This is a genomic window from Pseudomonas sp. UBA6310 (assembly GCF_002438225.1).
Taxonomy (GTDB): Bacteria; Pseudomonadota; Gammaproteobacteria; order Pseudomonadales; family Pseudomonadaceae; genus Pseudomonas_O; species Pseudomonas_O kuykendallii.
Map to the genome: position 1 here is coordinate 1 of NZ_DJTK01000020.1, position 56,172 is coordinate 56,172.

Annotated in this window: 52 protein-coding genes (1 of these 52 only partly in view); 25 read left to right on the top strand and 27 right to left on the bottom strand. The window is 66.3% G+C overall.

Annotated features, from left to right (window positions below):
• The 6 genes from B3E91_RS03660 to pilG all read right to left on the bottom strand — a co-directional run.
• The coding region (locus tag B3E91_RS03660) for an Hpt domain-containing protein (protein WP_287028437.1) at positions 1-5,395 on the bottom strand (5,395 nt) is incomplete at its 3' end.
• An 11-nt stretch (positions 5,396-5,406) separates the two neighbouring features.
• Positions 5,407-6,282: a protein-glutamate O-methyltransferase gene (locus B3E91_RS03665; protein ID WP_287028464.1), complete on the bottom strand. Its 876-nt coding sequence runs from the start codon at positions 6,280-6,282 to the stop codon at positions 5,407-5,409.
• A gap of 68 nt (positions 6,283-6,350) precedes the next feature.
• Entirely contained in the window at positions 6,351-8,393 is a 2,043-nt protein-coding gene (locus B3E91_RS03670; protein WP_090224900.1) for a methyl-accepting chemotaxis protein, read from the bottom strand.
• An 83-nt stretch (positions 8,394-8,476) separates the two neighbouring features.
• Positions 8,477-9,013, bottom strand: a complete 537-nt coding sequence (locus B3E91_RS03675; RefSeq protein ID WP_090224898.1) for a chemotaxis protein CheW — start codon at positions 9,011-9,013, stop codon at positions 8,477-8,479.
• A gap of 41 nt (positions 9,014-9,054) precedes the next feature.
• On the bottom strand, positions 9,055-9,420 hold the full coding sequence (pilH, locus tag B3E91_RS03680) for a twitching motility response regulator PilH (protein WP_090224896.1): 366 nt from the start codon (positions 9,418-9,420) through the stop codon (positions 9,055-9,057).
• Between the two features lie 44 nt (positions 9,421-9,464).
• Positions 9,465-9,872 (bottom strand): twitching motility response regulator PilG, encoded by a 408-nt coding sequence (gene pilG / locus B3E91_RS03685; protein WP_090224895.1) that lies wholly within the window; start codon positions 9,870-9,872, stop codon positions 9,465-9,467.
• Between the two features lie 247 nt (positions 9,873-10,119).
• Here pilG and gshB point away from each other — a divergent pair, with 247 nt between their 5' ends.
• The 7 genes from gshB to B3E91_RS03720 all read left to right on the top strand — a co-directional run bounded on the left by gshB (position 10,120) and on the right by B3E91_RS03720 (position 16,031).
• Positions 10,120-11,073 carry a glutathione synthase gene (gshB, locus tag B3E91_RS03690; RefSeq protein ID WP_287028438.1) on the top strand — a complete coding sequence of 318 codons (954 nt, stop codon included), beginning with the start codon at positions 10,120-10,122 and terminating at the stop codon, positions 11,071-11,073.
• Between the two features lie 128 nt (positions 11,074-11,201).
• Complete coding sequence (locus B3E91_RS03695) at positions 11,202-12,104, top strand: energy transducer TonB (RefSeq protein ID WP_287028439.1); 903 nt, start codon at positions 11,202-11,204, stop codon at positions 12,102-12,104.
• Between the two features lie 77 nt (positions 12,105-12,181).
• The gene (locus tag B3E91_RS03700) at positions 12,182-12,751 is read left to right on the top strand and encodes a YqgE/AlgH family protein (protein ID WP_287028440.1); all 570 of its coding nucleotides are present in this window, start codon (positions 12,182-12,184) and stop codon (positions 12,749-12,751) included.
• Complete coding sequence (ruvX, locus tag B3E91_RS03705) at positions 12,748-13,173, top strand: Holliday junction resolvase RuvX (protein WP_273233766.1); 426 nt, start codon at positions 12,748-12,750, stop codon at positions 13,171-13,173. The genes B3E91_RS03700 and ruvX overlap by 4 nt, the downstream gene beginning before the upstream one ends.
• Before the next feature lie 56 nt (positions 13,174-13,229).
• On the top strand, positions 13,230-13,739 hold the full coding sequence (gene pyrR / locus B3E91_RS03710; protein WP_287028441.1) for a bifunctional pyr operon transcriptional regulator/uracil phosphoribosyltransferase PyrR: 510 nt from the start codon (positions 13,230-13,232) through the stop codon (positions 13,737-13,739).
• A gap of 13 nt (positions 13,740-13,752) precedes the next feature.
• Positions 13,753-14,760 carry an aspartate carbamoyltransferase catalytic subunit gene (locus B3E91_RS03715; RefSeq protein WP_286785895.1) on the top strand — a complete coding sequence of 336 codons (1,008 nt, stop codon included), beginning with the start codon at positions 13,753-13,755 and terminating at the stop codon, positions 14,758-14,760.
• On the top strand, positions 14,760-16,031 hold the full coding sequence (locus B3E91_RS03720) for a dihydroorotase (protein WP_287028442.1): 1,272 nt from the start codon (positions 14,760-14,762) through the stop codon (positions 16,029-16,031). The genes B3E91_RS03715 and B3E91_RS03720 overlap by 1 nt, the downstream gene beginning before the upstream one ends.
• Before the next feature lie 56 nt (positions 16,032-16,087).
• On the opposite strand, the gene B3E91_RS03725 is transcribed toward B3E91_RS03720, so the two are convergent.
• A complete protein-coding gene (locus tag B3E91_RS03725; protein ID WP_090224882.1) occupies positions 16,088-16,486 on the bottom strand; it encodes an NINE protein in 399 nt (132 codons plus the stop codon).
• A 116-nt stretch (positions 16,487-16,602) separates the two neighbouring features.
• Between B3E91_RS03725 and B3E91_RS03730 the strand changes: the two genes are divergently transcribed.
• A complete protein-coding gene (locus tag B3E91_RS03730) occupies positions 16,603-17,814 on the top strand; it encodes a putative DNA modification/repair radical SAM protein (protein ID WP_273233770.1) in 1,212 nt (403 codons plus the stop codon).
• Entirely contained in the window at positions 17,814-19,271 is a 1,458-nt protein-coding gene (locus B3E91_RS03735) for a UdgX family uracil-DNA binding protein (RefSeq protein WP_287028443.1), read from the top strand. Before B3E91_RS03730 ends, B3E91_RS03735 begins: the two co-directional genes overlap by 1 nt.
• A gap of 46 nt (positions 19,272-19,317) precedes the next feature.
• Here the strand turns inward: B3E91_RS03735 and B3E91_RS03740 are convergent, their stop codons facing one another.
• Both B3E91_RS03740 and pilT read right to left on the bottom strand, forming a co-directional pair.
• Positions 19,318-20,463 (bottom strand): PilT/PilU family type 4a pilus ATPase, encoded by a 1,146-nt coding sequence (locus B3E91_RS03740; RefSeq protein WP_090225213.1) that lies wholly within the window; start codon positions 20,461-20,463, stop codon positions 19,318-19,320.
• Between the two features lie 67 nt (positions 20,464-20,530).
• Positions 20,531-21,565, bottom strand: coding sequence for a type IV pilus twitching motility protein PilT (gene pilT, locus B3E91_RS03745; protein ID WP_090224879.1), 1,035 nt, complete (start codon positions 21,563-21,565; stop codon positions 20,531-20,533).
• A gap of 142 nt (positions 21,566-21,707) precedes the next feature.
• On the opposite strand from pilT, the gene B3E91_RS03750 reads away from it, so the two are divergent.
• The 11 genes from B3E91_RS03750 (at position 21,708) to B3E91_RS03800 (ending at position 30,864) form a co-directional block, all read left to right on the top strand.
• Positions 21,708-22,424: a YggS family pyridoxal phosphate-dependent enzyme gene (locus B3E91_RS03750; RefSeq protein ID WP_287028465.1), complete on the top strand. Its 717-nt coding sequence runs from the start codon at positions 21,708-21,710 to the stop codon at positions 22,422-22,424.
• Entirely contained in the window at positions 22,421-23,239 is an 819-nt protein-coding gene (gene proC / locus B3E91_RS03755) for a pyrroline-5-carboxylate reductase (RefSeq protein ID WP_287028444.1), read from the top strand. Before B3E91_RS03750 ends, proC begins: the two co-directional genes overlap by 4 nt.
• 10 nt (positions 23,240-23,249) lie before the next feature.
• Positions 23,250-23,843 carry a YggT family protein gene (locus B3E91_RS03760; protein WP_273233774.1) on the top strand — a complete coding sequence of 198 codons (594 nt, stop codon included), beginning with the start codon at positions 23,250-23,252 and terminating at the stop codon, positions 23,841-23,843.
• Positions 23,840-24,142: a DUF167 domain-containing protein gene (locus B3E91_RS03765; RefSeq protein ID WP_273233775.1), complete on the top strand. Its 303-nt coding sequence runs from the start codon at positions 23,840-23,842 to the stop codon at positions 24,140-24,142. The genes B3E91_RS03760 and B3E91_RS03765 overlap by 4 nt, the downstream gene beginning before the upstream one ends.
• 115 nt (positions 24,143-24,257) lie before the next feature.
• Positions 24,258-26,225: a dynamin-like GTPase family protein gene (locus tag B3E91_RS03770; protein ID WP_287028445.1), complete on the top strand. Its 1,968-nt coding sequence runs from the start codon at positions 24,258-24,260 to the stop codon at positions 26,223-26,225.
• A gap of 112 nt (positions 26,226-26,337) precedes the next feature.
• Positions 26,338-27,477, top strand: a complete 1,140-nt coding sequence (metX, locus tag B3E91_RS03775) for a homoserine O-succinyltransferase MetX (RefSeq protein ID WP_273233777.1) — start codon at positions 26,338-26,340, stop codon at positions 27,475-27,477.
• Positions 27,478-27,479: 2 nt separating this feature from the next.
• Positions 27,480-28,100: a methionine biosynthesis protein MetW gene (gene metW / locus B3E91_RS03780; protein ID WP_090224868.1), complete on the top strand. Its 621-nt coding sequence runs from the start codon at positions 27,480-27,482 to the stop codon at positions 28,098-28,100.
• Between the two features lie 29 nt (positions 28,101-28,129).
• Positions 28,130-28,549, top strand: coding sequence for a DUF4426 domain-containing protein (locus B3E91_RS03785; protein ID WP_287028446.1), 420 nt, complete (start codon positions 28,130-28,132; stop codon positions 28,547-28,549).
• Positions 28,546-29,142: an RdgB/HAM1 family non-canonical purine NTP pyrophosphatase gene (gene rdgB / locus B3E91_RS03790; RefSeq protein WP_090224865.1), complete on the top strand. Its 597-nt coding sequence runs from the start codon at positions 28,546-28,548 to the stop codon at positions 29,140-29,142. The genes B3E91_RS03785 and rdgB overlap by 4 nt, the downstream gene beginning before the upstream one ends.
• A complete protein-coding gene (gene hemW / locus B3E91_RS03795) occupies positions 29,139-30,338 on the top strand; it encodes a radical SAM family heme chaperone HemW (protein ID WP_287028447.1) in 1,200 nt (399 codons plus the stop codon). Before rdgB ends, hemW begins: the two co-directional genes overlap by 4 nt.
• A 202-nt stretch (positions 30,339-30,540) precedes the next feature.
• Complete coding sequence (locus B3E91_RS03800; protein WP_090224861.1) at positions 30,541-30,864, top strand: DUF3392 domain-containing protein; 324 nt, start codon at positions 30,541-30,543, stop codon at positions 30,862-30,864.
• Between the two features lie 64 nt (positions 30,865-30,928).
• Here the strand turns inward: B3E91_RS03800 and B3E91_RS03805 are convergent, their stop codons facing one another.
• The 8 genes from B3E91_RS03805 to B3E91_RS03840 form a co-directional block, all read right to left on the bottom strand.
• The gene (locus B3E91_RS03805; RefSeq protein ID WP_287028448.1) at positions 30,929-31,819 is read right to left on the bottom strand and encodes an ABC transporter permease subunit; all 891 of its coding nucleotides are present in this window, start codon (positions 31,817-31,819) and stop codon (positions 30,929-30,931) included.
• Entirely contained in the window at positions 31,816-32,697 is an 882-nt protein-coding gene (locus B3E91_RS03810; protein WP_175534294.1) for an ABC transporter permease subunit, read from the bottom strand. The genes B3E91_RS03805 and B3E91_RS03810 overlap by 4 nt, the downstream gene beginning before the upstream one ends.
• Before the next feature lie 221 nt (positions 32,698-32,918).
• Positions 32,919-34,073 (bottom strand): polyamine ABC transporter ATP-binding protein, encoded by a 1,155-nt coding sequence (gene potA / locus B3E91_RS03815; RefSeq protein WP_090224858.1) that lies wholly within the window; start codon positions 34,071-34,073, stop codon positions 32,919-32,921.
• A gap of 50 nt (positions 34,074-34,123) precedes the next feature.
• Positions 34,124-35,179 (bottom strand): polyamine ABC transporter substrate-binding protein, encoded by a 1,056-nt coding sequence (locus tag B3E91_RS03820; RefSeq protein WP_090225209.1) that lies wholly within the window; start codon positions 35,177-35,179, stop codon positions 34,124-34,126.
• 230 nt (positions 35,180-35,409) lie between these two features.
• A complete protein-coding gene (locus B3E91_RS03825; protein ID WP_090224856.1) occupies positions 35,410-36,507 on the bottom strand; it encodes a polyamine ABC transporter substrate-binding protein in 1,098 nt (365 codons plus the stop codon).
• Between the two features lie 146 nt (positions 36,508-36,653).
• A complete protein-coding gene (locus B3E91_RS03830) occupies positions 36,654-38,021 on the bottom strand; it encodes an aspartate aminotransferase family protein (RefSeq protein WP_414708191.1) in 1,368 nt (455 codons plus the stop codon).
• A gap of 52 nt (positions 38,022-38,073) precedes the next feature.
• Positions 38,074-39,432, bottom strand: a complete 1,359-nt coding sequence (locus tag B3E91_RS03835) for a glutamine synthetase family protein (RefSeq protein WP_090224852.1) — start codon at positions 39,430-39,432, stop codon at positions 38,074-38,076.
• Between the two features lie 101 nt (positions 39,433-39,533).
• Positions 39,534-40,286, bottom strand: a complete 753-nt coding sequence (locus tag B3E91_RS03840; protein ID WP_286785903.1) for a gamma-glutamyl-gamma-aminobutyrate hydrolase family protein — start codon at positions 40,284-40,286, stop codon at positions 39,534-39,536.
• A 277-nt stretch (positions 40,287-40,563) separates the two neighbouring features.
• Here B3E91_RS03840 and B3E91_RS03845 point away from each other — a divergent pair, with 277 nt between their 5' ends.
• The 4 genes from B3E91_RS03845 (at position 40,564) to aguA (ending at position 45,104) form a co-directional block, all read left to right on the top strand.
• Complete coding sequence (locus tag B3E91_RS03845) at positions 40,564-41,940, top strand: glutamine synthetase family protein (protein WP_090224849.1); 1,377 nt, start codon at positions 40,564-40,566, stop codon at positions 41,938-41,940.
• A gap of 126 nt (positions 41,941-42,066) precedes the next feature.
• Positions 42,067-43,131 carry an extracellular solute-binding protein gene (locus B3E91_RS03850; RefSeq protein ID WP_287028450.1) on the top strand — a complete coding sequence of 355 codons (1,065 nt, stop codon included), beginning with the start codon at positions 42,067-42,069 and terminating at the stop codon, positions 43,129-43,131.
• Positions 43,132-43,198: 67 nt separating this feature from the next.
• The gene (locus B3E91_RS03855; protein WP_287028451.1) at positions 43,199-43,828 is read left to right on the top strand and encodes a TetR/AcrR family transcriptional regulator; all 630 of its coding nucleotides are present in this window, start codon (positions 43,199-43,201) and stop codon (positions 43,826-43,828) included.
• 178 nt (positions 43,829-44,006) lie between these two features.
• Entirely contained in the window at positions 44,007-45,104 is a 1,098-nt protein-coding gene (gene aguA / locus B3E91_RS03860; protein WP_090224844.1) for an agmatine deiminase, read from the top strand.
• Between the two features lie 60 nt (positions 45,105-45,164).
• Here aguA and B3E91_RS03865 read toward each other — a convergent pair whose 3' ends face one another.
• The 3 genes from B3E91_RS03865 to desA all read right to left on the bottom strand — a co-directional run bounded on the left by B3E91_RS03865 (position 45,165) and on the right by desA (position 48,608).
• Positions 45,165-46,172 (bottom strand): cytochrome-c peroxidase, encoded by a 1,008-nt coding sequence (locus B3E91_RS03865; RefSeq protein ID WP_273233791.1) that lies wholly within the window; start codon positions 46,170-46,172, stop codon positions 45,165-45,167.
• Positions 46,173-46,322: 150 nt separating this feature from the next.
• The gene (locus tag B3E91_RS03870) at positions 46,323-47,303 is read right to left on the bottom strand and encodes a GGDEF domain-containing protein (protein WP_090224843.1); all 981 of its coding nucleotides are present in this window, start codon (positions 47,301-47,303) and stop codon (positions 46,323-46,325) included.
• A gap of 120 nt (positions 47,304-47,423) precedes the next feature.
• Positions 47,424-48,608, bottom strand: a complete 1,185-nt coding sequence (gene desA, locus B3E91_RS03875; protein ID WP_287028452.1) for a delta-9 fatty acid desaturase DesA — start codon at positions 48,606-48,608, stop codon at positions 47,424-47,426.
• A gap of 164 nt (positions 48,609-48,772) precedes the next feature.
• Here desA and dibA point away from each other — a divergent pair, with 164 nt between their 5' ends.
• A complete protein-coding gene (gene dibA / locus B3E91_RS03880) occupies positions 48,773-50,689 on the top strand; it encodes a phosphodiesterase DibA (protein ID WP_287028453.1) in 1,917 nt (638 codons plus the stop codon).
• Positions 50,690-50,856: 167 nt separating this feature from the next.
• Here dibA and B3E91_RS03885 read toward each other — a convergent pair whose 3' ends face one another.
• From B3E91_RS03885 to B3E91_RS03915, 7 genes are all read right to left on the bottom strand, one after another.
• Positions 50,857-51,072 (bottom strand): TOBE domain-containing protein, encoded by a 216-nt coding sequence (locus B3E91_RS03885; protein ID WP_090224838.1) that lies wholly within the window; start codon positions 51,070-51,072, stop codon positions 50,857-50,859.
• Positions 51,073-51,109: 37 nt separating this feature from the next.
• Positions 51,110-51,919, bottom strand: a complete 810-nt coding sequence (ssuB, locus tag B3E91_RS03890; protein WP_287028454.1) for an aliphatic sulfonates ABC transporter ATP-binding protein — start codon at positions 51,917-51,919, stop codon at positions 51,110-51,112.
• Positions 51,916-52,710, bottom strand: coding sequence for an aliphatic sulfonate ABC transporter permease SsuC (gene ssuC, locus B3E91_RS03895; protein WP_287028455.1), 795 nt, complete (start codon positions 52,708-52,710; stop codon positions 51,916-51,918). The genes ssuB and ssuC overlap by 4 nt, the downstream gene beginning before the upstream one ends.
• A 222-nt stretch (positions 52,711-52,932) precedes the next feature.
• Entirely contained in the window at positions 52,933-54,081 is a 1,149-nt protein-coding gene (ssuD, locus tag B3E91_RS03900; RefSeq protein WP_287028456.1) for an FMNH2-dependent alkanesulfonate monooxygenase, read from the bottom strand.
• Positions 54,082-54,133: 52 nt separating this feature from the next.
• Complete coding sequence (locus B3E91_RS03905; protein WP_287028457.1) at positions 54,134-55,096, bottom strand: sulfonate ABC transporter substrate-binding protein; 963 nt, start codon at positions 55,094-55,096, stop codon at positions 54,134-54,136.
• Between the two features lie 81 nt (positions 55,097-55,177).
• On the bottom strand, positions 55,178-55,765 hold the full coding sequence (ssuE, locus tag B3E91_RS03910) for an NADPH-dependent FMN reductase (RefSeq protein WP_287028458.1): 588 nt from the start codon (positions 55,763-55,765) through the stop codon (positions 55,178-55,180).
• Positions 55,766-55,775: 10 nt separating this feature from the next.
• Positions 55,776-56,172, bottom strand: the 3' portion of a protein-coding gene (locus tag B3E91_RS03915) for a peroxiredoxin (protein ID WP_287028459.1). The gene runs 242 nt beyond the window's last position; the window shows 397 of its 639 coding nt (coding positions 243-639); its start codon lies beyond the right edge, outside the window; it ends in the stop codon at positions 55,776-55,778.

Below are 56,172 nucleotides of genomic sequence, written 5' to 3' on the forward strand. Positions count from 1 at the left end.
CCGCTTCGAGCATGTCGGCAAGACGGTCGTGGCAGGCCTGGAGCAGCCCGAACAGCGGCTGACTGGCACGCAGGCGCCCGCCGCAAAGGCCTTCGTAGAGAAATTCCAGCTCGTGCGCGAGGTCACCGATCTCGCGGATCTCGGCCATCCGCGCGCCGCCCTTGAGGGTGTGCAGGTCGCGCTGCAGGGCCTCCAGATCGACACTGTTGTCGACATCGCCCATCCAGCGCTGCAAGGCGGCGCCGGCGCTGTCGATGATGTCGAAACCTTCCTCGAGGAAGATGTCCACCAGTTCGTAGTCGCGTTCGTCCTCGACCACCACCGGCTTCGGGGTCGGCGCGGACGCCGGGGTGTCCTCCGGCGCCGCCTCGAAGACCAGCGGCGCGTCGGTGTCCGCTTCGGGCTCGACGCTGTGCGCGGCATCCTCGGCCGGCTCCGACGACACTTCCGATGGCGGAAGCTGATGCGCGTGGGCCATCGCCGCGCCGCTGGAGCGGAAATCGCGGACGATGCTGATCAGGGTATCGGCCGCCGCCAGCGGCTGGTTCGCCTTCAACTGGTCGAGCAGGATGGCCAGGCAGTCGTGGCTGCGGCGCAACAGTGCGACCAGCTCGGCGCTGACCCCGTAACGGCGGTCGAGCAGCCCCTCGTAGAGGCTTTCGAGTTCATGGGCGAGTTCGCCGATCGGATTGATCTCGGCCATCTGCGCGCCACCGCGCAGGGTGTGCAGGTCGCGATGCAGGGATGACAGCACCAGATGGTTTTCCGGGTCGTTGACCCAGCGCTGCAGGGCCTGGCCCGAGCTGTCGAGGATATCCACGGCTTCCTCGAGGAAGATGTCGACCATTTCCTCGTCCAGCGAGCTGACGCGCGCCTGCACGGCCGGCAGGTCGTGACTCATGCGCTGCTCGACCGCCGCCTCGGCAACCGTCTCGCCGTCGGGCTCGCCCCAGCCCTGCGCATCCTGCGCGGCGGCCTCCTCGCCCTGTTCCACGAGCGCGGACGGCAGTTCGCCAGGAACCTGCTCGACCTCATCGAGCAGGGCGCGCAACGCTTGCACGCGCTCCGGCTGAGCGGTTACCTGCTGGCCGGCGGCGACCTGATCCATCATTCCGACGAGCGCCTCGTGGGACAGGTCGACTTCCCGGAAGAACGCCGGGCTGACCGTGCGGCGGCCGTCCTGCACCGCGCTGTAGGTGTCCAGCAGCGCCTGGCACAGCTCGTCGATCTGCGGCAGCTCGGCCATCCGCGCGCCGCGCCCGAGCGTGCTCAGTTCCTCGCGCAGCGCGCCCAGCTCCTGGCGTTCGGCGGGGTGTTCGTGCCAGCGATCGAGCAGGTCGGAGGCGTCCAGCAGGATGTCCATGCCTTCGGCGAGGAACAGCGCGATCATCTGCGGATCGCGGGCGCTGCCCGACTCGCCGCTACGCGCGCTCTGCGCAGCCTCCAGGCGTTCGCTCAGGAGCTTCTGCACGCGGGCGATGAGCGCATCGGCGCCCTCGATCGGGCGGAACGGATGCGTCTCCAGCTGCGCCAGCCCCTCGCGGAACAGCGCCTCGGCGTCACGCAGCAGTTCGGTCTCGGCCAGATCCAGGGCAATCAGGTTGGCCTTGAGCTCCTTGACCATGCGCTCCAGCGGCGCGGCGATTTCCGCCATCGGCAGGATGCCGGCCATGTGCGAGCTGCCCTTGAGGGTATGCAGCGCGCGTTGCAGTTCGTCGTTGACCGGCCGCGGGAGTTCCTCCGCGCAGGCGGCGAGAAACTTCCTCAGGGTATCCAGATGAGCGTCCGCCTCGTTGCGGAAGATCTCCAGCAACTGCGGGTCCAGGCCTTCCTCGGCTTCTTCAGTGGCATCCTGCGAAGTTGCCGCCGTGGTTACGGCCGCGGACGTGGCGACGCTGTCCGGGCCGTCACTAAAACGCGGTGGTGTCTGCCCCCTCGCCAGTGCGTGGGCGATGGCCGCGAGCTGATCGACGTCGTCGCGCTGGCGCTGCGCCCTGGCGGCGAACTCCTCGACCAGCTCGGGCATCAGCGCGACCACGCCGAGGATCACCTGCTGCACCGGCTCATCAGGCTCGATGCTCCTGTCCAGCACGCGGTTGAGCAGGTTCTCGATCGACCATGCGAGTTCGCCGATGACCAGCGCACGAACCATCCGGCCACTGCCCTTGAGCGTGTGGAAGGCGCGGCGCAGTTCGGTAAGCGCCGCCTTGTCGGCGAGGTCGGCCTGCCACTTCGGCAGGTACTCGGCGATGGTTTCCATGACTTCGCCGGCCTCTTCGATGAAGACTTCCAGCAGTTCCTCGTCCATCGGTTCTTCGTCGGCGGGCGGCGGCAGCAGACTCGGCGGCACTTCGCGCGCCGGCGGGTTTATTGCCTGGCTCGGCGCGGCCATGACGTCGGCCATCGACAGCGGCTTGTCCTCGACCTGCGGCTCGGTGACCTCGGGGTGTGCCTCGGACAGGCCCGGCAGCTCGACCTCGGGCAGTTCCAGCGCGGCGATGTCGCGTTCGTCGAAACTCAGACCGCCCTCATCCAACGACTCGAAACTCAGCTCCGGCAGCTCCAGCGTGATGTCGTCCTGCGCACCGATGACCGGGGGCAGCTCGTCGAGCGGCAGGTCCAGGCCGAAGTCGGCGACGGGCTCTTCGGGCGCAAGCTCGCCAAGGTCCCAGCTGTCGTCCAGGCCCGGCAGCGTGGCCGGTTCGTCCGGTAGCAGCTCCAGGCTCACCTCGTCCTGAGCGCCGGTGACCGGGGGCAGCTCATCGAGCGGCAGGTCGAGGCTGAAGTCGACGACGGCGGGCTCAGCGGCCACGGGTTCGCCGAGATCCCAATTTTCAGCGTGCAGCTCCGGCGCGGCGGGTTCGGCGGCAAGGTCGAGCGGCGGCAGCTCGAAGGCTTCGGCGTCGGCCTGAGGCGCGGGCGCATCCGGCACCGCATCGAGCTCGCCGGCGGGTCCGTCGCCACCGGGCAACGGCTCGCCAAGGTCCCAGTGATCGGCGTCAGCGAGCGGCAGGTCAGCGCTCTGCACCTCGGTCAGGGTCGGCGGCGCGGCGAGAGGCTCGATCTGCGCGTCCTGCGCGGACAGCGAATCGATCGGCGAATCGAGTTCGGCGGCGGGCTCGGGCAGCGGCTCGCCCAGGTCCCAGTGATCCGTGTCGGCGGGCGTCACCTGCTCGGGTTCAGGAGCGAGGGCCGACGTCGGCGATTGCACAGCGGCATCGACGGGCGATGGCTCGGCCTCTTCGTCGACATGGGCAAGTATCGGAGCGCTCTCCTCGGCCGACGGCGCGGGTTCGAGTTCGTCCTCGACCAGCTCTTCGGCTTCGGCAGCGAGCAGTTCCATTTCCTGCAGCGGATCGCTCAGGGCGCTCAGCTCGGACTCGGACTCGGACTCGGACTCAGACTCGGACTCGGACTCGGACTCGGACTCGACGTCAGTCGGCAGCACGCCTGGCGCCTCAGCAAGGGCGGCGTGCGGTTGCACTTCGTCAAGCGACTCGCCCGGCTCGAGCGGCAGCACGTCGATCGGTTCGGAGACCTCGTCGAGCGGGACGGGGACCAGCAGCGGTGCGTCAGGCTCCGCTGCGGGGAGCAGTTCGTCGTCGAGGGGATGATCGGCCTCGTCGGCGATGACCTCGATTTCATCAAGCGGATCGTCCAGCGCCGCCGGAGACTCCTCGGCAGTCTCCGGGAGCGGGAGAATCGGCTTGCGGACCAGCGCATAACCGAGGTTACCGAGGCTCTCCTCGGCGACGTCGAGGATCATGTCGCCCTGGGCGGCGTGATCTTCGGACAGGCGCTCGAGGTAGTACTCGACGCTGGTGATGGCGTCGGCCAGGGTGTCCAGGCTCTGCCAGTTGGGCACCGCCTTGCGCGCCAGCAGTTGTTCCTCGATATAGCGGTTGCAGGCGCGTAGCAGTTCGGCGGCGCGTTCCAGCGGGATCATCGCCAGCCCGCCGCGCACCTGGGTGAGCAGTTCCGGCACGCGGGCCAGATGCTCGTGGTTCCATTGCGAAGCGATGAACTCGATGATCGCATCCTTCGCCTGCTCCAGGCCGGTACGCGCTTCCTTGATGACCAACTGGTGAATCTGCGCGACGTCGGTGGTCGGCAGGTGACTTTCCTCGCCCGCGCCGTCATCGCTCTGCCCGACCATTCCGGCCAGCGTCGCTTCGACGTAGAGCAGCGCGCCGGCGATATCCATCAGCGCCGCGTCGGTAGGCTCGCCGTTGCCCATGGACAACTGATGGACGACGTCGAGCTGATCGAGGATGACCTTGCGCGGCTGGCCGAAGCCGAGCATCGCCAGGGTGTCGGCGATCTGTTTCAGCGGAGCCCTCAGGCCATCGAGTTCGGCGACGCCGGTGCGGTCGCTGCGGACGAACAGGTCGAGGCTGTCCTTGACCCGCACCAGCTCCTCGCACAGGGCGGCGACCACGGAGCGCATCGCGTCGCGGTCGGGACCGGCCAGGCGCGCGCGCTCTTCGTCGACCAGCTCGCTGTCCGGCAGCGCGTCGTCGAGACGGTAGTGCTCCTTCAGCGCGCGGATGCGCGGCGACTGGACCGGCGCCTTGGCGATATAGAAGAGCAGGTTCTTGGTCAGCTCGTCGGAGGCCGCCTGGTTGATGCCATCGGCGCCCTGCTCGACCAGCCGCTTGAGTTCCTTGTCGACCTGACGCAGCAAGCCACGGACCGAGGTGCCGTTGGCCACGCCCCCGTTGGACAGGCCTTCGACCAGGCCCGAGGAAATCTGCCAGAGCGGGCCGAGCGGAGCGCCCTGGCACAACCCTTCGAGGCGCGCGAACACCCGCGCCATGTAGCCGAGGTTGGTCGGCAGGTCCTGGTTGCGCAGCACGCCGACCAGCGCCACCTGCTGCATCTGCCGCAGCTTGCGCAGCAGCGGCAACAACTCGGCGTTGTGCAGGCGCTCGAGGGCATCCGGCGAGACGGCCGGCAGGGCCGCCGAGAGGTCGGGCGAGAACAGGCTGGTTTCCGACAGCAGGTTTTCGCCGCGGGCCGCGCGCAGGTCGTTGAGCAGCGGCAACACCACCATCGGCAGGTCGCGCCGCGCGCTCTGCACCCGCTCCAGATAGGTCGGCAGCTGCAGGATCGCCTGCATCAGCACTTCCAGCGCCTCGCGCTGGTTGTTCACCCGGCCTTCCATCAGGGCCTGGGCCAAACGTTCCATTTCCTCGGCAAGGAGCGCCGCGCCGTAGAACTCGACCATCTGCAGGGTGCCCTGCACCTGATGCACATAGGTCAGGCAGAAACTCATGCGCGTGGAATCCTGCGGATTCTCGACGAACGCCTCCAGCGCCTGACGCGCCTGCTTCAGCGTTTCGGCGATTTCGCCCTTGACCCACTCCAGGGCGACATAATCGTGCCGATCACCCATAGCCACTCCAGTCATACGCGTGTGTTACCCCTACGGGTAAAAGCCAGAACCTGCTCGTCGGCCACAGGCACCAGGTCCGGATGCTGCCAACCCGCCATCTCACCGACCCCGACCACCAGCAGGCCACCCGGCGCGAGACGCTCGGCCAGCCGGTTGAGGATTTCGCGGCGGCGCCAGCGGCGGAAATAGATCAGCAGGTTCTGACAGAAAATGACGTCCATGCCGGACATCGGCGCCTTGGACAATTCCAGCACATTGAGCCGTGCGCAACAGACGCGAGCCGCCAGTTCGGCGGAAATCTCGTAGCGTCCGTCGCCCCGACGGTCGAAGTAGCGCTCGCGACGCTCGTCGCCCATCGGCTCGAGCCGGCGCAGGTCGTAGTGGGCCTCGCGCGCCCTGCTCAGGGCGCTGAGGCTGATATCGGTGCCGGTCACGCCAAAATGCTCGGGCCACGGGCTGTCGTGCAGCACCTCGGCGGCGGCGATCGCCAGTGAATACGGCTCCTCGCCCGTCGAACAACCCACGCTCCACAGCGACCAGGCCGACGGCATGCCCTGCCGCTCGAGCCGCTCGCGCAGATAGCGGTCGAGCAGATCGAACGACGGCCGATGGCGGAAGAAGCGGGTTTCCTGAATCGTCAGATGATCCAGCAGCTTCGACCACTCCACCGCCCCGCGCGGGCCTTCGACAACCTGCCGGTAGTAGCTGGTGTAATCATCGATACCGAGTTCGCGCATGCGTGCGCTCAGATTGGTCTGCAGGAACACCTGCCGCCCTTCGTTGATCACCAGGCCGGTGCGCGTTTCCAGCAGCGTTCGCCAATCATGGAATTCCGCTGCCGACATCTCCGCCAGGGGTTTCAAGGCCCAGACGCCACTTGGCTGCATACCCTGCCCCTCACTCATGGACCTTCGCCTCCGTCGGCCACCCAGGCGGGCGGTCGACGCTGCCCCACTCAGGCCTGCTCCGCTGCTTCCGGCAGGGTGAAGCCGGACACCGACCGACGCATCTCGCTGGCCATCTTCGCCAGGTTTCCGATGCTGCGTGCGGTGGCGGTGGTACCGGCGGAGGTCTGCGAGGTGATCTCCTGGATCACGTTCATGGTGTTGGAAATGTGGCCAGCCGACGAAGCCTGCTGACGGGCGGCGTTGGAAATGTTCTGGATCAGCGCCGCGAGGGTCTTGGATACCTTCTCGATCTCTTCCAGGGCGACCCCGGCGTCCTGCGCCAGGCGGGCGCCGCGGACCACTTCGGAGGTGGTCTGCTCCATCGAGATGACCGCCTCGTTGGTGTCGGTCTGAATCGTCTTCACCAGCGCCTCGATCTGTTTGGTCGCGCCCGAGGAGCGTTCCGCGAGGCGCTGTACTTCGTCCGCCACCACGGCGAAGCCGCGGCCCGCGTCGCCGGCCATGGAGGCCTGGATCGCGGCGTTGAGGGCAAGGATGTTGGTCTGGTCGGCAATGTCGTTGATCAGGCTGACGATGTCGCCGATCTCCTGGGACGATTCACCGAGGCGCTTGATCCGCTTCGAGGTGTCCTGGATCTGCTCGCGGATGTTATCCATCCCGGTGATGGTGTTGTGCACCACCTCGTTGCCCTTGTTGGCGATCGCCACGGAGCGCTCTGCCACCGCGGTGGACTCGGAGGCGTTCGCCGATACCTGGTCGATGGACACCGCCATCTCGTTGATCGCCGCGGAGGCCCCGGCGATTTCCTGCGCCTGGTGCTCCGACGCCTCGGCCAAGTGCATCGCCGTGGCCTGGGTTTCCTGGGCGGCCGCGGCCACCTGGACGGCGGTCAGGTTGATCGTTTCGACCAGGTCGCGGAGCTGGTCGATGGAGTAGTTGATCGAGTCGGCGATGGCGCCGGTGAAGTCCTCGGTCACCGTCGCGGTCACCGTCAGGTCACCGTCGGCGAGGTCGGCGATCTCGTCGAGCAGGCGCAAGATCGCCGCCTGGTTGCGGTCGTTCTTCTCGGCGGTTTCGGCCAGCGTGCGGCGGGTGTCTTGCACCATCACCAAACCGATGAGGATGATCGCGCCCAGCACCAGCGCGCCCAGCAGGTAGCCGGCGAGGGTATTGACGGAGCGGCCTTCGGCCAGGGAGTTGAAGCCGTCGGTCAGCGCCGAGGCTTTTTCCAGCAGGGTCTGCGATACGGTGAAGATGGTATTGGCGGATTCGCGGACCTGGAACAGTTCCGGCGAGGTTTCGAGAATCTCGTCCACCGAGCCGGAGACGAACTCGAACAGCTCGGAAATCTCCGCCAGGCGCTCCCGCGCCGCGGCATCGCTGACCTTGGCGATGTTCATCGACGGGTTGCCTTCGAGCATCGCCGTGTGCACCCGACCGAACAGGTTGGCATCGCGACCGAACATGTCGGCGGCCTGCACCGAATCGGCGTCGCCGGCGAGCACCTTGTTCACCGAACCGAGGATACGTTCAGCCAGCAGCGACTGCCGCTGCGCCACCGAGACCTGGGCCGCGGGCGCGCCGCTCTTGAGCAGGATATCGACGACTTCCTCATACTCGACCTGCAGCTGCGGGATGGTCTCGGCGAGGGTCGCCGCCACCTGATGCAGCGAAAGAACGGTCTGTTCGGAAGCGATGATCGCGTCGGAGTTCTGCCGCAGGCTGTCCCAGTCCTGCTGCACAGCGGCCATCTGCGCCTGCACGGCGGGCGGCGCCCCCGGAAGCCCGGCGCCGTCGCCATCACGCAGGTAGCCCCAGCGCCTCTCGAAGTCGTTGCGCGCGTCCTTCAGCAGGGCGAAGGCTTCGACGGTACCCGCCGCCGCTTCGGTGGCGTTCTTGGCGATCCGCTGGGACAGCACGCGCAGCTCGCCGGCATGGCCGAGGTACTCGGTGTCGTTGTTGGTCTGCGTGCTGAGGTAGGCGAAGTTGGCGAACAGCAGCACGATGGAGACGATCAGGACTATGAAGAGGCCGCCGATCAGCTTGCTGCTGCGCATACCCGCGAGAAGATTACCGCTCTGTTTGCTCATAACTGGCCCCCGCCTGGACCTACCGCCGATCTAGATTCCCATACACATCAAAAGAGCCGGCAGCGCCGGCCCACCAAAAACTGTCACATCGAGACGTCGAGAAAACCCGGATGGCGCGCCAGCGCATGGGGGCTGAATACCAGCCATTCACGCTCGCGCTGGAACACGCCATGGATGAAGGGTCGCACTGCCTCGCCCACCCCGGGCAGGCGCTCGTCAAAGGTATCCACCGAAAAATGCTGCATGCCGAAGACTTCGTCGACGATCAGCCCGGCGAACACGTCCTGATGCTCCACCACCAGCACCCGCCGCTGCTTGCGCAGGGGTGACAGCTCGCTGCCGAGAAACCCGCAGAGGTCCATGATCGGCAACAGCCGTCCACGCACGTTGGCCACTCCTTTCACCCAGGGTTTCACACCGGGCAACAGGGTGTGCCGGGGCTCGTGCAGCACCTCGCCGATCTCCCCCATCGGCGCCACGAAATGCTGCTCGCCCATGCGAAAACCGATGCCGCCCCAGCTTTGTACGGCTTCCTGCTGCGAAGGCAGGCCCACGGCCAGCGCGCGACAGCGCTGATCGATCTCGAGAAGGAGCTCAAAGGGAGCGCGCGCGTCCGCCATGCCGGCCTGACCTTGTCAGCTGCTGAGGGAAGGGGCCGGCGTCAGCCGGCCAGTACGCTTTCGATGGTCTTGACCAGGGTGTCTTCTTCGATCGGCTTGGTCAGGTAATCGCGCGCGCCCTGGCGCTTGCCCCAGACCTTGTCGGTTTCCTGGTCCTTGGTGGTGACGATGATCACCGGGATGTGACTGGTGTCGGCATCCTTGGACAGCTGGCGGGTCGCCTGGAAGCCGTTGAGGCCAGGCATGACGATGTCCATCAGCACCACGTCCGGCTTCTCCTGGCGCGCCAGGGCCACGCCGTCCGCGCCATTCTCGGCCTTCAGGACCTCATGGCCGTGCTTTTCCAGCATGGCGGTGAGCTTGTACATCTCGGTAGGAGAGTCATCAACAATCAGAATTCGAGCCATGGTGTCCCCATACGAAAATAGCGTCGCCGACCCAGTGGCCGACGTCAGGAAGCGTGTTCCACCGGAGTGAAGTCCGGTACGTGAGCCTTTATCGCGCCGAGCAGTTCTTCTTTGCTGAAAGGCTTGGTCAGGTACTGGTCCGAGCCGACTATGCGGCCCTTGGCCTTGTCGAACAGGCCGTCCTTGGACGACAGCATGATCACAGGTGTGGATTTGAAGGCACTGTTGTTCTTGATCAGCGCACAGGTCTGATAGCCGTCGAGCCGAGGCATCATGATGTCGACGAAGATGATGCTGGGATGGCTGTCGGCAATCTTGGCCAGCGCATCGAAACCGTCCACCGCGGTTATCACGTCGCAACCCACTTTCTTGAGCAGGGTTTCCGCAGTGCGACGAATCGTTTTCGAGTCGTCGATCACCATCACCTTCAAACCGTCGGAATGCTGTTCCATGTCTGCCCTACCATCGCCTCGGTGAGTCGTTGCATTGCTATTCCGGTACACCAGACCCGTGCCGATGACGGGTTGCGACCCGATCGCCGAGCTGTTTTAGCACACTCTCCACATGCAATCTATAAGCCCCGGACGCGCAAGGTTTTTCCTTGACCGGGGCGGGTTGCAGCGCCACCCTTGGCGCCTCACGATCCAGCCTCGCGGCCCCTCGTTGCCGCCTCTTTGCCACCGCGGAGGATACCCCCACATGAGCGTTCGCCTCGGGATTGTCATGGACCCCATCGCGCGAATTTCCTTCAAGAAGGACAGTTCGCTGGCCATGCTGCTGGCCGCCCAGGCGCGCGGCTGGTCGCTCTTCTATATGGAGCCGCAGGACCTCTATCAGCGCAGCGAACAGGCCCGCGCCCGCGTCCGCCCGCTGAAGGTGTTCAACGACCCCGAGCACTGGTTCGAGCTGGAGGCCGACGTCGACATGCCGCTGGGCGAGCTGGACGTGATCCTGATGCGCAAGGATCCGCCGTTCAACAGCGAGTACATCTATGCCACCTACCTGCTGGAGCAGGCCGAAAAGACCGGCGCCCTGGTGGTCAACCGTCCGCAAAGCCTGCGCGACTGCAACGAGAAGCTCTTCGCCACGCAGTTTCCGCAGTGCACGCCGCCGACCCTGGTCGCCCGAAGGGCCGACATTCTGCGCGAGTTCATCGCCGAGCACGGTGACGTCATTCTCAAACCGCTCGACGAAATGGGCGGCGCTTCGATTTTCCGCCACCGCGAGGGCGACCCGAACCTGTCGGTGATCCTCGAGACCCTGACCCTGCTCGGCACCCGGCAGATCATGGCGCAGCGCTATATCCCGGCGATCAAGGAAGGCGACAAGCGCATCCTGATGATCGACGGCGAGCCGGTGGAGTACTGCCTGGCGCGCATCCCGGCCGCTGGCGAGACGCGCGGCAACCTCGCCGCCGGCGGGCGTGGCGAGGCGCGGCCGCTGAGCGAACGCGACCGCTGGATCGCGGCCCAGGTCGGTCCGTTCCTGCGCGAGCGCGGCCTGCTGTTCGTCGGCCTCGACGTGATCGGCGATTTCCTCACCGAGATCAACGTCACCAGCCCGACCTGCATCCGCGAAATCGACAAGGCCTACGACACCCGCATCGGCGAGCGCCTGATGCAGTCGATCGCCGCCAAGCTCGGCCGCGACTGAGGCGGCAACCGCTCGTGCCCTCCACACGGCGCGGCAAGGGTCGCGGAAGGGACCGCGGCGCCGGCCGCGTGGACATTTCCGCGACGCCTGTTCAGACTGCGCGGCTACCGCGATCCGCCGACGCCCCGATGAACGCAGCCAGCCTACCGCCCGCCCTCCAACGCACCGCTGTTCGCCCGGCGGACCGGCTGGGCTTCACGCTGTTCATCGCCGCCGTGCTGCACATCGCGCTGATCCTCGGCGTCAGTTTCACCCTCGCCGAACCCGAGCAGATCAGCAAGACGCTGGAAATCACCCTGTCGACCTTCAAGAGCGAGACCAAGCCCAAGGAGGCCGACTTCCTCGCCCAGGACAACCAGCAGGGCAGCGGCTCGCTGGACCACAAGGCGACGCCGAAGACCACCGAACAGGCGCCGTTCCAGGACACCCAGATCAACAAGGTCGCGCCGCCCAGCGCACCCAAGGCCGCACCGGCGCCCGCCGAGGCGCCCAAGGCGGCAGTCGCGACCACCAAGCCGAAGGCCGAGAAGACCCCGGCCAAGCGCGAACAGCGCCAGCCGGAGCCCGACCCGGTGCCGCAGAAGGCGCCGGCGTTCGACAGCGCGCAGCTGAGCAGCGAGATCGCCAGCCTCGAGGCCGAGCTGTCCACCCAGCGCGAGCTCTACGCCAAGCGGCCGAAGATCCATCGCCTCAACGCCGCCTCGACAATGCGCGACAAGGGGGCCTGGTACAAGGACGACTGGCGCAAGAAGATCGAGCGGGTCGGCAACCTCAACTACCCGGACGATGCACGCCGCCAGCGCATCTACGGCAGCCTGCGCCTGCTGGTGTCGATCAACCGTGACGGCACGCTCTACGAAGTGCAGGTGCTGGAGTCCTCCGGCCAGTCGGTGCTCGACCAGGCCGCCCTGCGCATCGTCCGGCTGGCGGCGCCCTTCGCGCCGTTCAGCGGTGACCTGGCCGACATCGATCGCCTGGAAATCATCCGCACCTGGCGCTTCGAGCGCGGCGACAAGCTGTCCAGCCGCTAGCGCCGCCCGCGCCTCGTACACATGCCGACCGCGTTCGCCCCTTGTGGCCCGAGGAACGAAACCCGAAACTAGGCGACATGAAAATCGACGCACCCAGCTACCTCAAGCACCATCTCCTGATCGCCATGCCGCACATGGCCGACCCGAATTTCGCGCAGACGGTCATCTACCTGGTCGAGCACAACGATCAGGGCGCCATGGGCCTGATCATCAACCGCCCGAACGGCCTCAGCCTCGCCGACGTGCTCGAACAGCTGCGCCCGGACAGCGAGCCGGCGCCGCGCTGTGCGGACATCGCGATCTTCACCGGCGGCCCGGTGCAGACCGATCGCGGCTTCGTCCTGCATCCGGCGGGCGAGGTCTACCAGGCCACCGTGGCGCTCGGTGACCTGTCGCTGTCCACGTCGCAGGACGTGCTCTTCGCCATTGCCGAAGGCAACGGCCCGGCGAAGAGCCTGATCGCCCTCGGCTATGCCGGCTGGGAAGCCGGGCAACTGGAGGCCGAACTGGTCGAAAATGCCTGGCTCAGCTGCCCGGTGGACCTCGACATCCTCTTCCAGATGCCGGCCGAACGTCGCCTGGACGCCGCCGCCGCGCACCTGGGCATCAACCTCGCACTGCTCACTTCCCAGGCCGGCCACGCATGAGCGCACCGCGCCTGCTGCTCGGCTTCGATTACGGCACCAAGCAGATCGGCGTCGCCGTCGGCCAGGCGATCACCGGCCAGGCGCGCGAGCTCTGCGTGCTCAAGGCGCAGAACGGCGTGCCGGACTGGCAGAAAGTCGAAGCGCTGATCAAGGAGTGGCAGCCGGACGCCATCGTCGTCGGCCTGCCGCTGAACATGGACGGAACGCCGAGCGAGATGAGCGCCCGCGCGGAGAAGTTCGCCAGGCGCCTGAACGGCCGCTTCAACCTGCCGGTGCACACCCACGACGAGCGCCTGACCACCTTCGAGGCCAAGGGCCAGCGCCTGGCCCAGGGCCAACGGGGCGGCTATCGCGACAACCCGGTGGATGCCCTCGCCGCCGCGCTGTTGCTGGAAGGCTGGCTGGAGCAACACGCCGGCTAGGACGACGCGCCATGGTGGCCGATCGTCGCAACCAAGAATTCTGTACGGAGACCGCCATGAACCTGCCCAACCCCGCCGACCTGCTACCGCAGATGGCCCGCGACCTGCAGCGCCACCTGGCCGATCGCGGCATCACCGAGCCCCGCTTCATCGGCATCCACAGCGGCGGCGTGTGGGTCGCCCAGGCGCTGCTCGCCGAGCTCGGCAGCGACGCGCCGCTGGGCACGCTGGACGTGTCCTTCTACCGCGACGACTTCAGCCAGAACGGCCTGCACCCGCAGGTGCGTCCGTCTGCCCTACCGTTCGAGGTCGAGGGCCAGCACCTGGTGCTGGTCGACGACGTGCTGATGACCGGGCGGACCATCCGCGCCGCGCTCAACGAGTTGTTCGACTACGGCCGACCGGCCAGCGTGACGCTGGTCTGCCTGCTCGACCTGGAGGCCGGCGAGCTGCCGATCCGTGCAGACGTGCTTGGCGCCACCCTGTCGCTGGCCCCCGACCAGCGGGTAAAATTGATCGGCCCCGCGCCGCTCGCGCTCGAGTCCAAGACCCTCTCCGCCTCCTGACAAGGCCACCTCCATGTCTATCGCCGCCAAGCGCTCACTGCAGCTCAATGATCAGGGCCAGTTGCGTCACTTCCTTTCGCTCGACGGTTTGCCGCGCGAGCTGCTCACGGAAATCCTCGACACCGCCGACTCCTTCCTCGAGGTCGGCGCGCGCGCGGTGAAGAAGGTCCCGCTGCTGCGCGGCAAGACCGTGTGCAACGTGTTCTTCGAGAACTCCACGCGCACACGCACCACCTTCGAGCTGGCGGCGCAGCGGCTGTCCGCCGACGTGATCAGCCTGAACGTCTCGACCAGCTCGACCAGCAAGGGCGAGACGCTGTTCGACACCCTGCGCAACCTCGAGGCGATGGCCGCCGACATCTTCGTCGTGCGCCACGCCGACTCCGGCGCCGCGCACTTCATCGCCGAGCACGTCTGCCCGGACCTGGCGATCATCAACGGCGGCGACGGGCGCCACGCGCACCCGACCCAGGGCATGCTCGACATGCTCACCATCCGCCGCCACAAGGGCGGCTTCGAGAACCTCTCGGTGGCCATCGTCGGCGATGTCCTGCACTCGCGGGTGGCGCGCTCCAACATGCTCGCGCTGAAGACCCTCGGCTGCCCGGACATCCGCGTGATCGGGCCGAAGACGCTGCTGCCGGTGGGTATCGAGCAGTACGGCGTGCGCGTCTTCACCGATCTCGCCGCCGGGCTCAAGGATGTCGACGTGGTGATCATGCTGCGCCTGCAGCGCGAGCGCATGCAGGGCGGCCTGCTGCCCAGCGAGGGCGAGTTCTACCGCCTCTACGGCCTCACCGAGCAGCGCCTCACGCTGGCCCGCCCGGATGCCATCGTCATGCACCCGGGGCCGATCAACCGCGGCGTCGAGATCGAGTCGGCGGTGGCCGACGGCGCCCACTCGGTGATCCTCAACCAAGTCACCTACGGCATCGCCGTGCGCATGGCGGTACTGTCCATGGCCATGAGCGGACAGACCGCGCAGCGCCAGCTCAACCAGCAGACCGAGGAGCAGCTCTGATGCGTACCCACATCCTCGGCGCCCGCCTGATCGACCCGGCCAGCGGCCACGACGGCGTGGTCGACCTGTACCTGGAGGACGGCCGGATCAAGGCCATCGGCGCCGCGCCGGCCGGCTTCGACGCCGAACACCGGATCGACGCCCACGGGCTGGTCGCCGCACCGGGCCTGGTCGATCTTTCCGTCGCTCTGCGCGAGCCCGGCTACAGCCGCAAGGGCAGCATCGCCAGCGAAACCCTGGCTGCGGCCGCCGGTGGCGTCACCAGCCTGTGCTGCCCGCCGCTGACCCGCCCGGTGCTGGACACCCCGGCCGTCGCCGAGCTGATCCTCGACCGCGCCCGCGAGGCCGGCCACTGCAAGGTCTTCCCGATCGGCGCGCTGACCAAGAACCTCGCCGGCGAGCAGCTCGCCGAGCTGGTCGCCCTGCGCGACGCCGGCTGCGTGGCCTTCGGCAACGGCCTGACCAACTTCCCGAGCAATCGCAACCTGCGCCGCGCGCTGGAGTACGCGGCGACCTTCGACCTGACCGTGGTCCTGCATTCCCAGGACGCCGACCTGGCCGAGGGCGGCCTCGCCCACGAAGGCCCGACCGCCAGCTTCCTCGGCTTGCCGGGAATCCCGGAGAGCGCGGAAACCGTAGCCCTGGCGCGCAACCTGCTGCTGGTGGAACAGAGCGGCGTGCGCGCCCACTTCAGCCAGCTGACCAGCGCCCGCGGTGCGCAGATGATCGGCGAGGCCCAGGCCCGCGGTTTGCCGGTGACGGCGGACGTGGCGCTGTACCAGCTGATCCTCACCGACGAGGCCCTCGCCGAGTTCTCCAGCCTCTACCACGTGCAACCGCCGTTGCGTACCGCCGCCGACCGCGCGGGGCTGCGCGAGGCGCTCAAAAGCGGCGTGATCTCGGCGATTTCCAGCCATCACCAGCCGCACGAGGCGGACGCCAAACTGGCCCCGTTCGGCGCCACCGAACCGGGCATCAGCAGCGTCGAGCTGCTGCTGCCGCTGGCGCTGACCCTGGTGCAGGACGGCCTGCTCGACCTGCCCACCCTGATCGCCCGCCTCAGCAACGGTCCCGCCGCCGCCTTGCGCCTGCCCGCCGGCAGCCTGCGCGTCGGTGCCGCCGCCGACCTGGTGCTGTTCGACCCCGCGGCCAGCACCCTGGCCGGCGAGGCCTGGCGCTCCAGGGGCGCGAACTGCCCGTTCCTCGGCCACGCGCTGCCCGGCGCGGTGCGCTACACGCTGGTCGACGGCCACGTCTGCTACCACGCCTGACGCCCGGAAAAGAAAAGCCCGCCGATCGGCGGGCTTTTTTCGTCTCGACCGCGCGCCTAGCGCAGGCGGGCGTTGCGCATCGACACCTGATCGTTGAGCGTCCAGAAGTCGTAGAGCACGCCCACCAGGAACAGCCCGCCGGTGCACAGGTAGAGAATGCCGGTGAGCCATTTGCCCTGGTACATGCGGTGCACGCCGAACAGGCCAAGGAAGGTCAGCAGCAGCCAGGCGACGTTGTAGTCGGTCGGGCCGGCGTTGAAGCGCAGGTCGGCCTCGCGATCCATCGCCGGAATCAGGAAGAAGTCGATGATCCAGCCGACGAAGAACAGGCCGAAGGTGAAGAACCAGATCGTCCCGGTGACCGGCTTGCCGTAGTAGAAGCGGTGCGCGCCGGTGAAGCCGAAGATCCACAGCAGATAACCGATCAGCTTGCTGTGCGTGTCCTGTCGTTGCATGGCTATTCCTCTGGAGTGAAGCGATTTCGGCGCGCCGACGGCCGGGGCCGCCCTTTGCTTGCAGGCGCGGAAAATTGTACGAATACTGTATTTAAATACAGTATTTGGTAAAGATCATGGACATCACCGACAAGCTCATCGTGCTGGCCGATGCTGCCAAGTATGACGTTTCCTGCGCCAGCAGCGGAGCACCGAAGCGCAGCTCCCGCGGCAAGGACGGCCTGGGCGCCACCGATGGCGCGGGCATCTGCCACAGTTTCACACCGGATGGCCGCTGCGTCGCCCTGCTGAAGATCCTGCTGACGAATTTCTGCCTCTACGACTGCCAGTACTGCGTCAACCGGCGCTCCAGCAACGTGCCACGGGCCCGCTTCACGCCCGAGGAAGTGGTCCGCCTGACCCTGGATTTCTACCGCCGCAACGTCATCAGCGGCCTGTTCCTCAGCTCCGGCATCATCCGCTCCTCGGACTACACCATGGAGCAGCTGACCCGCGTCGCCCAGAGCCTGCGCGAGGACCACGGCTTTCGCGGCTACATCCACCTGAAAACGATTCCCGACGCCGATCCGCTGCTGATCGCCCAGGCCGGACGCTACGCCGATCGCCTGAGCGTGAACATCGAACTGCCCACCGAGGACAGCCTGGTGCACCTGGCGCCGGAGAAGAACGGCCGCACCATCCGCCAGGCGATGGGCGCGATCCGCCTCGGCGTCGAGGAAGCCGGCAGCGAGGCCCGCGCGCCGCGCTTCGCCCCCGCCGGGCAGAGCACGCAGATGATCGTCGGCGCCGATGCCACCGACGACCGCACCATCCTCGACACCGCGCAGCGGCTGTATGGCGCCTACGGGCTCAAGCGCGTCTACTACTCCGCCTTCAGCCCGATCCCGCAGAGCCCCACCACGGTGCCGCTGCAGGCACCGCCGCTGCTGCGCGAACACCGCCTGTACCAGGCCGATTTCCTCCTGCGCGGCTACGGCTTCAACACCGAGGAGCTGCTCGCCGGCCCCGGCAACCTGGCGCTGGACATCGACCCCAAGCTGGCCTGGGCGTTGAATCACCGCGCGCAGTTCCCGGTGGACCTCAATCGCGCCGAACCGATGCTGATCGCCCGCGTGCCCGGCATCGGCGTGCGCAACGCCAAGCGCCTGGCCCTGCTGCGGCGCGAGCGGCGCATCCGCTACGACGATCTGGTGCGCATGCGCTGTTCGATGGACAAGCTCAAGCCGTTCATCGTGGTGCAGGACTACCGGCCGCGCAGCGATGGCTTCGAGTCCGCCACGCTGCGCCGCGCGCTGAGCGACACGCCGGCGCAGATGGCACTGTGGTGATGCGCCTGGTGCGCTTCTCCGGCCGCTTCGCCGACTGGCGCAAGGAGTGCCGGACGCTGCTGGAGGACGGCGTCGCACCGCACACGCTCACCTGGCAGGTGGATAGCGCCTGCGACGACCTGTTCGCCGCGGTCGGCGAGGAGCCGGCGCGCTACGCCGTCACGCGCGCCGCACTCAAGGTCCCGCGGGAATTGCCGGACCTGCTGGAAAGCGCCGCCCGCTTTCGCGCCGACGACCGCTGGGCGCTGCTCTACCGCGTGCTCTGGCGCGTCACCGGCGGCGACCGCAGCGCCATGCTCGCCGGCGACATCGACGGCGCCGTGCTGCAGCGACGGGTCAAGGCGGTGCGCCGCGAAGCGCACCACATGCACGCGTTCCTGCGCTTCCGCCAGCGCGACGCCGCCCTCGGCGCGCCGCAGTTCGTCGCCTGGCACGAGCCGGCCCACGACGTACTCGATCTCGGCGCCGAACACTTCGCCGAACGCATGGGCCGCAGCACCTGGCTGATCGCCACGCCGGACGGCACCGCGCATTTCGACGGCACGCGCGTGCACTACCAGGAGGGCTGCCCGGCCGAACTGCGCGCCTTCGCCGAAGGTATCCGCGACGATGGCGAACGACTCTGGCAGGCCTACTACGCGAGCACCTTCAACCCCGCCCGGCTGAACCAGAAGGTGATGCGCGGACACATGCCGGCGCGTTTCTGGAAGAACCTCCCGGAAGGCCCGCTGATCGCCGGACTGATGAGCCAGGCGCGCGCCGGGCAGCAGCGCCTGGCGCAGGCCGCCACGGTCGGCGAGCAGGATGGCCGGCAGGTACTGATCGCCCGCGAGAAGGCGCAGCCCGAGCGGCCGTTGCCCAGCTCGCTGGAAAGCTGCCGCAACTGCGACATCTGGCGCGACGCGACCCGCGCGGTGCCGGGAGAGGGCCCGCCGCGGGCGCGGATCATGCTGCTCGGCGAGCAGCCGGGCGATCAGGAAGACCTGGCCGGCAAGCCCTTCATCGGCCCCGCCGGCCAGGTGCTGGCGCGCGCCCTCGCCGAAGCCGGATTACGCCGGGAAGACATCTACCTGACCAACGCGGTGAAGCACTTCAAGTGGGAACCGCGCGGCGGCATCGCCGGGCGCGCCGCCACGCGCCTGCACGCCACGCCGAAACCGGCCGAGATCAAGGCCTGCCGCGGCTGGCTGGGCAAGGAGCTGGAGGAGGTGCAGCCGCAGGTGATCGTTGCCCTGGGCCGCACCGCGCTGGCGTCGCTGCTGGAAATCCACGACCCGCAACGCGTCCGCCTGGCCGATTACGCTGGCCGGGCCTTCGCTCATCAGGGTCGCTGGGTGGTGGTGGCGCCCCATCCCGCCGCGGTGCTGCGCGCCGCAGATGCCGGCGAGCAGCGTTTCGCCGAACTGGCGGAGGTGCTCAGGCAGGCGAGCGAGCTACAGGAGGTCATGGCGACTTAGGGGCGCAGCCTGGGTGGGCTGAAGCCCACCCTACGGAGCGTTAACCTCAGCGGAAGCGCCGGCCCGGATCGTCGTCGCTGACTTCCAGCGAAAGCCCCTGGGACACGCTGGTGAGGTGATCGCCGTCGGTTTCCGAACCGAGCTTGATCATCAGGCGCAGGTCGTTGGCCGAGTCGGCGTAGGCCAGGGCGTCCTCGTAGGTGATCTCGCCCTGGTTGTAGAGGTTGAACAGCGCCTGGTCGAAGGTCTGCATGCCCTGCTCGGTGGAGCGCTTCATCAGCGACTTCAGCTCGTGCACTTCGCCCTTGCGAATCAGGTCGGCGGCCAGCGGGGTGTTGAGCAGCACCTCGATCACCGCACGGCGGCCCTTGCCGTCCGGCGTGGGCACCAGTTGCTGGGCGACGATGGCGCGCAGGTTCAGCGAGAGGTCCATCCACACCTGCTGCTGCCGGTCGGCCGGGAAGAAGTGGATGATCCGGTCCAGCGCCTGGTTGGCGTTGTTGGCGTGCAGCGTGGCCAGGCACAGGTGGCCGGTTTCGGCGAAGGCCACGGCGTAGTCCATGGTTTCGCGGGTGCGCACCTCGCCGATCATGATCACGTCCGGTGCCTGGCGCAGGGTGTTCTTCAGCGCCACCTCGAAGGATTCGGTGTCGATGCCCACTTCGCGCTGGGTCACGATACAGTTCTGGTGCTGGTGGATGAACTCGATCGGGTCCTCGATGGAAATGATGTGGCCACTGGAGTTCTTGTTGCGGTAACCGATCATCGAGGCCAGCGAGGTGGATTTGCCGGTGCCGGTGGCGCCGACGAAGATCACCAGGCCGCGCTTGGTCATCGCCAGTTTCTTGAGGATTTCCGGCAGGCGCAGGTCTTCCATGGTCGGAATGTTGGTCTCGATCCGCCGCAACACCATGCCGACCAGGTTGCGCTGGTAGAAGGCGCTGACACGGAAACGCCCGACACCGCGGGCACTGATGGCGAAGTTGCACTCGTGCTGGGCGGCGAAATCGCGGCGCTGCTGCTCGTTCATCACGCCGAGCACGGTCTCGCGGGTCTGCTCGGGCGACATCGGCGTCTTGGTCACCGGCAGGATGCGCCCGTTGACCTTCATCGACGGCGCGACACCGGCGGTGATGAACAGGTCGGATGCGCCCTTCTCCACCATCAGGCGCAACAGTTTTTCGAATTCCATGGGCTCGCTCACGTGCAGCTCCGTTCTTGCTGGATCGGTGGAAAGGACGGGATGTCAGCCCGCGGCCTCAGAAGTTTTCCGGGGTCTTGGCCTTCTCGCGGGCGTTCTCGCGGGATACCAGGCCCTTGGCGACCAGCCCCTTGAGGCACGAGTCGAGGGTCTGCATGCCCAGCGAACCGCCAGTCTGGATCGCCGAATACATCTGCGCGACCTTGTCCTCGCGGATCAGGTTACGGATCGCCGGCGTGCCGATCATGATTTCGTGCGCCGCGACGCGACCGCCACCGATCTTCTTCAGCAGGGTCTGCGAGATCACCGCCTGCAGCGACTCGGAAAGCATCGAGCGAACCATGGATTTCTCCTCGGCCGGGAACACGTCGACGATCCGGTCGATGGTCTTCGCCGCCGAGGTGGTGTGCAGCGTGCCGAACACCAGGTGGCCGGTTTCCGCCGCGGTCAGCGCCAGGCGGATGGTTTCCAGGTCACGCATCTCGCCGACCAGGATGATGTCCGGGTCTTCGCGCAGGGCCGAGCGCAGCGCTTCGTTGAAGCCGAGGGTATCGCGGTGCACCTCGCGCTGGTTGACCAGGCACTTCTTCGATTCGTGAACGAATTCGATCGGGTCCTCGACGGTGAGGATGTGGTGGTACTTGGTGTTGTTCAGGTAGTCGAGCATCGCCGCCAGGGTGGTCGACTTGCCCGAACCGGTCGGGCCGGTGACCAGCACCAGCCCGCGCGGCACGTCGGCCATCTTCTTGAAGGTGTCGCCCATGCCCAGGTCTTCCATGGTCAGGACCTTGGAGGGAATGGTCCGGAACACCGCGCCGGCGCCGCGGTTGTGGTTGAAGGCGTTGACCCGGAAACGCGCGACGCCCGGCACCTCGAAGGAGAAGTCGGTCTCGAGGAATTCCTCGTAATCCTTGCGCTGCTTGTCGTTCATGATGTCGTAGATCAGCGCGTGCACCTGCTTGTGCTCCATCGCCGGCAGGTTGATCCGGCGCACGTCGCCGTCGACGCGGATCATCGGTGGCAGACCGGCCGACAGGTGCAGGTCCGAGGCGCCTTGCTTGGCGCTGAAGGCAAGCAGCTCGGTAATATCCATGGAAATCCCCAATCACGAACGAGCAGATGGCTTCGACAGGAAGGCGCGGCGGGCGGGGCGGGAAGCCCGACCTTCGCTCGCTACGCTTTCCGACAGCCTGATAGAATGCCGGACCTCTAAAGCGGGTCGCAGAGCGCAAGTAATGTCCACGATAGCAGAGAATATTGCAAAGGTCGGCGCGCGCATCCGTCGGGCGGCAGAGGCCGTACAGCGGGATTCCCAGGGTATTTCACTGCTCGCCGTGAGCAAGACGAAACCCGCCGCCGCGCTGCGCGAAGCCTATGCCGCGGGGCAGCGCGATTTCGGCGAGAACTACCTGCAGGAAGCCCTCGACAAGCAGCGCGAGCTGGCCGACCTGCCGCTCACCTGGCACTTCATCGGGCCGATCCAGTCGAACAAGACCAAGCCCATCGCCGAGCATTTCGCCTGGGTGCATTCGGTCGACCGGCTGAAGATCGCCGAACGTCTTTCCGCGCAGCGCCCCGCCGGGTTGCCGCCGCTGAACATCTGCCTGCAGGTGAACGTCAGTGGCGAGGACAGCAAGTCCGGCTGCGCCGCCGCCGAACTGCCGGCGCTGGCTGCGGCCGTGGCCGCGCTGCCCAACCTGCGCCTGCGCGGGCTAATGGCGATTCCCGAACCGAGCGACGATCCGGGCGTACAGCGCGCCGCCTTCGCGCGCCTGCGCACGCTGGGCGAAGAACTCGAGCTGCCGCTGGACACGCTGTCCATGGGCATGAGCCACGACCTCGAGGCCGCCATCGCCGAGGGCGCGACCTGGGTTCGTATCGGCACCGCGCTGTTCGGCGCGCGCGATTATCCGCAGGCCACCACCCCCTCCGACAAAGGAAACCCCGCATGAGCAGTCCCCGCATCGCCTTCATCGGCGCCGGCAACATGGCCACCAGCCTGATCGGCGGCCTGCGCGCCCAGGGCGTTCCGGCCGAGCGCATCCGCGCCAGCGACCCCGGCGCGGATGCCCGCGCGCGCGTTGCGGCCGAGCACGGCATCGCGCTGTTCGAGAGCAACGCCGAGGCCATCGAGGGCGCCGACGTGATCGTCCTGGCGACCAAGCCGCAGGTAATGAAGAGCGTCTGCCTGGCGCTGGCGCCGAACCTGCGCGAGGGCCAGCTGATCGTCTCGATCGCCGCCGGGATCACCGCCGCGAGCATCGAAAGCTGGCTGGGCGAACGCCCGCTGGTGCGCTGCATGCCGAACACGCCGGCGCTGTTGCGCCAGGGCGCCAGCGGCCTGTACGCCAACCCGCGGGTCAGTGGCGAACAGCGCGCCCAGGCGGAGCAGTTGCTGTCCGCGGTGGGCCTGGTGGAATGGCTCGACGAGGAACGCCTGATCGACGCGGTCACTGCAGTCTCCGGCAGCGGCCCGGCGTATTTCTTCCTGCTCATCGAGGCGATGACCGCCGCCGGCGAACAGCTCGGCCTGCCGCGTGAAACCGCCGCCCGGCTGACCCTGCAGACGGCCCTGGGCGCCGCGCGCATGGCCAGCGAAAGCGATGTGCCGGCCGCCGAACTGCGCCGTCGCGTCACCTCGCCGAAAGGCACCACCGAAGCGGCCATCACCGCGTTCCAGGCGGGCGGATTCGACGCGCTGGTGCAGCAGGCGCTCGACGCCGCCGCGCAGCGCTCCGCCGAACTCGCCGAACAACTGGGTCAATAAGGAGCTATCGATGACCGGTCTCAACACCGCCGCCATCTACGTGATTCAGACGCTCGGCAGCCTCTATCTGCTGATCGTCCTGCTGCGCTTCATCCTGCAAATGGTCCGCGCGGATTTCTACAACCCGATGAGCCAGTTCATCGTGCGCGCCACCCAGCCGCTGCTGCGTCCGCTGCGCAAGGTGATTCCCGGATTCGGCGGGGTCGACCTGGCCTCGCTGGTGCTGGCGATCCTGGTGCAGATGCTGCTGATGGTGATCACCCTGATCCTGATGGGCTACGGCGTCGGCGGCTTCCTCCTGCAGGTTCTGATCTGGGCGATCATCGGCGTCACCTCGCTGTTCATGAAGGTGTTCTTCTTCGCCCTGATCATCAGCGTGATCCTGTCCTGGGTCGCGCCCGGCACACGCAACCCGGCCGCCGAACTGGTCAACCAGATCTGCGAGCCGCTGCTGTCGCCGATCCGGCGCGTCCTGCCCAACCTCGGCGGGCTCGACCTGTCGCCGATCTTCGCCTTCATCGCGCTCAACCTGATCGACATGCTGGTGATCAACAACCTCGCGGCGATGACGGGAATGCCGAAAATCCTCAGTCCGTTCATGTGAGCGGCGCGTACTTCCGCTGGGACGGCGAGGACCTGCTCCTCGCCTGTCACCTGCAGCCCAAGGCCAGTCGCGACGAGTTCGCCGGGCTGCACGGCGACCGGTTGAAGATCCGCCTCACCGCGCCGCCGGTGGAGGGCAAGGCCAATGCCCATCTGCTGGCCTTCCTCGCCGAGGCGTTCGGCGTGTCGAAAAGCCAGGTCAGCCTGGAAAGCGGCGAACTGAACCGCCAGAAGCGGGTGCGTATCCGCCACCCGCGACAACTGCCCGCACTCCCTGGTTTGACCGCTCGCCCCACCTGAGCGACCTTACGGCCGGGCGATGCCGGCGCCGCGTTGAAGCCCTGCGTCGGCCTTTCCATAATCCAGGGGCGCCGCCGCATCGCGCCTCTCGCACACCGCCATCAGGACGCATCGAATGAGCATGGAACGCCTCAGCCAGCAGGTGGACGCCTACGTCGAATGGAAGCGCGAACTGATCCGCGAGATCATCCGCTACCGCAGCTGGCTGGCGAGCAACCGGCTCGGTTCCGACGCGGTGGAAGCCCGGCTCGAACGCGCGCTTCGCCTGCTGCGCACCGACCACATCACCCTGGCCTTCGTCGGCGAGTTCTCGCGCGGCAAGAGCGAGCTGATCAACGCCCTGTTCTTCTCCCAATACGGCCAGCGCATGCTGCCCTCGCGCGCCGGTCGCACCACCATGTGCCCCACCGAGCTGTTCTTCGACCCGCGCTCCGAGCGTCCCTACATCCGCCTGTTGCCGATCGAGACGCGCATCTCCGCCACCCGCGTGGCGCAGTTCAAGCGGCTTCCGCGGCACTGGGTGAACATTCCGCTGGATGCCAGCGATCCGGACAACATGGCCCAGGCCTTCGCCCAGCTGGCGCAGGCCAAGCCGGTGCCGGTGGAACAGGCGATTGCCCTGGGTTTCCACCCCGACGCCCTGGAAGCCAGCGGCCGCCCCGGTGAAGTGCTGGTGCCGGCCTGGCGTCACGCCCTGGTGCACATCGATCACCCGCTGCTGCGCCAGGGCCTGCGCATCCTCGACACGCCCGGCCTGAACGCCCTGGGCAGCGAACCGGAGCTGACCCTGTCGATGCTGCCCGGCGCCCAGGCGATCATCTTCCTGCTCGCCGCCGACAGCGGCGTCAGCGCCAGCGACCTGGAAATCTGGGAACAGCACATCCGCCAGATCGACGACGACACCCCGGCGAGCCTGTTCGCCGTGCTGAACAAGATCGACACGCTGTGGGACGACCTCGCCGGCGAGGACTTCGTCGAAGCCGGCATCCGCCAGATCCAGGCCAGCAGCGCCGGCCAGCTCGGCATCGACATCCAGGACGTCCTGCCGCTGTCGGCCAAGCAGGCCCTGCTGGCCAAGGTCCGCGGCGACCGTGCGCTGCTCGAACGCAGCCGGCTGGGCGAACTCGAGGAGCTGCTCTGCGAGCGCATCGTCGCGCAGAAGGAACGGCTGCTCGAAGACCAGGTGGTGAACCAGGTGCTCGGCCTGCTCAACAACAGCCAGCACGTGCTGCAGCTGCGCCTGGAAAAAGCCCGCGAACAGCAGGCGCTGCTCGGCAGCCGTCAGCAGGACGACGGCCATCTGCTGTTCGAGCTGACCGCGCGTACCCGCCAGGAGCACGCTCGCCACCACAAGCGCCTGCTGACCCTGAAGACCAACCAGCGCCTGCTCAAGCGCCAGGGCAACCTGCTGCGCGCGGCGTCGCGCCCGGAGCGCCTGGAGCAGCACCTGCAGGACGTTCGCCGCAACCTCACCGGCAGCTGGACCACGCTGGGCATCGGCCAGGCGATCCTCGGCTTCTTCGATGCGGTGGACACCGACCTGCACCACCTGCAGCAGGAGGCCGAGATGGCCAACAAGATGGTCGGCGCCCTCTACCGCCGGCACAACGAGGAGAACCCGTTGCTCGGCATCGACGCACCGCGCTTCGACGCCAGCCGCTACCTGCGCGAACTGCACCAGTTGCGGGTCAAGGCCGACCAGTTCCGCCTGCACCCGAAAACCCTGTTCACCGAGCAGCGCGCGCTGACCCGGCGCTTCTTCGCCACCCTCGCCCAGGAAGTCATCGGCCTGCACCGGCGCCTGCGCCAGGCCGCCGAGCAGTGGGCGAGCGATGCGCTGACGCCGTTGCTGCAGCACGCCCTGGAGCACAAGCAGGCGCTCGAAGGCCACATGCTGCAACTGCGCGAGCTGGCCCAGCGCACCCGGCAGGTACGCCAGCGCGGGCAGGTGCTCGAGCGCTATCTCGCCGACCTGGAAAAACAGCTGGCCCAGGCCAACGAGATGCTGCGCGTCCTCCGCCTCCCGGCGCCGATCCAGCGCCAGGCCAAGGTGGTCAGCCTGCCGGGAGCGATGCGCCTCTGACCGCAACGCTCGGCGGCGCCCGCCGCGCGATTTCCCGCTGCGCCGATACAGGGTGAATTGCCCGGCGCTTCCCTTTAGACTTTGCCGCCTTATTTCCGCGAGAGCAGGGTCGATGTCCTCTGTCTTCCCCGATGATTCGGTCGGTCTGGTCAGCCCGCAGGTGATGACGTTCAGCGAGCCGCTGGCGCTGGCCTGCGGACGCGATCTGAACGGCTATCAGTTGGTCTACGAAACCTACGGCGAACTGAACGCGGCGCGCAGCAACGCTGTACTGATCTGCCATGCCCTGTCCGGCCATCACCATGCCGCCGGCTACCACAGCGACAGCGAGCGCAAGCCCGGCTGGTGGGACAGCTGCATCGGCCCGGGAAAGGCCATCGACACGCGCAAGTTCTTCGTCGTCTCGCTGAACAACCTCGGCGGCTGCAACGGCTCGACCGGCCCCGGCAGCATCAACCCGGCGAGCGGCCGCCCCTACGGCGCCGACTTCCCGGTGGTGACGGTGGAGGACTGGGTGAACAGCCAGGCGCGCCTCGCCGATGCATTGGGCATCGCCCAGTGGGCGGCGGTGGTGGGTGGCAGCCTCGGCGGCATGCAGGCGATGCAATGGGCGATCAGCTACCCGCAGCGCATCCGCCACTGCCTGGCGATCGCCTCGGCGCCGAAGCTCTCGGCGCAGAACATCGCCTTCAACGAAGTCTCGCGCCAGGCGATCCTCTCCGACCCGCAGTTCCACGGCGGGCATTTCCAGGAACAGGGCGTGATCCCCAAGCGCGGGCTGATGCTGGCGCGCATGGTCGGCCACATCACCTACCTGTCGGATGACGCGATGGGCGAGAAATTCGGCCGCGAGCTGAAGACCGACAAGCTCAACTACGACTTCCACAGCGTCGAGTTCCAGGTGGAAAGCTACCTGCGCTACCAGGGCGAGGAATTCTCCGGGCGCTTCGACGCCAACACCTACCTGCTGATGACCAAGGCGCTGGACTACTTCGACCCGGCGGCGGCCCACGGCGGCGACCTGGCGCGGACCCTGGCGAAGGTCGAGGCGGACTTCTGCGTGATGTCCTTCACCACCGACTGGCGCTTCTCGCCGGCCCGCTCGCGGGAAATCGTCGAGGCGCTGATCGCCGCGAAGAAGAACGTCAGCTACCTGGAAATCGACGCCCCGCAGGGCCACGACGCCTTCCTCATGCCGATCCCGCGCTACCTGCAGGCGTTTGGCGGCTACATGAACCGGATTCTGGTGTAACCATGCGCGCCGACCTCGACATCATCCAGGACTGGATTCCCGCCGGCAGCCGCGTGCTCGACCTCGGCTGCGGCAACGGCGAACTGCTCGCCTGGCTGCGCGACAACAAGTCGGTGAGCGGCTACGGGCTGGAAATCGACCCCGGCAACATCGCCGAATGCGTGCGCAAGGGCGTCAACGTCATCGAGCAGGACCTCGACAAGGGCCTCGGCAACTTCGCCAGCAACAGCTTCGACGTGGTGGTGATGACCCAGTCGCTGCAGGCCATGCACTACCCGGACAAGGTGCTGGAAGAAATGCTGCGGGTCGGCAAGACCTGCATCATCACCTTCCCCAACTTCGGCCACTGGCGCTGCCGCTGGTACCTGGCGAGCAAGGGCCGCATGCCGGTGTCGGATTTCTTGCCGTACACCTGGTACAACACGCCGAACATCCACTTCTGCACCTTCGAGGACTTCGAGGCGCTCTGCCACAAGTTGCAGGTGCGCGTTCAGGACCGCCTGGCGGTCGACCGCGAGCACCGCCACAGCCTCGGCAGCCGGTTGTGGCCGAACCTGCTCGGCGAGATCGGCATCTACCGGGTCTGCGGCCCGAGCGTGGCCGACGCGCTGATCGCCGTCTGAATCCCGATCATCACCCTGGAGCCCCGACCATGCGCCGCCTGACCCTGTTCCTCGTAGCCCTCTGCCTCGCCGTGCCGGCGCTGGCCGAACGCAAGCAAAGCTTCGGCGCGCTGGACGTGCATTACAGTGCGTTCAACTCCAGCTTCCTGCAGCCGGACGTGGCCGCCGCGGCCGGCCTGGTGCGCAGCAAGCAGCAGGGCGTGCTCAACGTCGCCCTGGTGGAGGCCGGCAAGCCCGCCGCCGGCGAGATGCGTGGCGAGGTGAAGGACCTGCTCGGCAAGCGCACCGCGCTGACCTTCCGCCAGGTCCGGGAGGGCGAGTCGATCTACTACCTCGCGCAGTTCCCCATCGAGTCGCGGGAAATGCTCGCCTTCTCGCTGAAGATCAAGGCCGCCGGCGGCGCCGAGCAGAGCCTCGACTTCTCCCAGGAAATCTTTCCGGACGAATGAACATGTTCAACGAACTGGTCCTCGCCAGCCATAACGCCGGCAAACTCAAGGAACTCCAGGCCATGCTCGGCGCCAGCGTGAAGCTGCGCTCGGTGGGCGAGTTCAGTCCGGTGGAACCGGAGGAAACCGGCCTGTCGTTCGTCGAGAACGCCATCCTCAAGGCGCGCAACGCCGCGCGGCTGTCCGGATTGCCGGCACTGGCCGACGATTCCGGGCTGGCGGTGGACGTCCTCGGCGGCGCGCCGGGCATCTATTCGGCGCGCTATGCCGACGGCCAGGGCGATGCGGCGAACAACGCCAAGCTGCTGCTGGCGCTCAAGGACGTGCCGGAAGCCGAGCGCGGCGCGCAGTTCGTCTGCTGCCTGGCGCTGGTGCGGCATGCCGACGACCCGCTGCCGATCCTCTGCGAAGGCCTCTGGCACGGTCGTATCCTCAACGAAGCGCGCGGCGCCCACGGCTTCGGCTACGACCCGCTGTTCTGGGTGCCGGAGCGCAACTGCTCCAGCGCCGAGCTGGGCCCGGTCGAGAAGAACCAGATCAGCCACCGCGCGCTGGCGATGGCGCTGTTGAAGCAGCGCCTGGGCCTGGCATGAACCCGACGCCCTCTCCCCCTGCCGCGAAGGGCGCGGGGAGTCGGAACCAGGGCACGGGTTTCCAGCTCCCGCCCCTGGCGCTGTACATCCATATTCCCTGGTGCGTGCGCAAATGCCCGTACTGCGACTTCAACTCCCACGCCGCCGGCCCCGAGCTTCCGGAAGACGCCTACGTCGATGCCCTGCTGGCGGACCTTGAGCTCGATCTGGTCCATGTCCACGGCCGTCCGCTGAGTTCGATCTTCTTCGGCGGCGGCACCCCGAGCCTGTTTTCCGCCCGCGCGCTGGGGCGTCTGCTGCAGGGCGTCGAGCGTCGCGTGCCGTTCGCCGAGGACATCGAGATCACCCTGGAAGCAAATCCCGGCACCTTCGAGCAGGCCAAGTTCGTCGACTACCGCGCGCTGGGCATCAATCGCCTGTCGATCGGCGTGCAGAGTTTCCAGGCCGAGAAGCTCAAGGCGCTGGGGCGTATCCACGACGGCGACGAGGCGATCCGCGCCGCCGACATGGCCCGCGCCGCCGGCTTCGACAACTTCAACCTCGACCTCATGCATGGCCTGCCGCAGCAGTCGCTGGAGGACGCGCTGGCCGACCTGCGCATCGCCATCGCCCAGGCGCCGACGCACCTGTCCTGGTATCAGCTGACCATGGAGCCGAACACGGTGTTCTGGAGCCAGCCGCCGGAGCTGCCCGAGGACGACACCCTCTGGGACATCCAGGAAGCCGGCCAGGCGCTGCTCGCCGAACACGGCTATGTGCAGTACGAAACCTCGGCCTACGCCCGGCCCGCGCGCCAGGCGCGGCACAACCTGAACTACTGGAGCTTCGGCGACTTCCTCGGCATCGGCGCCGGCGCCCACGCCAAACTCAGCGGCCCGAACGGCGATATCCGCCGCACCTGGAAGACCCGCCTGCCGAAGGATTACCTGGATGCCGGCAAACCCTTCCAGGCCGGTGAGAAGCGGCTGCTCGCCGAGGACCTGCCGTTCGAGTTCATGATGAACGCCCTGCGCCTGGTCGACGGCGTGCCGGCCGAGCGCTTCAGCGAACGCACCGGCCTGCCGTTGTCGAGCATCGCCAGCGCCTGCGCCGGGGCGCGCCAGGCCGGCCTGCTGGATGAAGACCCGGGCCGGCTGCGGCCCACTGCGCATGGCCAGCTGTTCCTCAACGATCTGCTGCAGCGCTTCCTGCCCTGAAGGTCCAGGCATCGGCCCGCTTGCCGGAAAGCGGCTTGCGGCTGGCGCCCTCCGGCGCGGCCCACAGGGCGAGCGAGACGGGTAATGCGCATTGGCACCCCGTAAACTCCACATCCTGGCCTTTTCGCCTTCCCGACCCTCGCTCGCCGGACCGTGCACGGACCTGAGCGCGCCCCGTCCACCCCCCACTCAAGGAGCATGCATGGACTTCGTACTCGACCTGATCGCCACCCTCTCGCGCTGGTGCCGTGGGCACCTCTCCGAGATCGCCATGGCGCTGATGGCGACGCTGCTGGTGCAGTTCGGCCCATCGATCAACGCCTGGGTGCAACGCTCGGTCGGCAGCCTGAACTTCGTCCTGCGCACGCTGATCTTCGTGCTGGTCTGCGCCATCGGCTACGGCCTGGCGATGGTGTTCTTCACGCCCTGGGTGGCCAAGGGCCTCGGCTACTTCAACAACTACACGCTGGCGCCGGTGTTGCTGCTGGTGTTCTTCCTGATCGGCGTGCTGGCCGATCGCAGCTGACACGGCGCCGTTCGCCGGATGAAAAAAAGGCCACTCGCGTGGCCCTTTTTTCGTGGCGGTCGACTCAGCTCTGGCTGGGCGGCGACACAGGCGCCGGCTGCGGACGCCAGCTCTGCCCGCCGGTTTCCGCCTCCATCGCCTGCTGGATCGCGCGCTTGCGCTTCTCCTCGGCGCGCCGGGCGAAGAACCAGGCGAAGAACGTGAAGATCGACACCACCAGCAGGATCAGGCTGGCGACGGCGTTGATCTCCGGCTTCACGCCCAGGCGCACGGCGGAGAACACCTCCATCGGCAGGGTCGTGGAACCGGGCCCGGACACGAAGCTGGCGAGCACCAGGTCGTCGAGCGACAGGGCGAAGGACATCATGCCGCCCGCCGCCAGGGACGGCGCGATCATCGGGATGGTGATCAGCAGGAACACCTTCCACGGCCGCGCGCCTAGGTCCATCGCCGCCTCCTCGATGGACAGGTCCAGCTCGCGCAGCCGCGCCGACACCACGATCGCCACGTAGGACGCGCAGAACGTGGTGTGGGCGATCCAGATGGTGACGATGCCGCGCTCCTGCGGCCAGCCGATCAGTTGCGCCATCGCCACGAAGAGCAGCAGCAGCGACAGACCGGTGATCACTTCCGGCATCACCAGCGGCGCGGTGACCAGGCCACCGAACAGCGTGCGTCCGCGGAACTGCGGAATGCGGGTGAGCACGAAGGCCGCCATGGTGCCGAGCACCACCGCCGCGATGGCGGTGTAGCAGGCGATCTCCAGCGAACGCATTACCGCGCCCATCAGCTGGCGGTTGTCCAGCAGGCCGGCGTACCACTTCACCGACCAGCCGCCCCATACCGTCACCAGCTTGGAGGCGTTGAACGAGTAGATCACCAGGATCAGCATCGGCGCGTAGATGAACAGCAACCCGGCCCAGAGCATGAACGTGGTCAAGCGGAAGTGCTTCATGCCTTGCCCTCCAGTTCCTTGGCTTGGTTGCGGTTGAACAGGATGATCGGCACGATCAGGATCGCCAGCATCACCACCGCCAGGGCGGAAGCAACCGGCCAGTCACGGTTGTTGAAGAACTCCTGCCAGAGCACCTTGCCGATCATCAGTGTCTCCGGTCCGCCGAGCAGCTCGGGGATGACGAACTCGCCGACCACCGGAATGAACACCAGCATGCTGCCGGCGATGATGCCGTTCTTCGACAGCGGCACGGTGATCTTCCAGAAGTTGTTCAGGTTGCTCGAGCCCAGGTCGGACGCGGCCTCCAGCAGGCTGTTGTCGTGCTTCACCAGATTGGCGAAGAGCGGCAGGATCATGAACGGCAGGTACGAATAGACCACGCCGATGTACACCGCGAGGTTGGTGTTGAGGATCTGCAGCGGTGTGTCGATCAGGCCGATGTCGAGCAGGAAGCCGTTGAGCAGGCCGTTGTTGCTGAGGATGCCCATCCACGCGTACACCCGGATCAGGATCGCGGTCCAGGTCGGCATCATGATCAGCAGCAGCAGCGTGGTCTGCGACTCCTTCTTCGCCCGCGCCATGGCGTAGGCCATCGGGTAGCCGATCAACAGGCAGACGATGGTGCTGATCGCCGCCATCTTCAACGAGCCGAGGTACGCCGCCAGGTACAGTTCGTCCTCGGTGAGGAACAGGTAGTTGCCCAGGTTGAGGATGATTTCCAGCTTCTGCTCGGCGTAGCTGTAGATCTCGGTATACGGCGGGATCGCCACGTCGGCTTCGGCGAAGCTGATCTTCAGGACGATGAAGAACGGCAGCAGGAAGAACAGGAACAGCCAGAGGAACGGCCCGCTGACCACCGCCGCGCGCCCCGGATTCAGGTGGCTGAAGCGGCTGAAGAGCAGCGCCACGCCGACATACACTGCGGCCACGGTTGCCAGCACCACCAGCAGCGTGCAGATCTGGTTGATCGACAGCCCGAGCGCCTGCCAGAAGGTCCCGGCCGGACCGATCAGATTGAGCAGCGTCACCGCGCCGATGATCACTAGCGCCGCCGCGACGACCACGATCCCGCGGTCATTGAGTGGGTTCGTGAGTTTGCTCATGACTGCAGCACCACGCCGCTATCGTCCTCCCAGTAGACCACGACCGGATCGTCCCAGGTCGGCCGCTTGCCGCGGCGCTCGGCGTTGGCGATGAAGGCCTGGACGATCTGCCCGGACGCCAGCTTGATGTAGTACACCGAGTGGCCGCCAAGGTAGGCGATGTCGTGCACGGTACCGTTGGACCAGTTGTAGGTCGGGTGTTCGTGATCGGCCGGCAGCTGGCTGGCGATCAGCAGTTTTTCCGGGCGCAGGGCGTAGGTGATCCTGGTTTCCTGGGCGCGGGTACTGATGCCGTGGCCAATGTAGATCGGGTTGTCCAGGGCCGGGCAGTTGATCACCGCGTGGTCGGCGTCATCGGTGACGATCTCGCCGTCGAACAGGTTGACGTTGCCGATGAACTCGCAGACCAGCCGGCTCGCCGGGGTCTCGTAGATGTCCACCGGGCTGCCGATCTGGGCGATCCAACCGAGGTGCATGATGGCGATCCGCTGGGCCATGGTCATGGCCTCTTCCTGATCGTGGGTCACCATCACGCAGGTCACGCCGACGCGCTCGATGATCTGCACCAGTTCGAGCTGCATCTGCGAGCGCAGCTTCTTGTCCAGCGCCCCCATCGGCTCGTCGAGCAGCAACAGCTTCGGCCGCTTGGCCAGCGAACGGGCCAGCGCCACGCGCTGGCGCTGGCCGCCGGAGAGCTGGTGCGGCTTGCGCTTGGCGTACTGGGTCATGTGCACCAGCTTGAGCATTTCCTCGACGCGCTCGTCGATCTGCTCCTTGGACAGCTTGTCCTGCTTGAGACCGAAGGCGATGTTCTGCGCCACGGTCATGTGCGGGAACAGCGCGTAGGACTGAAACATCATGTTGATCGGCCGCTCGTAGGGCGGCATGTCGGTGATGTCCACGCCGTCCAGCAGGATGCGCCCCTCGGTGGGCCGCTCGAAGCCGGCGAGCATGCGCAGCAGTGTCGACTTGCCCGAGCCCGAGCCGCCCAGCAGGGCGAATATCTCGCCGCGGTTGATGGTCAGCGAGACGTCGTCGACGGCAACGGTTTCATCGAATTTCTTGGTGATGCGGTCTATTTTCACCAGCACTTCTTTCGGCTGCTGGTCGCCCTCGAGGGCTTTCTTGTAGGCGCTGGAGGCAACGGCCATGGGCTAACTCCCGGGAAAAATAGAGCCCGGCCAGAAGGCCGGGCGGACACTCACTTGCCAGTCTTGATGGTGGTCCAGCTGCGCGTCTGCATGCGCAGGACCTTGGGCGGCAGCTCGGCCTGCACGTAGAGCTTGTCGAGAACCTCCTGCGGCGGATAGATGCCGGGGTTGTTCAGGACCTCCTGGTCCATCAGCGGGCCGGACGCCGGAGTCGGGTTGGCGTAGCCGACGTAGTCGCTGATCTTCGCCACCACCTCAGGCTGCATGATGTAGTTCATGAAGGCATGCGCCTCCTTGACGTTCTTCGCATCGGCCGGGATCGCCATCATGTCGAACCACAGGTTGGCGCCTTCCTTGGGGATGGCGTAGGCGATGTTCACGCCCTTGCCGGCCTCTTCGGCGCGCGACTTGGCCTGGAAGATATCGCCGGAGAAGCCCACCGCGACGCAGATGTTGCCGTTGGCCAGGTCGCCGATGTACTTCGAGGAGTGGAAATAGGTCACGTAGGGGCGCACGGCGAGCAGCTTGGCCTCGGCCTTCTTGTATTCCTCGGCGCTCTGGCTGGCCGGGGACATGCCCATGTAGTTGAGCATCGCCGGCAGCACTTCATCCCCGGAATCGAGGAAGGACACGCCGCACTTGCTCAGCTTCTTCATGTTTTCCGGCTCGAACACGGTGGCCCAGGAGTCGATGTGATCGACGCCGAGCGCTTCCTTGATCTTGTCGACGTTGTAGCCGATGCCGGTGGTGCCCCACATGTACGGCACCGCGTACTGGTTGCCGGGGTCGTTGACCTCGAGCTGTTTGAGCAGCTTGGGATCGAGATTCTTCCAGTTGGGCAGCTGCGACTTGTCGAGCTTCTGGAATGCCCCGGCCTTGATCTGCTTGCCGAGGAAGTGGTTGGACGGCACGACCACGTCGAACCCGGTGCGGCCGGCGAGCAGCCTGCCTTCGAGGGTTTCGTTGGAGTCGAAGACGTCATAGATCGGCTTGATGCCGGTGGCCTTCTCGAAGTCGGCGAGGGTGGTTTCGCCGATGTAGTCGGACCAGTTGTAGATGTGGACGGTGGATTCGGCCTGGGCCGTGGCGATCAACCCGAGGGTCATGGCGGCGCCGAGCAGCGTTTTGTGGAAATCGATGTTCACACGTCTTTCCTCGTTCCTTGGTCAGTCGTCGGAGCCTCGCGGCCCGGTTCGCGGTCAGCCTTGCACGCATCCGGTCTCCGCCTGGCGGGCGCCGTGTGCGAGGGGTGGAACGCCGCGGCTGGCGCCGCGGCACGTCACGGCCGCCGGCGAACGCTCCGCTGTTGGCAGAGCGCGCCGGAGACCATTGCTGCTTACTTGCCCGACTTGATGGCGGTCCAGCTGCGAGTCATTGCGCGCTGCACTTTCGCCGGCAGGTCCGGGAAGGCGTAGAGCTGCTTCATCACCTCAGGCGTCGGGTAGATGCCCGGGTCGGTGCGGATCGCCTCGTCCACCAGTTCGGTGGCGGCGGCGTTGCCGTTGGGGTAGGACACGTAGTTGCTGATCTCGGCGATCACGTCCGGCTTGAGCAGGAAGTTGATGAACTTCAGCGCGCCTTCCGGGTTCTCCGCGTCTTTCGGAATCGCCACGGTGTCGAAGAAGGCACCGGCGCCTTCTTTCGGGATGTTGTACAGCACCTTCACGCCGTTCTTGGCTTCTTCGGCGCGGGATTTGGCCTGGTAGATGTCGCCCGAGTAACCGATGGCCACGCAGATGTTGCCGTTGGCGAGGTCACCGATGTACTTCGAGGAGTGGAAATAGGTGATCGAGGGACGCACCTTGAGGAACAGCGCCTCGGCTTCCTTGAGCTCTTTGGGGTCCTGGCTGTCCGACTTGTAGCCCAGGTAGTGGAGGGCGGCCGGCAGGATTTCGGTCGGCGAATCGAGGAAGCTTACGCCGCAGCCCTTGAGCTTGGCGATGTTTTCCGGCTTGAACACCAGGTCCCAGGAATTGACCGGCGCGTTGTCGCCCAGCGCGGCCTTGACCTTGTCGGCGTTGTAGCCGATGCCGATGGTGCCCCACAGGTAGGGAATCGCGTACTGGTTGCCCGGGTCGCTGATTTCCAGGGTTTTCATCAAGTCGGGGTTGAGGTTCTTCCAGTTCGGCAGCTTGGACTTGTCCAGGGGCTGGTAGACGCCGGCCTTGATCTGCTTGGCGAGGAAGGAGTTGGACGGCACCACCACGTCGTAACCGGCCTTGCCGGCGAGCAGCTTGGCTTCGAGCACTTCGTTGCTGTCGTAGACGTCGTAGACGACCTTGATGCCGGTTTCCGCGGTGAACTTGGCGATGGTGTCTTCGGCGATGTAGTCGGACCAGTTGTACACGTGGAGGACTTTGTCGTCGGCCTGCGCCGCGCTGAACGCCATGCCCGCGAGGGACAACGCGAGAAGGGTCTTGCCGATTTTTTTCATGCCTACAGCTCCTGTTGTCTGAAAAGTCCGAGCCTGGCTCCCGTCACCCCCAGGGTGAGCCCGACCAGCGCCTGCGCAGTCTGGCAAGGGACGGGGCGCGTTTACAACGTTCGCCGAGGCAAAAGTCATTCCCGCGCCCTCGCCCCTCAACCCAGCACGGCGTTGGCAGTGAGGTCGAGGCAGGTGCGCGCCTTGGTCACCAGTTCATCGATCTCCGCTTTGCTGATCACCAGCGGCGGCGAAATGATCATGGTGTCGCCGACGGCCCGCATGATCAGACCGTTGTTGAAGCAGTGTTCGCGGCATTGCATGCCGACGCCCAGGTCGCCGAAGCGCTCGCGGGTCGCCTTGTTCTTCACCAGCTCCAGCGCACCGACCATGCCAACGCCGCGGGCTTCGCCCACCAGCGGGTGATCAGCCAGCTCCTGCCAACGTTTTTGCAAGTATGGTGCCGTTTCCGCCTTGACCGTTTCGACGATGCGTTCCTCCTTGAGGATGCGCAGGTTTTCCAGCGCCACCGCCGCCGCCACCGGGTGCCCGGAGTAGGTGAAGCCGTGGTAGAACTCGCCGCCGTGGTTGAGCACTTCGACGATCTCGTCGCGCACGATCACGCCGCCCATGGGGATGTAGCCACTGGTCAGGCCCTTGGCGATCGGCATCAGGTCCGGCGCATTGCCATAGTACTGGCTGCCGAACCATTCGCCGGTGCGGCCGAAGCCACAGATGACCTCGTCGGCGACGAACAGGATGTCGTAGCGGGCGAGGATTTCGCGAATCTTCGGCCAGTAGGAATCCGGCGGCACGATGACCCCGCCGGCGCCCTGGATCGGCTCGGCGATGAAGGCCGCGACGTTGTCCACGCCGAGCTCGAGAATCTTCTGCTCCAGTTGCTCGGCGACCTTGATGCCGAATTCTTCGGCCGACAGGTCGCCGCCTTCCCCGTACCAGTACGGCTGGTCGATGTGGACGATGCCGGGAATCGGCAGATCGCCCTGACCGTGCAGGGCCTTCATTCCGCCCAGGCTGACGCCGGCGACGGTGGAGCCGTGGTAGCCGTTCCAGCGGCCGATCACCACCTTCTTCGACGGCTTGCCCTTGGTCGCCCAGTAGTGACGGACCATGCGCAGCACGGTGTCGTTGGCTTCCGAGCCGGAACCGGTGAAGAACACGTGGTTCATGCCTTCCGGGGCGATGTCGGCGATCGCCTTGGCCAGTTCGATCACCGGCGGGTGGGCGGTCTGGAAGAACAGGTTGTAGAACGGCAGCTCCTGCATCTGCTTGTAGGCCGCATCGGCCAGTTCCTTGCGCCCGTAACCGACGTTGACGCACCACAGGCCGGCCATGCCGTCGAGGATCTTGTTGCCCTCGCTGTCCCAGATGTAGACGCCGTCGGCGCGGGTGATGATCCGCGCGCCCTTGGCGTTGAGCTGCTTGTAATCGGTGAACGGCGGCAGATGGTGATCGCGGCTGAGCGCTTGCCACTGCTGGGTCTGCGCATTCTTGATCGGTTGCATGGACATTCCTCCTGATTGCGGTTGGCCGCCGCGCGGGGCGGCAGCCGGCGGGTCAGACCGAGAGCAGCAGGAACTCGCGTTCCCAGGAGCTGATCACCCGCTTGTAGTTTTCATGCTCGGCGCGCTTCACCGCCACGTAGCCGGTGATGAACTTGGCGCCGAGATATTTCTCCAGGGCCTTGCAGCCTTCCATGTGCTCGAGGGCGTCCTCGATGGTCAGCGGCAGGCGCAGGTTGCGGCGCTCATAGCCGCGGCCCTTGACCGGCGCGCTCGGCCGGATGCCCTCGACCATGCCGATGTAGCCGCACAGCAGGCTGGCGGCGATGGCCAGGTACGGGTTGGCGTCGGCGCCGGCCAGGCGGTTTTCCACGCGGCGGTTCTGCGGGTTGGACTCCGGCACGCGCAGGCCGACGGTGCGGTTCTCCTCGCCCCACTCGACGTTCACCGGTGCCGAGGTATCCGGCAGGAAGCGGCGGAAAGAGTTCACGTTGGGGGCGAACAGCGGCAGCAGCTCGGGGATGAATTTCTGCAAGCCGCCGATGTGGTGCAGGAACAGCTCGCTCATCGAACCGTCTTCGTTGGAGAAGATGTTCTTGCCGGTCTTGATGTCGACAATGCTCTGGTGCAGGTGCATCGCGCTGCCCGGCTCGTCGGTGATCGGCTTGGCCATGAAGGTGGCGGCCACGTTGTGCTTGAGCGCCGCCTCGCGCATGGTCCGCTTGAACACCAGGATCTGGTCGGCCAGGTGCAGCGCGTCGCCGTGACGGAAGTTGATCTCCATCTGCGCCGGGCCTTCCTCGTGGATCAGCGTGTCCAGGTCCAGGCCCTGCAGCTCGCACCAGTCGTACATGTCCTCGAACAGCGGATCGAACTCGTTGGCCGCATCGATGGAGAACGACTGCCGCCCGGTTTCCGGACGCCCCGAGCGGCCCAGCGGCACCTGCAGCGGCAGGTCGGGATCTTCGCAACGCTTGGTCAGGTAGAACTCCATCTCCGGCGCCACGATCGGCTGCCAGCCCTTGTCGGTGTAGAGCTTGAGAATCTTCTTGAGGATGTTGCGCGGCGACAGTTCGATGGGGTTGCCCATCTTGTCGAAGGTGTCGTGGATGACCATCGCGGTGGGCTCGATGGCCCAGGGCACCAGGTACACCGCGTTCTCGTCCGGGCGGCAGAACATGTCGATGTCCGCCGGGTCGAGCAGGTTGTAATAGATGTCGTCCTCGACGTAGTCGCCGGTGACCGTCTGCAACAGCACGCTCTCCGGAAGGCGCATGCCCTTCTCGTCGAGGAACTTGTTGGTCGGCGAGATCTTGCCCCGGGCGATCCCGGTCAGGTCGCCGATAAGGCATTCAACTTCGGTGATTTTGCGTTCTTTCAGCCAGCTGGTCAGCTGGTCGAGCTTGGTAGTCATAAAGACCTCAGGGTTGTTTGCGTCGCGGCAAGCGCTGCAGCTCCCAGCGTAGCGCCGACCGGGGTGGTCAGCGCAACGGAAAAAGCGCAGAAAGTCGTCGCTCAGCGTTGCCCCGCCCTCTCCCTGCAAGCCTCACCAAAGGCCTGGAAGATGGCGAGATAATCCGGATTTGAAAGCACCTGCCACTCCGGGTGCCATTGCACGCCGAGGGCGAAACTCGGTGCATCGATGGCGGAGAAGGCTTCGATTAGCCCGTCGGGGGCCGTGGCCTCTATGCGCAGGCCGGGCGCCAGGCGATCGATGCCCTGGCCGTGGATGGAGTTGACCTGAATCTGCGCCGCCAGGCCGAGCCCGGCGAGCACGCCACCAGGCTGCACATGCAGCGCATGACTGGGCGCGTACTGCACCTCGACCGGCTCGTTCTCCGGCTCGCGGTGATCCTGGAACGGGCCGGCCTCATGGACCTTCTGGTGCAGGCTGCCGCCGAGCGCGACGTTCATCTCCTGGAAGCCGCGGCAGATGCCGAGGATCGGCACGCCGGCCGCCAGTGCCGCGCGGATCAGCGGCAGCGTGGTGCGGTCGCGCAGGCTGTCGTGGGGCGTGCCGGGCGCGCTGGCGGGGCCGCCGTAATAATGAGGTTCGACGTTGGAAGGCGAGCCGGTGAACAACAGACCGTCTAGATTTTCCAACAGGGTCGGCTGGTCGATCAGCTCGGCCAGCGAAGGGATGATCAGGGGCAAACCCTGGGCACCGACGGCCACCGCGCGGACGTACTTGTCGCCGGCGATATGATAGGGATGGAGGCCGATCTGCTTGGTGCACGCGGTGACGCCGATCAACGGCAGGCGAGGCATGGGACACCCGATTGTTTGCTGTCTGGGGTTCTGCCGGAGAGTAGCGTTGTTCATTTTTTTACACAACACTTCTGTAAAAAATATAACACACCCGTGTCGGGCGGCGCTGTAAACCGGGTTTTCAGGCCCCTCGCAATGCCCTGAAACGCCCCAAAGATGGCCGCAAGGCTCTTTTTTAGGGCAATATGGGGCACTATTGACATCACAAGGGGATTCGGATTGACTCCCTTCACATCAGTCGCATGATTGATATTTTTAACAATATAGGTGTTGCATCATGTCGGTACCCCCGCGTGCCGTTCAGCTCAACGAAGCGAACGCATTCCTTAAGGAACATCCTGAGGTCCTGTTCGTCGACCTCCTGATCGCAGATATGAATGGCGTGGTGCGCGGCAAGCGCATCGAACGAACCAGCCTCCACAAGGTTTACGAAAAGGGCATCAACCTCCCCGCCTCTCTCTTCGCCCTCGATATCAACGGCTCCACCGTGGAAAGCACCGGCCTCGGCCTGGACATCGGCGACGCCGACCGCATCTGCTTTCCGATCCCCAATACCCTGAGCAACGAGCCCTGGCAGAAGCGCCCCACCGCGCAGTTGCTGATGACCATGCACGAGCTCGACGGCAAGCCGTTCTTCGCCGACCCGCGCGAGGTGCTGCGCCAGGTGGTGGAGAAGTTCGACGCCATGGGCCTGACCATTTGCGCGGCGTTCGAGCTGGAGTTCTACCTGATCGACCAGGAGAACGTGAACGGCCGTCCGCAGCCGCCGCGCTCACCGATCTCAGGCAAGCGCCCGCACTCGACCCAGGTCTACCTGATCGACGACTTGGACGAATACGTCGACTGCCTGCAGGACATCCTCGAAGGCGCCAAGGAGCAGGGCATCCCGGCCGACGCCATCGTCAAGGAAAGTGCCCCGGCGCAGTTCGAAGTCAACCTCCACCACGTCGCCGATCCGATCAAGGCCTGCGACTACGCGGTGCTGCTCAAGCGGCTGATCAAGAACATCGCCTACGACCATGAGATGGACACCACCTTCATGGCCAAGCCCTACCCGGGCCAGGCAGGCAACGGCCTGCACGTGCACATCTCGATCCTCGACAAAGACGGCAAGAACATCTTCGCCAGCGATGATCCCCAGCAGAACGCCGCTTTGCGTCACGCGATCGGCGGTGTGCTGGAGACCATGGGCGCCTCGATGGCCTTCCTCTGCCCGAACGTGAACTCCTACCGCCGCTTCGGCGCGCAGTTCTACGTGCCGAATTCGCCATGCTGGGGACTCGACAACCGTACCGTGGCGTTGCGCGTGCCGACCGGCAGCCCGGAAGCGGTGCGTATCGAGCAACGCGTCGCCGGCGCGGACGCCAACCCGTACCTGCTGATGGCGGCGCTGCTGGCCGGCGTGCACCACGGGCTGACCAACGAGATCGAGCCGGGCGAGCCGATCGAGGGCAACTCCTACGAGCAGAACGAGCAGAGCCTGCCGAACAACCTGCGCGATGCGTTGCGCGAGCTGGACGACAGCGAGGTGATGGCGAAGTACATCAGCCCCGACTACATCGACATCTTCGTCGCCTGCAAGGAAAGCGAGCTGGAAGAGTTCGAGCACTCGATCTCCGACCTCGAATACAACTGGTACCTGCATACCGTCTAAGGGTCCGACGCCGGCCTCGCCGGCGTTCCTCCCTGCACCGCCAACGTCGAAGACCGCCTGGCCACGCGCCGCAACGGACGGTTTTCGGCGGCGCTTGTCGCGCATCGTCAACCAGGGAGGGTTTCAATGCTTCGCCGTATCTCGCTGCTGTTCGCCCTGACGCCGTGGCTGGCGCTCGCCACCGAGGCCACGCCGTCCGGCCCCAGCATCACCGTCTACAACTGGAACGACTACATCGCGCCGCAGGTGCTGGAAAACTTCGAGCGTGACAGCGGCATCCACGTCGACTACCACACCTACGCCACCGCCGAGGAGCTGCTGCAACGCCTGGACGCCGGCGACGTCGCCGTGCCGTCCCACGACGCGTTGCCGAAGCTGATCCGCGAGAAGCGCCTGCAGCCGCTGGATTTCGCCCGGTTGCCGAACCGCAGCCACCTGGACAAGCCGCTGCTGAACAAGCTCGCCGCGTTCGATCCGCAGAACCGTTACGCGGTGCCCTATCTGTGGGGCTCGGTCGGCCTGGCGATCAACCAGCCGAAAGCCGAGGCCGCCTACGGAGGCCCGCTGCCGAACAGCTGGAGCCTGCTCTTCGACCCGGTGCAGAGCGCGCGCCTGGCGGGCTGCGGAATGAGCGTGATCGACGCGCCGGACGAGGTGCTCTCGATACTCCTCAACTACACCGGCTACAGCCTCGCGCGCAGCTCGACCACTCGCCTGCGCGCCGCCGGCGAAACCCTGAACGCGCTGCGGCCGCGGCTGAAGTACGTCGACAGCGAGCGCTACATCGACGACCTGGCGAACGGCAGGCTCTGCGTGTCGCTGGCCTGGGTCGGCGACGCCCTTGCCGCCGCCAAGGCCGGGCAGCCGGTGCGCTTCTTAATTCCCGAGGAAGGCTCGGCGCTGTTCATCGACAACCTGGTGATCCCGGCCAACGCGCCGCACGCCGACCTGGCCCATCGCTTCATCGACTACCTGATGCAGCCGCAGGTGGCCGCTCTGATCAGCGAGGAAACCCTGTACCCCAGCCCGAACGCCGACGCGCAGGGCTTCATCGACCCGGCCCTGCGCGACCTGCCGGGGCTCTACCCGGACCGCGACACCAAGCGCCGGCTGTTCGCCCTGGACCCACTGCCGGACGGCCACGCCAGCGTGCGCAACGAAGTCTGGGCGCGCTTTCGCAGCGGCGAGTGAGGCGGCGGGCGTAGCGACAGGCTTTTCGCTATGCTCGCCGCTCGACAGCGCCCGCACAGGACCCCACATGCCGCGCACCGCCACGCCCCGCAAACCCCGCGCCAGCAGCCAGGCGAGGATCGACGCTATCCTCGTCGCCGCGCGCGCCCTGCTGGCCGAACAGGGTATCGTCGGGCTCTCGGTGTACAGCGTGGCCGAGCGCGCACAGATCCCGCCGTCCTCGGTCTACCACTTCTTCGCCGGCGTTCCCGCCCTGCTCCAGGCGCTCACCGCCGAGGTGCACGCCGCCTTCCGCGCCTGCCTCGCCGAGCCCATCGCCGACGACGACCTGCGCACCTGGCGCGATCTTTCGCGGATCGTCGAGGCGCGCATGCTGGCGATCTACGCCGAGGACGCCGCCGCGCGACAGTTGATCCTCACCCAGCACGGCCTCGCCGAGCTGGTCCAGGCGGACCGCCAGCACGACCTCGAACTGGGCCGCCTGATGCAGGCGCTGTTCGACCGGCATTTCGTCCTGCCGGCGCTGCCCACGGAGATCGAGGTGTTCGCCCTGGCCATGGAACTGGGCGACCGGGTCTATGCCCGCTCGATGCAGCAACACGGCTGCATCACCCCGCGCCTGGCCGAAGAGGGCCGGCGCGTGTTCGATGCCTACCTGGGGCTCTACCTTCCAGAGTTTTTGCCGCGCCGTTCTTAATTCGATCTTTATCGGCATAGATGAGCTTAAAATGTCGTATATGACGCTAGCACATCCTTTTAATATCGATCTTTATCGACTATAAGTCTGCCATCCGAACCGCTCGGGAACCGTCCCGAACGCCACGGTCCAACTCCATTCCGGCGCAGGCCGCCCAGCAGAATTCTCGGAGAGCACAATGCCGACACTCGACACCACACCGCGCGCCGACGGCTTCCACATGCCGGCCGAATGGGCGCCGCACAGCCAGACCTGGATGATCTGGCCACAGCGCCCGGACAACTGGCGCCTCGGAGGCAAGCCGGCACAGGCGGCGTTCACCGCGGTGGCCAAGGCCATCGCGCAGTTCGAGCCGGTGACCGTCGGGGTGTCCGCGGAACAGTACGAGAACGCCCGCGCGCAGCTGGATGCCGACAACATCCGCGTGGTCGAGATCAGCAGCGACGACGCCTGGGTGCGCGACAGCGGCCCGACCTTCGTCATCGACGGCAAAGGTGGCGTGCGCGGGGTGGACTGGGACTTCAACGCCTGGGGCGGCCTCGACGGCGGCCTCTATTTCCCGTGGAACCGTGACCGCCAAGTGGCGGGAAAGGTGCTCGAGATCGAGCGCTGCGACCGCTACCGCACCGAAGGCTTCGTGCTCGAGGGCGGATCGATCCACGTGGACGGCGAAGGCACCCTGATCACCACCGAGGAGTGCCTGCTCAACCGCAACCGCAACCCGCATCTGTCGCGTCAGCAGATCGAGCAGGTGCTCGCCGAGCAGTTGGCCATCGACACCGTGATCTGGTTGCCGGACGGCCTGTACAACGACGAGACCGACGGCCACGTCGACAACTTCTGCTGCTACGTGCGCCCTGGCGAAGTGCTGCTGGCGTGGACTGACGACGAGCAGAACCCCAACTACCCGCGCTGCCAGGCGGCGATGCGCGTGCTGGAAAAGGCGCGTGACGCCAAGGGCCGTCCGTTGCAGGTGCACAAGATGCCGATTCCGGGTCCGCTGTACGCCAGCGACGAAGAGTGCGCGGGCGTCGACAAGGCGCTCGGCTCGCAACCGCGCGATCCGTCGATCCGCCTGGCGGCTTCCTACGTGAACTTCCTGATCGTCAACGGCGGCATCGTCGCGCCGCGCTTCGACGACCCACTGGACAGCGAAGCGGAGGCGATCCTCGCGCGGCTTTTCCCGCAACACCGCGTGGTGATGGTGCCGGGCCGCGAGATTCTCCTCGGTGGCGGCAACATCCACTGCATCACCCAGCAGCAACCGGCGCCCTGAGCGTTCGATGACCGATAAAAAAGCCCCGCCGATTGGCGGGGCTTTTTGTTACGCGGCCGGTCAGTTGGCCACAGGGAACGGCTGCGGCCGCGGCGTTTGTGCCGTAGAAGGCGGCAGGATCGGCAGGGCGAAGCTCGGCTGATCGCCGGTCAGGGTCTTGAGGAAGGCGACGATCTGGCCGACTTCATCGGTGCTCAGTTTGCGACCCAGCTGCAGGCGCGCCATCACATCCACCGCCTCTTCCAGCGTCCAGTAGGCGCCGTCGTGGAAGTAGGGGTAGGTCAGCTCGACGTTACGCAGCGTCGGCACCTTGAACATCATGCGATCGGCATCCTTGCCGGTCAGCCCGGCGACACCCTCGGCCTTGTTTTTGGTGGCATAGGCTTCGACCATGCCCATCTTCTGGAACGAGCCGCCGCCCACCGCCGCGCCGTTGTGGCAGGCCACGCAACCGGCGCTCTTGAACAGCTGATAACCCTCCTGGGCCGTGCTGCTGATGGCGGTCGCATCGCCGAGCAGCCAGCGATCGAACGGCGAGTGCGGCGTGACCAGGGTTTCCTCGAAGGCCGCAATGGCGTCGGTGACGTCGTCGATCTTCACGCCATCGTCGCCATACACCGCCTTGAACGCGCCGCGGTACTGCGGGATCGAGCGCAGCACGTCGAGCGCCAGTTCATGCGAGAAGGCCATCTCGCCAGGGTTGGCGATCGGGCCGCCGGCCTGTTCCTTGAGCGTCTTCGCCCGACCGTCCCAGAACTGCGCGATGTTCATGCTGGAGTTGAGCACGGTGGGCGAGTTGATCGGCCCCTGGTGCCAATTGTGGCCGATGGACGTCGGCAGGTTGTCGCTGCCGCCCATGCTGAGGTTGTGGCAGGAGTTGCAGGAAATGAAGCCGGACTTGGACAGCCGCGGATCGAAGAACAGTTGCTTGCCGAGTTCGACCTTGCTCGCGTTGACCACCTTGGCGGGCTGGATCGGCTGGATGGGTTCGTTGCTAGGGGTCGGGCTGATCGCCCAGGCAGCCGTGCCCAGGCTCATCGCTATGGCTAACATCAACGGTTTGTACATGGCCTTTCTCCTCAGGCTCGTCATTTGAAATGACGATGGCCCGAGGGAGGCGCTCAAGGCTTGACGCTGGTCAAGCGCCGCGGAACGGCCAAAAACAATTCATCACAAGATGTGTTCAACGCGAACGATATCGCGACACTCGGTCACAGGTCAGGCCAGGACGATCTGATTCTTGCCCTGCCGCTTGGCCTGATACATCGCCGCGTCCGCGCGGGCGAACAGATCGCCGAGGGCCGCATCCTCGATGCGCAGGCTGACCAGTCCCTGGCTGACGGTGACGCCGAACGGCTCGCCCTCCGCGCTGCTGAAGATCAGCCGCTGCACCTCGCGCTGCAGCCGCTCGGCGATCTGCTGCGCCAGCGCCGGGTCGCAGCCGGGGAACACCGCGGCGAACTCCTCGCCACCGATGCGCCCGAACAGGTCGCCGCGACGCAGCGCCGTGGCCCCGCACTGGGCGATGCGCTGCAGCACCTGATCGCCCATCTGGTGGCCGTGGGTGTCGTTGATCTTCTTGAAGTCATCGATGTCCAGCAGCAGGAACGCCAGCGGCGCGCCGAAGCGGTTGGCGTGCTCGAACTCGCGCTGGGCGCAGTCGAAGAAATGCCGGCGGTTGCTGCTCTTGGTAAGCACGTCGGTGGTCGCCAGGCGCTGCAGTTCGCCTTCGAGCTGCTTTTTCTCGGTGATGTCCTCGGCCATGCCGACGATGGTCAGCGATTCTCCGCTGCCGATCTGCCGGTTGATGAAGCATTTGTCGCTGAGCCAGCGAATCTGACCGTCGGCGCGGATGATGCGGTACTCGCGAAATTCCGCGGCGCCCTTCTCGACTGCTTCGGCGAGACTCTGCTCGGCGTACTCCAGGTCGTCGGGGTAGATGCTGTTGCGCCATTCGCCATAGTCGGCGAGCAACAGCGCGGCGGAGCGGCCGAAGATCCGTTCGTAGGCGGGGCTCACGTAGATCATCCGTTGGGTCTGCCAGTCGAACGCCCAAAGCACGGCGTTGACGCTGCCCAGCAGGGCGCTGAACAGGCGTTCGCGCTCGCTCAGGCGCGCGACCTCGCCCTGCGCGTGCATCAGCGCGAGCAGTGTCTCCGCTGGAACCGGCAGTTCCGAAAGTGTGGTCTTGCTATCCATTTCCCTGACCTCGCACAGGCACGACAAAAACCCACCAGGCAAGTGGGCCATGACTGAGAGAGGCGATCGGAAGCTTAGTTCCAGCCGCGCGTGCGTTCCGGACGCGCGGCGTGGACTGGTTCACACGCTGGCGGGACGCAGCGAATAGGTCTTCAGCTGTTCGGCGAACTCACGCAGGGAGTGGATGCCGCTGGCCTCCGCTTCGTGGACCCATTCCTTAATCGCCGCGAGCATGTCGTGGCCGTTGCTGCTGGTACGCGCCCAGATCTGCTGCAAAGCCAGGCGCTTCTCGTAGATCACCTTGAGTGCCTGGCTGTGCGCCAGCAGGTTCTCGATACGCGCGTGATGGGTTTCCTGCAGCAGGCTCGGCTCGCGCGACAGCAGGCGCTTGCTGCGGCGGAACAGGTGACGCATCGAGGCATCGGCCTTGCCCAGTTCCTGCTTGACCAGCGGTGCGATCACCAGCTTGCGGTACTGCGCCATGATCTGGAAACGGTTGTTGAGGATCGCCATGGCGGTGTCCATGTCCAGGCTGCCCTTGCCTTCGACGCGGTGGGCGATGGGCGCGACGCGTTGCACCTTGGCCAGACCAAGCAGGCTGAACAGCCGTATCCAGGCCCAGCCGAGGTCGAACTCCCAGGGTTTCACCGACAGCTTGGCCGAGTTCGGATAGGTGTGGTGATTGTTGTGCAGCTCCTCGCCGCCGATGAGGATGCCCCAGGGCACCAGGTTGGTCGCGGCGTCGCGGCACTCGAAATTGCGATAGCCGACCGCATGCCCGAGGCCGTTGATGACGCCGGCCGCCCAGATCGGAATCCAGGCCATCTGCACCGCCCAGACGGTCATGCCGAGCACGCCGAACAGCGCCAGGTCGATGATCGCCATCAGCGCGATGCCGCCGGCCGGGAAGCGCGAATAGAGGTTGCGCTCGATCCAGTCGTCCGGGCAATTCTTGCCGTAGATGCGCAGCGTGTCGGCGTTCTTCGCCTCCTCGGCGTAGAGCTCCGCGCCCGTGCGCAGCACCGTGCCCAGGCCTTTGTGCACCGGACTGTGCGGATCGTCCACGGTTTCGCACTTGGCGTGGTGCTTGCGGTGGATGGCGGTCCACTCGCGGGTGTTCATCGCCGTGGTCAGCCACAGCCAGAAACGGAAGAAATGCTTCAGCGCCGGGTGCAGCTCCAGCGAGCGGTGCGCCGAGTAGCGGTGCAGGTAGACCGTCACACCGACGATGGTGACGTGTGTGAGCAGCAGGGTGACAGCGACCAGCTGCCAACCGGATAGATCGAGAAAACCGTTATACCACATAGACTTAGTTGCCCTTTGGAGCGATAGGGTGGACCTGGATCGAAGCAATCCGATTATCTTCGACGCGGGTCATGAAACCAGCGGGCCTTTTCGATCAATAATGCAAACCCGCATCTCACATATAATGAACGCTAACTCACACAGGGCAAGGAACCAGCGGTTACATGAAATTGCATCGCAGCGCGCTGCGCCTGGCCCTCATCTATTGGATATGCGCCAGCCTGTGGGTGGTGTTCAGCGACCAACTGCTGTTCAAGCTGTTCGGGACCACCGAACGGATGCTCCTTTGGCACAGCGCCAAGGGCCTCGCCTTCGTGCTGGTGACCAGCGCCCTGCTGTACGCCCTGCTCAACCTCTACTTCTCGCGGATGAGCCTGCAGCACACCGCCCGGCGTGCCAACGAAGCGAGCCTGCGGCAGGCGGCAGCGGTTTTCGACAGCACCCTGGAAGGCGTCCTGGTAACCGATACCGAGCAGAAGATCGTGCACGTCAACCGCGCGTTCCAGCGCATCACCGGCTACGAAGAGAAGGAGGTGATGGGCAAGGTGCCGTCGATGTTCCAGTCCGGCCGTCACGACGACGCCTTCTACCAGGTGATGTGGAAAAGCCTCAACCAGCGCGGCGAATGGAGCGGGGAAATCTGGAACCGTCGCAAGAGCGGTGAAATCTTCCCGATCTGGCAGAACCTGCGCGCGATTCATGACGAGAACGGCGAGCTCAGCCACTACGTCGCTGTGTTCTCCGACATCACCGCGATCAAGCGCTCGCAGAACGAACTCGATCACCTGGCCCACCACGACCCGCTGACCAGCCTGCCGAACCGCCTGCTGTTCATCGAGCGCGTCGAAAGCGCGCTCAAGCGCATCTTCGCCGACAAGCGCGGCGGCGCCGTGATGGTGGTCGACCTCGACCACTTCAAGCACATCAACGAGAGCCTCGGCCACAACATCGGCGACCAGTTGCTCAAGGGCGTCGCCGAACGCTTGCGCGGCCTGCTCGAAGACGGCATGACCCTGGCGCGGATGGGCGGCGACGAATTCGCCCTGATCTACGAGGACTGCCCGCATGTCGAGCAGGCCGCGGCGCTCGCCACGCGCATCCTCGAAGAGATCAAGGCGCCCTTCAGTCTCGGTGGCCACGAACTGTTCACCGGCGCCAGCATCGGCATCAGCCTCTATCCCGGCGACGCGCGCACGGTGCAGCAACTGCTGCGCAACGCGGATTCGGCGCTGTTCAAGGCCAAGAGCAGCGGTCGCGAAGGCTATGCCTTCTACACCCAGGAGCTGACCGCCTACGCGCACCAGCGCGTGGAGCTGGCGGCCTCGCTGCGCCACGCCCTCGAGGGCGGCCAGCTGCGCGTCTACTACCAGCCGGTGCTGCGCCTGTCCGACGGGCACATCGTCGGTGTCGAGGCGCTGGTGCGCTGGCAGCATCCGGAGCGCGGGCTGATTTCACCGGGCGAGTTCATCCCGATCGCCGAGGAAAGCGGGCTGATCGGAACCATCGATGCCTGGGTGCTCGAGGAGTCGTGCCGGCAGATGCGCCGCTGGGTGGAACAGGGCCGCGAACTGGAGTTCGTCGCGGTGAACATTTCCAGCCGCGTTTTCAACCGCGGCGACCTGCCCGATCGCATCGTCGAGACGCTGGAGAAGACCGGCCTGGAGCCGGCGCGCCTGGAGCTGGAAGTCACCGAGAGCGCGATCATGCACGACCCCGACGGCGCCCTCGACCAGCTGGTGCGCCTGCGCGTACTCGGCGTGCGCCTGTCCATCGACGACTTCGGCACCGGCTATTCGTCGCTGCTGCGGCTCAAGCGCCTGCCGGTACACAAGCTGAAGATCGATCAGGGCTTCGTCGCCGGCCTGCCCGACGAAAGCGAGGACATGGCCATCACCCGCGCGGTGATCGCGCTGGCCGGCAGCCTCGGACTGAAGGTGCTCGCCGAGGGCATCGAGACCCCGGAACAGGCCGCGTTCCTCCTCGAACACCACTGCGATCTCGGCCAGGGCTACTGGTTCGGCCGCCCGGTGCCGGCGGAGAAGCTCGACTGGCGCGATCGCCCGCCTGCAGGCGAGGCATGAAAAAGGCGAGCCCGGGCTCGCCTTGATCGTTACCGCCGGAGGAACCGGCTCCGGTCCCGCGAGCCATGCCCGGGCGGTTATCCGAAGAGACAGACTCCCGCGCCGAAGCACCTTGGCCGCAAGCGGCTGTCCGGCCGTTTCAATGCCCGGGACCGAGCCGCCTCCAATCAGAGCTTGGCGATCGATACTTCGGTGGATTTGACGAAGGCGATCACTTCACTGCCCACACCCAGTTCCAGCTCCTTCACCGAGCGCGTGGTGATCACCGAGGTGACCACGCCGGCGGCGGTCTGCACGTCGATTTCCGAGAGCACGTCGCCCTCGATGATTTCCTTGATGGTGCCCTTGAACTGGTTGCGGACGTTGATGGCTTTGATGGTCATGGCGTTTCTCCTGGTTCGGTACGGATGGATTCGTGGGTCAAAGCGCCCAGCGCAGTTGCGTCGGGAGCGGTGAAACGGGGTCCGGCTCGTTGTCGCCGGGCGGCAGCGACAGCACGCGGTCGAGCACCTGGGCTTCCAGCGCCGCCAGGCGCGCCGAACCGCGGTGGCGCGGACGGGCCAGTTCGACCGGCAGGTCGAGGCCGATGCGGCCGTCCTCGATCAGGATCACCCGGTCGGCGATGGCCACGGCCTCGCTGACGTCGTGGGTGACCAGCAGCACGGTGAAGCCATGCTTCTGCCAGAGGCGTTCGATCAGTTGCTGCATCTCGATGCGGGTCAGCGCATCCAGCGCACCGAGCGGCTCGTCGAGCAGCAACAGGCGCGGCTGGTGGATCAGCGCGCGGGCCAGCGCCACGCGCTGTTTCTGCCCGCCGGACAGCGCCGCCGGCCACTCGCCGGCGCGATCGGCCAGGCCGACCGCTTCCAGCGCATCGCGGGCCTTCTGCCGCCAGTCGCCGGAAAGACCGAGGCCGACGTTGTCGATCACCCGTTTCCACGGCAGCAGGCGCGCGTCCTGGAACATCAGCCGGGTTTCCTCGCGGGCACTGCCGAGGTCCGCCGAGCCAGCCAGCAGTTGCCCGGAACTGGGCGAATCGAGCCCGGCGAGCAGGCGCAGCAGGGTGCTCTTGCCGCAACCGCTGCGACCGACCACCGCGACGAACTGGCCGGCGGGAATGGTCAGCTCGATGTCCTTGAGCACTTCGCGCTTGCCGAAGGTCTTGTGCAGGCCGCGCACCGCCAGCGGGATGCCGCGCTTGAGGTTCTGCGGGGGTTGTTGAGCGGTCATGCGGCACCTCGTTTGGGCTGGTACGCCGGGTGCCAGCGCAGCCAGAGGCGCTCCAGGCCACGGGCGGCGACGTCGGCCAGCTTGCCGAGTACCGCGTAGAGCAGGATCGCTAGGACCACCACGTCGGTCTGCAGGAACTCGCGGGCGTTCATCGCCAGGTAGCCGATGCCGCTGCTGGCGGAAATGGTTTCGGCGACGATCAGGGTCAGCCACATGAAGCCGAGGGCGAAGCGCACGCCAACCAGGATCGACGGCAGCGCGCCGGGCAGGATCACCTGGCGGAACAGGCCGAAGCCGGACAGGCCGTAGCTGCGCGCCATCTCCACCAGCGCCGGGTCGACGTTGCGAATGCCGTGGTAGGTGTTCAGGTAGATCGGGAACAGCGTGCCGAGCGCGACCAGGAAGATCTTCGCGCTCTCGTCGATGCCGAACCAGAGGATCACCAGCGGGATCAGCGCCAGGTGCGGGACGTTGCGGATCATCTGCACGCTGCTGTCGAGGAAGCGCTCGCCCCAGGTCGACAGCCCGGTAATGAAGCCCAGTAGCAGGCCGATGCCGCCGCCGATGGCGAAGCCGATGCTGGCGCGCCAGCCACTGATCGCCAGGTGTTGCCAGAGCTCGCCGCTACGCACCAGCTGCCAGCCGGCGGTGACGACGGCGCTGGGCGCCGGCAGGATGCGGCTGGACAGCCAGCCGGCCTGCACGGCGATCTGCCAGGCCGCCAGCAGCGCGATGGGCAACGCCCAGGGCGCGGCGCGCAGGGCCAGTTTGTGAAGGGTCGTGTTGCGCATTTTTTGCCTCGAAGAATCCTGTTTACTCGAACCTGTGCTCCCGGACTTCATCCGGGCTACAAACCCCTCTCCCCCATCAATGGGAGAGCCGGAGGAACATCGATCCGTAGGGTGCGCCATGCGCACCAATGAGACCGCAGTCCATCGCGGTGCGCGCAGCGCACCCTACGATTCAGCCCGTAGCCCGGATGCAATTCGGGGCAACCAGTGACTGCACCACCCTCAACTCGCCGAAGCCGCCTTCGGCAGGATGTCGCTGGAGATCATTTCGCCGAACGGGCTGACATAGCCTCGGCTCTCCGGGCGCTGTGGCCGGGCCACGTCCAGGTGCGGGAACAGCAGTTCGGCGACCCGGTAGGACTCCTCCAGGTGCGGGTAGCCGGAAAAGATGAAGGTGTCGATGCCCAGGTCCGCGTATTCCCTGACCCGCGCGGCCACGGTCTGGCCATCGCCGACCAGCGCAGTACCGGCGCCGCCGCGCACCAAGCCGACGCCGGCCCAGAGGTTCGGCGACACTTCCAGGTTGTCCTTGCTGCCGCCGTGCAGCGCAGCCATGCGCTGTTGGCCGACCGAATCGAAACGCGCCAGGGACGCCTGAGCGCGGGCGATGGTGTCGTCGTCGACGTGGGCGATCAGCCTGTCGGCGGCCTTCCAGGCCTCTTCATTGGTTTCGCGCACGATCACGTGCAGGCGAATGCCGAAGCGCACTTCACGGCCCTGGGCCGCGGCCTTCTCGCGCACCTGGGCGATCTTCTCGGCGACGGCGGCCGGCGGTTCGCCCCAGGTCAGGTACAGCTCGACCTGCTCGGCGGCGAGGTCCTGCGCGGCGTCCGAGGAGCCGCCGAAATACAGCGGCGGGCGCGGCTGCTGGATCGGCGGGTAGAGCAACTTGGCGCCCTTCACCTGGATGTGTTTACCGTCGTAATCGACCACTTCGCCTTCTAGCACGCGGCGCCAGATACGGGTGAATTCCACCGAGGCTTCGTAGCGTTCGGCGTGGGACAGGTTCAGGCCGTCACCGGCCAGTTCATCGGGATCGCCGCCGGTGACCAGGTTGAACAGCGCGCGGCCGTTGGACAGTCGGTCGAGGGTGGCCGCCTGGCGCGCGGCCACGGTCGGCGAAATGATCCCCGGACGCAGGGCGACGAGGAATTTCAGGCGCTGGGTCACCGGGATCAGCGAGGCGGCGACCAGCCAGGAATCCTCGCAGGAACGCCCGGTGGGAATCAGCACGCCGCCGTAGCCGAGGCGGTCGGCCGCCTGGGCGATCTGCTGCAGGTAGCCGTGGTCGACGGCGCGCGCGCCCTCGGCGGTGCCCAGGTAGTGGCCGTCGCCGTGGGTCGGCAGGAACCAGAAGATGTTCAAGCTCATGGAGTGGTCTCCTAGACATTCATGTCCCCTCTCGCGAGGGAGAGGGGTTCGGTCACTGCTGGGCGACTTTGCCCGGGGGATTCCAGATCACATCGGCGATGCGCAGGCGTTTCGGAATCAGCTTCAGGTCGCTGAAGGCGTCGGCGATCTTCTGCTGCGCCGCGACCACCTCCGGCGACAGCGGCAGCGCCCCGAACCCCTGGCGCTTGACGGTGATCAGCGCGATGTCCTCGGGCAGGCCGAGCAGCGGCGCGACCTGCTTGGCGACGGCTTGCGGATCGGCCTTGGCTTCGTCACCGACCTGGCGGATCTCGTCGATCAGCGTGCTCAGCACCTGCGGGTGTTTCTCGGCGTAGGGACGTGCGGCGAGGTAGAACTGGTGGTTGTCCACCAGGCCCTTGCCATCACGCAGGGTGCGCGCCTGCAGTTGCTGTTCGGCGGCGGCCTGGAAGGGGTCCCAGATCACCCAGGCGTCGACGCTGCCGCGCTCGAAGGCGGCGCGGGCATCGGCCGGCGGCAGGTAGACGGACTGGATGTCGCTGTATTGCAGGCCGGCGTCCTGTAGGGCGCGCACCAGCAGGTAGTGCACGTTGGAGCCCTTGTTCAGGGCGACCTTCTTGCCCTTGAGTTCGGCGACCGAGCGAATCGGCGAGTCCTTCTGCACGAGGATCGCCTCGCTGCTCGGGGCCGGCGGTTCGTGGGCGACGTAGAGCAGGTCGGCACCCGCCGCCTGGGCGAACACCGGCGGCGTTTCACCGGTCACGCCGAAATCGATGGCGCCGACGTTGAGGCCTTCGAGCAACTGCGGGCCGCCGGGGAATTCGGTCCACTTGACGTCAATGCCCTGGGCCGCGAGACGCTTCTCCAGCGACCCCTTGGCCTTTAGCAGCACCAGCGTGCCGTATTTCTGATAGCCGATGCGCAACGCGTCGGCCTGAGCCTGGGTAATGGCGCCGAAAGTGATGGCCGCGGCAAACAGGGCGGCCAGGCTTCGACGCAAGGTAGTGGTGCGCATGGCGCTCTCCTTGGCGATGTCTTGATTGGCTACCTGCTTGCCCGTTGGCGGGCGAGTAAGGCGAGGTTCGGGGTGTTCGGGTCAGATGCTCCAGCGGGCGTTCACCAGCCGGTCGTTCAACAGGTTCGGGTCTATCGGCTGCGGACGCCGGGCCAGCGCCGCGGAAAACTGCTCGAGGGCGTCGTGCAGGCGCTGTTCGAGCGCCGGCGCCAGTTGCGGATGGCCGTCGCCGTAGTCGATCTGGCCATCCTCGGCGAACACGCCGTGCAGCATGTCCTGGGCTTTCAGGGCGGCGAGCACCGGCTTCAACGCGTAATCCAGGGCGAGCATGTGCGCCGTGCTGCCGGCGGTGGCCAGCGGCAGCACCACCTTGTGCTGCAGGGCGCGCTCGGGCAACAGGTCGAGAATCACCTTCAGCGCTCCGGAGAACGACGCCTTGTACACCGGCGTCGCCACCAGCAGGCCATCGGCGCGACCGACCTGTTCGATCAGCTCGCGCACCCGCGAGCTGTCGAACTGGGCGTGCAGCAGTTCCTCGGCGGAAAAATCGCGCACGCCGTAGCTCACCACCTCATGGCCGCGTCCGTGCAACCAGTGGCGGGCACGCTCCAGCAACACGCCGGAGCGCGATCTCAGGCTGGGACTGCCGGCCAGGGAAACGATCAACATGTGCGGCGTCTCACTTGTTCGGTTGCGGGGTCAGCCGCAGGTAGGGCTTCACCGCGCGATAGCCTTTCGGGAAGCGCCGCTTGATTTCGTCTTCGTCCTTGAGCGACGGCACGATCACCACTTCGTCGCCGTCCTGCCAGTTGGCCGGGGTCGCGACCTTGTGGTTGTCGGCGAGCTGCAGCGAGTCGATGACGCGGAGGATCTCGTTGAAGTTGCGCCCGGTGCTGGCCGGGTAGGTGATGGTCAGACGCACCTTCTTGTTCGGGTCGATGACGAACAGCGAGCGCACCGTGAGGGTATCGCTGGCGTTGGGGTGGATCAGGTCGTAGAGGCCGGAGACCTTGCGGTCGGCGTCGGCGAGGATCGGGAAGTTGACGCGGGTGTTCTGCGTCTCGTTGATGTCGTCG

What these genes read in the sequence shown, in the direction of transcription:
- B3E91_RS03665 (WP_287028464.1), bottom strand. Translation starts at nt 6,282, where the DNA reads ATGCAGCCAAGTGGCGTCTGGGCCTTGAAACCCCTGGCGGAGATGTCG.
- B3E91_RS03670 (WP_090224900.1), bottom strand. Translation starts at nt 8,393, where the DNA reads ATGAGCAAACAGAGCGGTAATCTTCTCGCGGGTATGCGCAGCAGCAAG.
- B3E91_RS03675 (WP_090224898.1), bottom strand. Translation starts at nt 9,013, where the DNA reads ATGGCGGACGCGCGCGCTCCCTTTGAGCTCCTTCTCGAGATCGATCAG.
- pilH (WP_090224896.1), bottom strand. Translation starts at nt 9,420, where the DNA reads ATGGCTCGAATTCTGATTGTTGATGACTCTCCTACCGAGATGTACAAG.
- pilG (WP_090224895.1), bottom strand. Translation starts at nt 9,872, where the DNA reads ATGGAACAGCATTCCGACGGTTTGAAGGTGATGGTGATCGACGACTCG.
- gshB (WP_287028438.1), top strand. Translation starts at nt 10,120, where the DNA reads ATGAGCGTTCGCCTCGGGATTGTCATGGACCCCATCGCGCGAATTTCC.
- B3E91_RS03695 (WP_287028439.1), top strand. Translation starts at nt 11,202, where the DNA reads ATGAACGCAGCCAGCCTACCGCCCGCCCTCCAACGCACCGCTGTTCGC.
- B3E91_RS03700 (WP_287028440.1), top strand. Translation starts at nt 12,182, where the DNA reads ATGAAAATCGACGCACCCAGCTACCTCAAGCACCATCTCCTGATCGCC.
- ruvX (WP_273233766.1), top strand. Translation starts at nt 12,748, where the DNA reads ATGAGCGCACCGCGCCTGCTGCTCGGCTTCGATTACGGCACCAAGCAG.
- pyrR (WP_287028441.1), top strand. Translation starts at nt 13,230, where the DNA reads ATGAACCTGCCCAACCCCGCCGACCTGCTACCGCAGATGGCCCGCGAC.
- B3E91_RS03715 (WP_286785895.1), top strand. Translation starts at nt 13,753, where the DNA reads ATGTCTATCGCCGCCAAGCGCTCACTGCAGCTCAATGATCAGGGCCAG.
- B3E91_RS03720 (WP_287028442.1), top strand. Translation starts at nt 14,760, where the DNA reads ATGCGTACCCACATCCTCGGCGCCCGCCTGATCGACCCGGCCAGCGGC.
- B3E91_RS03725 (WP_090224882.1), bottom strand. Translation starts at nt 16,486, where the DNA reads ATGCAACGACAGGACACGCACAGCAAGCTGATCGGTTATCTGCTGTGG.
- B3E91_RS03730 (WP_273233770.1), top strand. Translation starts at nt 16,603, where the DNA reads ATGGACATCACCGACAAGCTCATCGTGCTGGCCGATGCTGCCAAGTAT.
- B3E91_RS03735 (WP_287028443.1), top strand. Translation starts at nt 17,814, where the DNA reads ATGCGCCTGGTGCGCTTCTCCGGCCGCTTCGCCGACTGGCGCAAGGAG.
- B3E91_RS03740 (WP_090225213.1), bottom strand. Translation starts at nt 20,463, where the DNA reads ATGGAATTCGAAAAACTGTTGCGCCTGATGGTGGAGAAGGGCGCATCC.
- pilT (WP_090224879.1), bottom strand. Translation starts at nt 21,565, where the DNA reads ATGGATATTACCGAGCTGCTTGCCTTCAGCGCCAAGCAAGGCGCCTCG.
- B3E91_RS03750 (WP_287028465.1), top strand. Translation starts at nt 21,708, where the DNA reads ATGTCCACGATAGCAGAGAATATTGCAAAGGTCGGCGCGCGCATCCGT.
- proC (WP_287028444.1), top strand. Translation starts at nt 22,421, where the DNA reads ATGAGCAGTCCCCGCATCGCCTTCATCGGCGCCGGCAACATGGCCACC.
- B3E91_RS03760 (WP_273233774.1), top strand. Translation starts at nt 23,250, where the DNA reads ATGACCGGTCTCAACACCGCCGCCATCTACGTGATTCAGACGCTCGGC.
- B3E91_RS03770 (WP_287028445.1), top strand. Translation starts at nt 24,258, where the DNA reads ATGAGCATGGAACGCCTCAGCCAGCAGGTGGACGCCTACGTCGAATGG.
- metX (WP_273233777.1), top strand. Translation starts at nt 26,338, where the DNA reads ATGTCCTCTGTCTTCCCCGATGATTCGGTCGGTCTGGTCAGCCCGCAG.
- metW (WP_090224868.1), top strand. Translation starts at nt 27,480, where the DNA reads ATGCGCGCCGACCTCGACATCATCCAGGACTGGATTCCCGCCGGCAGC.
- B3E91_RS03785 (WP_287028446.1), top strand. Translation starts at nt 28,130, where the DNA reads ATGCGCCGCCTGACCCTGTTCCTCGTAGCCCTCTGCCTCGCCGTGCCG.
- rdgB (WP_090224865.1), top strand. Translation starts at nt 28,546, where the DNA reads ATGAACATGTTCAACGAACTGGTCCTCGCCAGCCATAACGCCGGCAAA.
- hemW (WP_287028447.1), top strand. Translation starts at nt 29,139, where the DNA reads ATGAACCCGACGCCCTCTCCCCCTGCCGCGAAGGGCGCGGGGAGTCGG.
- B3E91_RS03800 (WP_090224861.1), top strand. Translation starts at nt 30,541, where the DNA reads ATGGACTTCGTACTCGACCTGATCGCCACCCTCTCGCGCTGGTGCCGT.
- B3E91_RS03805 (WP_287028448.1), bottom strand. Translation starts at nt 31,819, where the DNA reads ATGAAGCACTTCCGCTTGACCACGTTCATGCTCTGGGCCGGGTTGCTG.
- potA (WP_090224858.1), bottom strand. Translation starts at nt 34,073, where the DNA reads ATGGCCGTTGCCTCCAGCGCCTACAAGAAAGCCCTCGAGGGCGACCAG.
- B3E91_RS03820 (WP_090225209.1), bottom strand. Translation starts at nt 35,179, where the DNA reads ATGACCCTCGGGTTGATCGCCACGGCCCAGGCCGAATCCACCGTCCAC.
- B3E91_RS03825 (WP_090224856.1), bottom strand. Translation starts at nt 36,507, where the DNA reads ATGAAAAAAATCGGCAAGACCCTTCTCGCGTTGTCCCTCGCGGGCATG.
- B3E91_RS03830 (WP_414708191.1), bottom strand. Translation starts at nt 38,021, where the DNA reads ATGCAACCGATCAAGAATGCGCAGACCCAGCAGTGGCAAGCGCTCAGC.
- B3E91_RS03835 (WP_090224852.1), bottom strand. Translation starts at nt 39,432, where the DNA reads ATGACTACCAAGCTCGACCAGCTGACCAGCTGGCTGAAAGAACGCAAA.
- B3E91_RS03840 (WP_286785903.1), bottom strand. Translation starts at nt 40,286, where the DNA reads ATGCCTCGCCTGCCGTTGATCGGCGTCACCGCGTGCACCAAGCAGATC.
- B3E91_RS03845 (WP_090224849.1), top strand. Translation starts at nt 40,564, where the DNA reads ATGTCGGTACCCCCGCGTGCCGTTCAGCTCAACGAAGCGAACGCATTC.
- B3E91_RS03850 (WP_287028450.1), top strand. Translation starts at nt 42,067, where the DNA reads ATGCTTCGCCGTATCTCGCTGCTGTTCGCCCTGACGCCGTGGCTGGCG.
- B3E91_RS03855 (WP_287028451.1), top strand. Translation starts at nt 43,199, where the DNA reads ATGCCGCGCACCGCCACGCCCCGCAAACCCCGCGCCAGCAGCCAGGCG.
- aguA (WP_090224844.1), top strand. Translation starts at nt 44,007, where the DNA reads ATGCCGACACTCGACACCACACCGCGCGCCGACGGCTTCCACATGCCG.
- B3E91_RS03865 (WP_273233791.1), bottom strand. Translation starts at nt 46,172, where the DNA reads ATGTACAAACCGTTGATGTTAGCCATAGCGATGAGCCTGGGCACGGCT.
- B3E91_RS03870 (WP_090224843.1), bottom strand. Translation starts at nt 47,303, where the DNA reads ATGGATAGCAAGACCACACTTTCGGAACTGCCGGTTCCAGCGGAGACA.
- desA (WP_287028452.1), bottom strand. Translation starts at nt 48,608, where the DNA reads ATGTGGTATAACGGTTTTCTCGATCTATCCGGTTGGCAGCTGGTCGCT.
- dibA (WP_287028453.1), top strand. Translation starts at nt 48,773, where the DNA reads ATGAAATTGCATCGCAGCGCGCTGCGCCTGGCCCTCATCTATTGGATA.
- B3E91_RS03885 (WP_090224838.1), bottom strand. Translation starts at nt 51,072, where the DNA reads ATGACCATCAAAGCCATCAACGTCCGCAACCAGTTCAAGGGCACCATC.
- ssuB (WP_287028454.1), bottom strand. Translation starts at nt 51,919, where the DNA reads ATGACCGCTCAACAACCCCCGCAGAACCTCAAGCGCGGCATCCCGCTG.
- ssuC (WP_287028455.1), bottom strand. Translation starts at nt 52,710, where the DNA reads ATGCGCAACACGACCCTTCACAAACTGGCCCTGCGCGCCGCGCCCTGG.
- ssuD (WP_287028456.1), bottom strand. Translation starts at nt 54,081, where the DNA reads ATGAGCTTGAACATCTTCTGGTTCCTGCCGACCCACGGCGACGGCCAC.
- B3E91_RS03905 (WP_287028457.1), bottom strand. Translation starts at nt 55,096, where the DNA reads ATGCGCACCACTACCTTGCGTCGAAGCCTGGCCGCCCTGTTTGCCGCG.
- ssuE (WP_287028458.1), bottom strand. Translation starts at nt 55,765, where the DNA reads ATGTTGATCGTTTCCCTGGCCGGCAGTCCCAGCCTGAGATCGCGCTCC.